The sequence below is a fragment of the Bradyrhizobium tropiciagri genome, from assembly GCF_018130545.1.
Taxonomy (GTDB): domain Bacteria; phylum Pseudomonadota; class Alphaproteobacteria; order Rhizobiales; family Xanthobacteraceae; genus Bradyrhizobium; species Bradyrhizobium tropiciagri_A.
Map to the genome: position 1 here is coordinate 335,343 of NZ_JAFCKF010000001.1, position 54,643 is coordinate 389,985.

At 64.2% G+C, this 54,643-nt stretch carries 59 protein-coding genes (2 of these 59 only partly in view); 31 read left to right on the plus strand and 28 right to left on the minus strand.

What is annotated here, in order from left to right:
- Window positions 1–197: the 3' end of a ChbG/HpnK family deacetylase gene (locus JQ616_RS01630; protein WP_212011739.1), read on the plus strand. Its footprint begins 646 nt before the window's first position; the window shows 197 of its 843 coding nt (coding positions 647–843); the start codon falls outside the window, past its left edge; its stop codon occupies window positions 195–197.
- A gap of 129 nt (window positions 198–326) precedes the next feature.
- A complete protein-coding gene (locus tag JQ616_RS01635) occupies window positions 327–1,190 on the plus strand; it encodes a DUF2076 domain-containing protein (RefSeq protein WP_212011741.1) in 864 nt (287 codons plus the stop codon).
- 209 nt (window positions 1,191–1,399) lie between these two features.
- On the opposite strand, the gene JQ616_RS01640 is transcribed toward JQ616_RS01635, so the two are convergent.
- Window positions 1,400–2,200 carry a L,D-transpeptidase gene (locus JQ616_RS01640; protein WP_212011743.1) on the minus strand — a complete coding sequence of 267 codons (801 nt, stop codon included), beginning with the start codon at window positions 2,198–2,200 and terminating at the stop codon, window positions 1,400–1,402.
- A gap of 309 nt (window positions 2,201–2,509) precedes the next feature.
- Between JQ616_RS01640 and JQ616_RS01645 the strand changes: the two genes are divergently transcribed.
- Both JQ616_RS01645 and JQ616_RS01650 read left to right on the plus strand, forming a co-directional pair.
- The gene (locus JQ616_RS01645) at window positions 2,510–3,286 is read left to right on the plus strand and encodes a protein phosphatase CheZ (protein ID WP_212011745.1); all 777 of its coding nucleotides are present in this window, start codon (window positions 2,510–2,512) and stop codon (window positions 3,284–3,286) included.
- 333 nt (window positions 3,287–3,619) lie between these two features.
- The gene (locus JQ616_RS01650; protein ID WP_249136314.1) at window positions 3,620–4,219 is read left to right on the plus strand and encodes an ion channel; all 600 of its coding nucleotides are present in this window, start codon (window positions 3,620–3,622) and stop codon (window positions 4,217–4,219) included.
- Window positions 4,220–4,655: 436 nt separating this feature from the next.
- Here the strand turns inward: JQ616_RS01650 and JQ616_RS01655 are convergent, their stop codons facing one another.
- A complete protein-coding gene (locus JQ616_RS01655; protein WP_212011747.1) occupies window positions 4,656–5,099 on the minus strand; it encodes a hypothetical protein in 444 nt (147 codons plus the stop codon).
- A gap of 314 nt (window positions 5,100–5,413) precedes the next feature.
- Here JQ616_RS01655 and JQ616_RS01660 point away from each other — a divergent pair, with 314 nt between their 5' ends.
- The 3 genes from JQ616_RS01660 to JQ616_RS39185 all read left to right on the plus strand — a co-directional run bounded on the left by JQ616_RS01660 (window position 5,414) and on the right by JQ616_RS39185 (window position 6,745).
- The gene (locus tag JQ616_RS01660) at window positions 5,414–5,737 is read left to right on the plus strand and encodes a hypothetical protein (RefSeq protein WP_212011748.1); all 324 of its coding nucleotides are present in this window, start codon (window positions 5,414–5,416) and stop codon (window positions 5,735–5,737) included.
- A gap of 42 nt (window positions 5,738–5,779) precedes the next feature.
- A complete protein-coding gene (locus JQ616_RS39180) occupies window positions 5,780–6,280 on the plus strand; it encodes a hypothetical protein (protein WP_249136316.1) in 501 nt (166 codons plus the stop codon).
- Window positions 6,281–6,481: 201 nt separating this feature from the next.
- Window positions 6,482–6,745: a hypothetical protein gene (locus JQ616_RS39185; protein WP_249136317.1), complete on the plus strand. Its 264-nt coding sequence runs from the start codon at window positions 6,482–6,484 to the stop codon at window positions 6,743–6,745.
- Between the two features lie 345 nt (window positions 6,746–7,090).
- Here the strand turns inward: JQ616_RS39185 and JQ616_RS01670 are convergent, their stop codons facing one another.
- Complete coding sequence (locus JQ616_RS01670) at window positions 7,091–7,609, minus strand: hypothetical protein (protein ID WP_212011749.1); 519 nt, start codon at window positions 7,607–7,609, stop codon at window positions 7,091–7,093.
- A 318-nt stretch (window positions 7,610–7,927) separates the two neighbouring features.
- On the opposite strand from JQ616_RS01670, the gene JQ616_RS01675 reads away from it, so the two are divergent.
- The 3 genes from JQ616_RS01675 (at window position 7,928) to JQ616_RS01685 (ending at window position 10,432) form a co-directional block, all read left to right on the plus strand.
- Window positions 7,928–8,224 (plus strand): co-chaperone GroES, encoded by a 297-nt coding sequence (locus tag JQ616_RS01675; RefSeq protein WP_212011750.1) that lies wholly within the window; start codon window positions 7,928–7,930, stop codon window positions 8,222–8,224.
- A 182-nt stretch (window positions 8,225–8,406) separates the two neighbouring features.
- Window positions 8,407–10,050 carry a chaperonin GroEL gene (groL, locus tag JQ616_RS01680; RefSeq protein WP_163155198.1) on the plus strand — a complete coding sequence of 548 codons (1,644 nt, stop codon included), beginning with the start codon at window positions 8,407–8,409 and terminating at the stop codon, window positions 10,048–10,050.
- 91 nt (window positions 10,051–10,141) lie between these two features.
- Window positions 10,142–10,432: a hypothetical protein gene (locus JQ616_RS01685; RefSeq protein WP_212011751.1), complete on the plus strand. Its 291-nt coding sequence runs from the start codon at window positions 10,142–10,144 to the stop codon at window positions 10,430–10,432.
- A gap of 128 nt (window positions 10,433–10,560) precedes the next feature.
- On the opposite strand, the gene JQ616_RS01690 is transcribed toward JQ616_RS01685, so the two are convergent.
- Window positions 10,561–10,929 carry an antibiotic biosynthesis monooxygenase family protein gene (locus JQ616_RS01690; RefSeq protein ID WP_212011752.1) on the minus strand — a complete coding sequence of 123 codons (369 nt, stop codon included), beginning with the start codon at window positions 10,927–10,929 and terminating at the stop codon, window positions 10,561–10,563.
- A 98-nt stretch (window positions 10,930–11,027) separates the two neighbouring features.
- On the opposite strand from JQ616_RS01690, the gene JQ616_RS01695 reads away from it, so the two are divergent.
- The 3 genes from JQ616_RS01695 (at window position 11,028) to JQ616_RS01705 (ending at window position 13,567) form a co-directional block, all read left to right on the plus strand.
- Window positions 11,028–11,504, plus strand: coding sequence for a MarR family winged helix-turn-helix transcriptional regulator (locus JQ616_RS01695; protein ID WP_212011753.1), 477 nt, complete (start codon window positions 11,028–11,030; stop codon window positions 11,502–11,504).
- Window positions 11,505–11,705: 201 nt separating this feature from the next.
- On the plus strand, window positions 11,706–12,905 hold the full coding sequence (locus JQ616_RS01700; protein ID WP_212011755.1) for a hypothetical protein: 1,200 nt from the start codon (window positions 11,706–11,708) through the stop codon (window positions 12,903–12,905).
- A gap of 197 nt (window positions 12,906–13,102) precedes the next feature.
- Entirely contained in the window at window positions 13,103–13,567 is a 465-nt protein-coding gene (locus JQ616_RS01705; protein ID WP_212011756.1) for an ester cyclase, read from the plus strand.
- Between the two features lie 95 nt (window positions 13,568–13,662).
- On the opposite strand, the gene JQ616_RS01710 is transcribed toward JQ616_RS01705, so the two are convergent.
- The 3 genes from JQ616_RS01710 to JQ616_RS01720 form a co-directional block, all read right to left on the minus strand.
- Window positions 13,663–14,130, minus strand: coding sequence for a PaaI family thioesterase (locus JQ616_RS01710; protein ID WP_212011757.1), 468 nt, complete (start codon window positions 14,128–14,130; stop codon window positions 13,663–13,665).
- 18 nt (window positions 14,131–14,148) lie between these two features.
- Entirely contained in the window at window positions 14,149–14,727 is a 579-nt protein-coding gene (locus JQ616_RS01715) for a bifunctional transcriptional activator/DNA repair enzyme AdaA (protein WP_212013087.1), read from the minus strand.
- A 96-nt stretch (window positions 14,728–14,823) separates the two neighbouring features.
- Window positions 14,824–15,288, minus strand: a complete 465-nt coding sequence (locus tag JQ616_RS01720; RefSeq protein ID WP_212013088.1) for a GNAT family N-acetyltransferase — start codon at window positions 15,286–15,288, stop codon at window positions 14,824–14,826.
- A gap of 183 nt (window positions 15,289–15,471) precedes the next feature.
- Between JQ616_RS01720 and JQ616_RS01725 the strand changes: the two genes are divergently transcribed.
- Window positions 15,472–16,152, plus strand: a complete 681-nt coding sequence (locus JQ616_RS01725) for a hypothetical protein (RefSeq protein ID WP_212011758.1) — start codon at window positions 15,472–15,474, stop codon at window positions 16,150–16,152.
- Between the two features lie 16 nt (window positions 16,153–16,168).
- On the opposite strand, the gene JQ616_RS01730 is transcribed toward JQ616_RS01725, so the two are convergent.
- Together JQ616_RS01730 and JQ616_RS01735 are read right to left on the minus strand one after the other, a co-directional pair.
- A complete protein-coding gene (locus JQ616_RS01730) occupies window positions 16,169–16,585 on the minus strand; it encodes an META domain-containing protein (RefSeq protein ID WP_212011759.1) in 417 nt (138 codons plus the stop codon).
- Window positions 16,586–16,726: 141 nt separating this feature from the next.
- Window positions 16,727–18,397, minus strand: coding sequence for an L-lactate permease (locus JQ616_RS01735; RefSeq protein ID WP_212011760.1), 1,671 nt, complete (start codon window positions 18,395–18,397; stop codon window positions 16,727–16,729).
- A gap of 307 nt (window positions 18,398–18,704) precedes the next feature.
- Here JQ616_RS01735 and JQ616_RS01740 point away from each other — a divergent pair, with 307 nt between their 5' ends.
- Window positions 18,705–20,450, plus strand: a complete 1,746-nt coding sequence (locus JQ616_RS01740; RefSeq protein ID WP_212011761.1) for an ABC transporter ATP-binding protein/permease — start codon at window positions 18,705–18,707, stop codon at window positions 20,448–20,450.
- A 267-nt stretch (window positions 20,451–20,717) separates the two neighbouring features.
- On the opposite strand, the gene JQ616_RS01745 is transcribed toward JQ616_RS01740, so the two are convergent.
- From JQ616_RS01745 to JQ616_RS01760, 4 genes are all read right to left on the minus strand, one after another.
- Window positions 20,718–21,707, minus strand: coding sequence for a TorF family putative porin (locus JQ616_RS01745; RefSeq protein WP_212011762.1), 990 nt, complete (start codon window positions 21,705–21,707; stop codon window positions 20,718–20,720).
- Between the two features lie 400 nt (window positions 21,708–22,107).
- Complete coding sequence (locus tag JQ616_RS01750) at window positions 22,108–22,497, minus strand: histone (protein WP_212011764.1); 390 nt, start codon at window positions 22,495–22,497, stop codon at window positions 22,108–22,110.
- 229 nt (window positions 22,498–22,726) lie between these two features.
- The gene (gene glcF, locus JQ616_RS01755) at window positions 22,727–24,043 is read right to left on the minus strand and encodes a glycolate oxidase subunit GlcF (protein WP_212011766.1); all 1,317 of its coding nucleotides are present in this window, start codon (window positions 24,041–24,043) and stop codon (window positions 22,727–22,729) included.
- 41 nt (window positions 24,044–24,084) lie between these two features.
- Entirely contained in the window at window positions 24,085–25,338 is a 1,254-nt protein-coding gene (locus JQ616_RS01760; protein WP_212011768.1) for an FAD-binding protein, read from the minus strand.
- A gap of 402 nt (window positions 25,339–25,740) precedes the next feature.
- Between JQ616_RS01760 and JQ616_RS01765 the strand changes: the two genes are divergently transcribed.
- Window positions 25,741–26,226 (plus strand): putative quinol monooxygenase, encoded by a 486-nt coding sequence (locus JQ616_RS01765; protein ID WP_249136319.1) that lies wholly within the window; start codon window positions 25,741–25,743, stop codon window positions 26,224–26,226.
- 46 nt (window positions 26,227–26,272) lie between these two features.
- Here the strand turns inward: JQ616_RS01765 and JQ616_RS01770 are convergent, their stop codons facing one another.
- The gene (locus JQ616_RS01770) at window positions 26,273–27,424 is read right to left on the minus strand and encodes an acyltransferase family protein (protein ID WP_249136321.1); all 1,152 of its coding nucleotides are present in this window, start codon (window positions 27,422–27,424) and stop codon (window positions 26,273–26,275) included.
- Window positions 27,425–27,560: 136 nt separating this feature from the next.
- The gene (locus JQ616_RS01775) at window positions 27,561–28,733 is read right to left on the minus strand and encodes an acyltransferase family protein (protein ID WP_249136322.1); all 1,173 of its coding nucleotides are present in this window, start codon (window positions 28,731–28,733) and stop codon (window positions 27,561–27,563) included.
- Window positions 28,734–28,940: 207 nt separating this feature from the next.
- On the opposite strand from JQ616_RS01775, the gene JQ616_RS01780 reads away from it, so the two are divergent.
- A complete protein-coding gene (locus JQ616_RS01780; protein WP_212011770.1) occupies window positions 28,941–29,354 on the plus strand; it encodes a hypothetical protein in 414 nt (137 codons plus the stop codon).
- A gap of 95 nt (window positions 29,355–29,449) precedes the next feature.
- Here JQ616_RS01780 and JQ616_RS01785 read toward each other — a convergent pair whose 3' ends face one another.
- Window positions 29,450–30,943, minus strand: a complete 1,494-nt coding sequence (locus tag JQ616_RS01785; protein WP_212011771.1) for an FAD-linked oxidase C-terminal domain-containing protein — start codon at window positions 30,941–30,943, stop codon at window positions 29,450–29,452.
- A gap of 236 nt (window positions 30,944–31,179) precedes the next feature.
- Here JQ616_RS01785 and cycA point away from each other — a divergent pair, with 236 nt between their 5' ends.
- Window positions 31,180–31,575, plus strand: coding sequence for a cytochrome c-550 CycA (cycA, locus tag JQ616_RS01790; RefSeq protein WP_212011772.1), 396 nt, complete (start codon window positions 31,180–31,182; stop codon window positions 31,573–31,575).
- A 61-nt stretch (window positions 31,576–31,636) separates the two neighbouring features.
- Here the strand turns inward: cycA and poxB are convergent, their stop codons facing one another.
- From poxB to JQ616_RS01805, 3 genes are all read right to left on the minus strand, one after another.
- The gene (poxB, locus tag JQ616_RS01795; RefSeq protein ID WP_212011773.1) at window positions 31,637–33,373 is read right to left on the minus strand and encodes a ubiquinone-dependent pyruvate dehydrogenase; all 1,737 of its coding nucleotides are present in this window, start codon (window positions 33,371–33,373) and stop codon (window positions 31,637–31,639) included.
- 113 nt (window positions 33,374–33,486) lie between these two features.
- Window positions 33,487–34,443 (minus strand): alpha/beta fold hydrolase, encoded by a 957-nt coding sequence (locus JQ616_RS01800; RefSeq protein WP_212011774.1) that lies wholly within the window; start codon window positions 34,441–34,443, stop codon window positions 33,487–33,489.
- A 121-nt stretch (window positions 34,444–34,564) separates the two neighbouring features.
- Window positions 34,565–34,951 (minus strand): PEGA domain-containing protein, encoded by a 387-nt coding sequence (locus JQ616_RS01805; RefSeq protein ID WP_212013091.1) that lies wholly within the window; start codon window positions 34,949–34,951, stop codon window positions 34,565–34,567.
- A 316-nt stretch (window positions 34,952–35,267) separates the two neighbouring features.
- Between JQ616_RS01805 and JQ616_RS01810 the strand changes: the two genes are divergently transcribed.
- A complete protein-coding gene (locus JQ616_RS01810) occupies window positions 35,268–35,444 on the plus strand; it encodes a hypothetical protein (RefSeq protein WP_167350153.1) in 177 nt (58 codons plus the stop codon).
- A 96-nt stretch (window positions 35,445–35,540) separates the two neighbouring features.
- Here the strand turns inward: JQ616_RS01810 and JQ616_RS01815 are convergent, their stop codons facing one another.
- Together JQ616_RS01815 and ykgO are read right to left on the minus strand one after the other, a co-directional pair.
- Window positions 35,541–36,212, minus strand: a complete 672-nt coding sequence (locus JQ616_RS01815) for a tetratricopeptide repeat protein (RefSeq protein ID WP_212011775.1) — start codon at window positions 36,210–36,212, stop codon at window positions 35,541–35,543.
- A 121-nt stretch (window positions 36,213–36,333) separates the two neighbouring features.
- Window positions 36,334–36,459 (minus strand): type B 50S ribosomal protein L36, encoded by a 126-nt coding sequence (gene ykgO / locus JQ616_RS01820; RefSeq protein ID WP_002718645.1) that lies wholly within the window; start codon window positions 36,457–36,459, stop codon window positions 36,334–36,336.
- A 478-nt stretch (window positions 36,460–36,937) separates the two neighbouring features.
- Between ykgO and JQ616_RS01825 the strand changes: the two genes are divergently transcribed.
- Genes JQ616_RS01825 through JQ616_RS01840 form a run of 4 tightly spaced genes read left to right on the plus strand, consistent with a single transcriptional unit; the run spans window position 36,938 to window position 39,954 of the window.
- A complete protein-coding gene (locus JQ616_RS01825) occupies window positions 36,938–37,822 on the plus strand; it encodes an amidohydrolase family protein (protein ID WP_212011777.1) in 885 nt (294 codons plus the stop codon).
- Between the two features lie 36 nt (window positions 37,823–37,858).
- Entirely contained in the window at window positions 37,859–38,701 is an 843-nt protein-coding gene (locus JQ616_RS01830) for a dienelactone hydrolase family protein (RefSeq protein WP_212011779.1), read from the plus strand.
- Window positions 38,698–39,441 carry a haloacid dehalogenase type II gene (locus JQ616_RS01835; RefSeq protein WP_212011781.1) on the plus strand — a complete coding sequence of 248 codons (744 nt, stop codon included), beginning with the start codon at window positions 38,698–38,700 and terminating at the stop codon, window positions 39,439–39,441. The genes JQ616_RS01830 and JQ616_RS01835 overlap by 4 nt, the downstream gene beginning before the upstream one ends.
- A 21-nt stretch (window positions 39,442–39,462) precedes the next feature.
- Window positions 39,463–39,954 (plus strand): YbaK/EbsC family protein, encoded by a 492-nt coding sequence (locus JQ616_RS01840; RefSeq protein ID WP_212011783.1) that lies wholly within the window; start codon window positions 39,463–39,465, stop codon window positions 39,952–39,954.
- Here the strand turns inward: JQ616_RS01840 and JQ616_RS01845 are convergent.
- Both JQ616_RS01845 and JQ616_RS01850 read right to left on the minus strand, forming a co-directional pair.
- Window positions 39,951–40,316 (minus strand): hypothetical protein, encoded by a 366-nt coding sequence (locus tag JQ616_RS01845; RefSeq protein ID WP_249136323.1) that lies wholly within the window; start codon window positions 40,314–40,316, stop codon window positions 39,951–39,953. The two genes, JQ616_RS01840 and JQ616_RS01845, sit on opposite strands and share 4 nt — an antisense overlap.
- Window positions 40,317–40,492: 176 nt before the next feature.
- On the minus strand, window positions 40,493–41,407 hold the full coding sequence (locus tag JQ616_RS01850; RefSeq protein ID WP_212011785.1) for a LysR family transcriptional regulator: 915 nt from the start codon (window positions 41,405–41,407) through the stop codon (window positions 40,493–40,495).
- Between the two features lie 116 nt (window positions 41,408–41,523).
- On the opposite strand from JQ616_RS01850, the gene JQ616_RS01855 reads away from it, so the two are divergent.
- The 4 genes from JQ616_RS01855 to JQ616_RS01870 all read left to right on the plus strand — a co-directional run bounded on the left by JQ616_RS01855 (window position 41,524) and on the right by JQ616_RS01870 (window position 44,810).
- Entirely contained in the window at window positions 41,524–42,276 is a 753-nt protein-coding gene (locus tag JQ616_RS01855) for an SDR family NAD(P)-dependent oxidoreductase (protein ID WP_212011787.1), read from the plus strand.
- A 29-nt stretch (window positions 42,277–42,305) separates the two neighbouring features.
- A complete protein-coding gene (locus JQ616_RS01860; protein WP_212011789.1) occupies window positions 42,306–43,004 on the plus strand; it encodes a pirin family protein in 699 nt (232 codons plus the stop codon).
- Between the two features lie 91 nt (window positions 43,005–43,095).
- Entirely contained in the window at window positions 43,096–43,695 is a 600-nt protein-coding gene (wrbA, locus tag JQ616_RS01865) for an NAD(P)H:quinone oxidoreductase (RefSeq protein WP_212011791.1), read from the plus strand.
- 167 nt (window positions 43,696–43,862) lie between these two features.
- A complete protein-coding gene (locus tag JQ616_RS01870; RefSeq protein WP_212011793.1) occupies window positions 43,863–44,810 on the plus strand; it encodes a DUF5996 family protein in 948 nt (315 codons plus the stop codon).
- Window positions 44,811–44,834: 24 nt separating this feature from the next.
- Here JQ616_RS01870 and JQ616_RS01875 read toward each other — a convergent pair whose 3' ends face one another.
- Window positions 44,835–46,025: a GNAT family N-acetyltransferase gene (locus tag JQ616_RS01875; protein WP_212011795.1), complete on the minus strand. Its 1,191-nt coding sequence runs from the start codon at window positions 46,023–46,025 to the stop codon at window positions 44,835–44,837.
- 27 nt (window positions 46,026–46,052) lie between these two features.
- The gene (locus JQ616_RS01880) at window positions 46,053–47,000 is read right to left on the minus strand and encodes a cupin-like domain-containing protein (protein ID WP_212011797.1); all 948 of its coding nucleotides are present in this window, start codon (window positions 46,998–47,000) and stop codon (window positions 46,053–46,055) included.
- A gap of 193 nt (window positions 47,001–47,193) precedes the next feature.
- Between JQ616_RS01880 and JQ616_RS01885 the strand changes: the two genes are divergently transcribed.
- The gene (locus JQ616_RS01885) at window positions 47,194–48,285 is read left to right on the plus strand and encodes a glycosyltransferase (RefSeq protein WP_212011799.1); all 1,092 of its coding nucleotides are present in this window, start codon (window positions 47,194–47,196) and stop codon (window positions 48,283–48,285) included.
- 7 nt (window positions 48,286–48,292) lie between these two features.
- Here the strand turns inward: JQ616_RS01885 and JQ616_RS01890 are convergent, their stop codons facing one another.
- Both JQ616_RS01890 and JQ616_RS01895 read right to left on the minus strand, forming a co-directional pair.
- A complete protein-coding gene (locus tag JQ616_RS01890) occupies window positions 48,293–49,606 on the minus strand; it encodes an O-antigen ligase family protein (protein ID WP_212011801.1) in 1,314 nt (437 codons plus the stop codon).
- Window positions 49,603–50,598 (minus strand): glycosyltransferase family 2 protein, encoded by a 996-nt coding sequence (locus JQ616_RS01895; RefSeq protein ID WP_249136324.1) that lies wholly within the window; start codon window positions 50,596–50,598, stop codon window positions 49,603–49,605. The genes JQ616_RS01890 and JQ616_RS01895 overlap by 4 nt, the downstream gene beginning before the upstream one ends.
- Before the next feature lie 406 nt (window positions 50,599–51,004).
- Between JQ616_RS01895 and JQ616_RS01900 the strand changes: the two genes are divergently transcribed.
- Window positions 51,005–52,093 (plus strand): radical SAM protein, encoded by a 1,089-nt coding sequence (locus tag JQ616_RS01900; protein WP_212011803.1) that lies wholly within the window; start codon window positions 51,005–51,007, stop codon window positions 52,091–52,093.
- Between the two features lie 78 nt (window positions 52,094–52,171).
- Here the strand turns inward: JQ616_RS01900 and JQ616_RS01905 are convergent, their stop codons facing one another.
- Window positions 52,172–53,134, minus strand: a complete 963-nt coding sequence (locus JQ616_RS01905; protein WP_212011805.1) for a hypothetical protein — start codon at window positions 53,132–53,134, stop codon at window positions 52,172–52,174.
- Window positions 53,135–53,552: 418 nt separating this feature from the next.
- Between JQ616_RS01905 and JQ616_RS01910 the strand changes: the two genes are divergently transcribed.
- Window positions 53,553–54,479, plus strand: coding sequence for a DUF6492 family protein (locus tag JQ616_RS01910; protein ID WP_212011807.1), 927 nt, complete (start codon window positions 53,553–53,555; stop codon window positions 54,477–54,479).
- A protein-coding gene (locus tag JQ616_RS01915) for a lipopolysaccharide biosynthesis protein (protein ID WP_212011809.1) crosses the window boundary here: on the plus strand, window positions 54,473–54,643 show its 5' portion. Its footprint extends 1,278 nt past the window's final position; the window shows 171 of its 1,449 coding nt (coding positions 1–171); its start codon is at window positions 54,473–54,475; its stop codon lies off the right edge, out of view. The genes JQ616_RS01910 and JQ616_RS01915 overlap by 7 nt, the downstream gene beginning before the upstream one ends.

Sequence of the window (54,643 nt, forward strand, 5' to 3'; positions counted from 1 at the left end):
CCGATTTCGCAGGCTTGATGCGCAGCTTCCTCGACGGCATGCCCGAGGACGGGCTCGTGATGTGCCATCCCGGTTTCGTCGATGACACGCTGAAAAGCCTCGATCCGCTGACGACGCAGCGCGAGGCCGAGCATGCCTATCTGGCAAGCGACGATTTCACCGCCTTGCTCACCCTGAATAAAGTTACACTCGCCTGAGAAGGTTCATAAAAATCCGCTGGTCGGATTGTCGCATACGTAAATTTAATTCTGCCCCCCACTCCTAGCGCCACAAAGCCCGTCCTACATGAGCCGCGCGCCGATTCGATCGACGCGATGGAGAACGCCATGACACCGCAAGAACGCCAACTGATCGACGATCTCTTCGACCGGCTCGCCAAGCTGGAGAATGCCCCGCGCGACAGCGAGGCCATGTCCGCGATCATGGCCGGCCTGCGCAGCGCGCCGAATGCGGTTTACGCCCTGGTGCAGACGGCGCTGGTGCAGGACGAGGCGCTCAAGCGCGCCAATGACCACATCCAGCAGCTCGAGGCCGCGGCCAGCCAGCAGCAGCCGGCTCAGCAGCAGTCCGGCAGCTTCCTGGATTCGATGCGCGATGCCGTCTTCGGGCAGAGCCAATCGCACGGCTCGGTGCCGCAGGTGCGCGCGCCCGATGCCGGCAGCCGTCCGGTCTGGAACTCGGGCCAGGCGATGCAGCACGCCGGTTACGATCAATCCGGCGGTTATGGTCAGTCCGGCGGCTACGGCCAGTCTTACGGCCAAGGCGGCGGGCAGCCCTACGGCCAGGGTTACGGCGGCGCACAGCAGCCGGGCGCGTTCGGCGGCGGTGGCGGTGGCGGCAGCTCATTCTTAGGCACCGCAGCGGCGGCCGCGGCCGGCGTGGTCGGCGGCTCGCTGCTGATGAACAGCATCCGCGGCCTGATGGGCGGCGGCACGCACCAGTCTCTTGCCGATGCCGGCGGCCTCGGTGGCGGCTCGCGCCCGTGGGGCGGCGACCAGTCGTCGAGCAACCTTGCCCGTGACGCCGGGATCAACGATGTCGGCTCGTCCGGTCGCGACAGCGATTCCGGCTCGCGCGCCGGCGCGTTCGACCAGGCGCAGGCCGACCGGGACAGTGACGATGATCAGGACGCCGACGACGCCGACGACTTCGACGACAACGGCGGCGACGACAACAGCGATTACGCGTAAACGCGATCGCTGAAACGACAACGGCCGCTCCAGTCGAGCGGCCGTTGTGATTCTGTCATCCCGGCGAAAGTCGGGACCGATAACCACAACCGCGCGAGATTTGACACGGCTGGGGCTACAACTTCTCTCAGTAACAACCGCCTGTGGTCATGGATCCCGGCTTTCGCCGGGACTACACCATCTTTGGGGCAGCTGCTTCAGAACGAAGATCACATCACGACGACCTTGGCGCCGACATTGACGCGGCCGTAGAGGTCGATGACGTCCTCGTTGCGCATCCGGATGCAGCCGGACGAGACGTTGGTGCCGATGGTCCAGGGCTCGTTGGAGCCGTGGATGCGATACAGCGACGAGCCGAGATACATCGCCCGCGCGCCGAGCGGATTCTCCGGGCCGCCTTCCATGTGCCGCGGCAGATCGGGACGACGCGCCAGCATTTCCGGCGGCGGGGTCCAGGCCGGCCATTCCTTCTTCGCCGAGATCGTCTTGGTGCCGGCCCAGGTGAAGCCGGGACGGCCGACGCCGATGCCGTAGCGCAGCGCGCGGCCGTCGCCCTGGACCAGATAGAGGAACTTGTTCGGCGTATCGACGACGATGGTGCCGGCGCCTTCCTTGCCGCTGTAATCGACCAGCTGCTTTTCATAGCGCGGATCGAACGGACGCTGGGTCGGATCGCCCGCGGCCTCCTCCTGCTGACGGATCATCTGCTGCTGCGGATCCATCGGCGGCAGTTGGCGGTTGCCGTAATAGCCAGGCTGCTGCTGATACTGTGGCGAATAACCCTGCGACGACGGCGCATCGCCGAACAGGAATTCGATGAAGCCGCCGCCCATGTTGGAGCGCTGAGGCTGCACATAGGCGGTGCGCATCGGCGGCTGCGCGGCGCCCTGGTTGGCGTAGATCACGGTGGGCTCGGGCTGAGCCGCCGCGTCGATCGCCATGGCGTATTGGGGAATTGCAACAAGCGAAGAGGCGCCGGCGAGCAGCGCAAGCGTGGTTTTCCTGAACATCGACGTACTCTGTACTGGTTTCGTCGGGACTGACTGCGCGAGGCGCGCGCTGCGCCCGTTGCACGTGGTCAATAAGCAATGAAAACCGCATCGGTTTGGTAAACGGAACGGCCGTTTCGATTCACCATCCCGGCAACGGCGCGCGGTTTTGCCGGACAGCGTTTATTTTGCGTGAACGCGGCGGCGGCATGGTTAATCGCTGGTATCGCGGCGGCGACCTGCTATCCGCGCAAACTGTTCCCGCGTGAACCTGACGTTAAATCCACCCTGTCTAGAACGGACTTCAGTGAAGGGGCGGGAATGAAAATCATGTCAGTGAAGCGTAAGCGTTTTCGTGTCGAACAGGCCATGGGCGAAGTCGTGATGCCGGAGCCGGAAGTTGCCGGCGGCGCCGACCTCGGTCCGATGCATCGCGAGATCATGGCCGAGCTTCGCTCGATCCGCGCCCAGATGGCCGCAGCACCGGCACAGCGCACCGGCGACAGTGTCGACGCCGCCGTCGCCCGCGAAGTCGCCGAGACCCACGCACTGCTCGAGACCTACCGCGCGCAGGTCGAACAATGTGAGAAGCTCAAGGTCGAGCTCGACCTGATCCATGACGCGATCAGCCGCACCAAGCGCGAGATCGCCGTGCTGCACGGCAAGAGCTTCAACGGCGAGGAAATGGCCAAGGTCAATGGCGAGCTCGGCGCCGTGGTCGGCGGCACCGAGCAGGCGACCCAGCAGATCCTCGAAGCGGTCGAGGCAATCGACCAGGCTGCGACCGCGCTGTCGAAGAACGTCACACCCGACCAGCAGAAGCTGCTCAGCGAAGATATCCAGGAGCGCGTGGTCTCGATCTTCGAGGCCTGCAACTTCCAGGACCTCACCGGCCAGCGCATCAACAAGGTGATGCAGACGATGAAGTTCATCGAGCAGCACATCAACGAGATGATGAACATCTGGGGCGGCGTCGACGCCATCAAGACCCACTCCCCGCCGATCGTCGACACCCGCGAGGGCGATGCCCGCCTGCTCAACGGCCCGAAGCTCGACGGCGACGCCGGCCACGCCTCGCAGGACGACATCGACGCGATGTTCAACTGAGCGATCGTCAGATCATCACGAAAAACGCCGGCCCTCGGGCCGGCGTTTTTGTTTAAGCGATGGCGCACTCCCGCGAGGATCTTTTTACGCAAGCTCATCGCCGCAACGTGACGGATTGGTCAACGCGACTTACCGATCGAGACATTCAGAGAGATCATTGACCCAAATCAAATAACGGCGCCGGTCCTGAACGCAATTACCGTCAAAGTTCCGGCAACGGAACCCGGAGGGTAAGGAGCGACAGTGCCAAACCCTGTCTATGGCATGCGGCAGATTCGGCGCGAATACGGCGACCGACTGGTCACGATGCTCGCAGCACTGCTCGCGCTCTACATGTTCGTGCTCGCGCCACTGCATTCATCGGGTTTGTTTGCGTTTCACGGACTGACGATCGTCGCCCTGTTCGGCATCGTCGCGGGCATGGTCGTCATTTCCGACCATCCAGCCGCGCTCGGCTTCATGTTGCTCGGCGTCATCGCCAATGCCGCGGTCATCTTGCTTCGCCTGCTCTATCCTCCGTCGCCATACAACATCATCATCCTGGCAACTGGCTGGCTCGCCATCGCGCTCACGCTCGGAGCGGTGATTGCGCACGCCGTATTCCGGCGCGGTCGCGTCACCTATCATCGGATCGTCGGTGCGATCCTGCTATATCTGCTGATCGGGCTCGGCTTCGGAACGCTATTCGTCTTCCTCGGCTTGTGGTTGCCGGACGCATTCAAGGGAATGAATTTCGAGGATGACTCGGCGCTGGCCAGCTCGGTCTATTACCTAAGTTTCGTCACGCTCACATCGACCGGCTACGGGGACATTATCCCGGTGCATCCGATGGCACGCAGCCTGTGCAACGTGGAGAGCGTGATCGGCCAGCTCTACCCCGCGACGCTGTTGGCGAGGCTCGTTACACTCGAACTGCGAGATCAAGGCTCGTAAGGCTCATACTTCAAGCCACCGAATTGTCTCGCGCTGTTTGGATCCCTTGGCACAAACCGCCCTAGCATCTTCAAGGCTTCGGACGTAGATTGGGTGCTCGATGGAAGGGATCGTTCATGGCACCCGGGTGCTTAAAGCCGAACCCGCCAATTGACGTCCTCTATGACGAGCAGAACCTGCTGCGACATCGAGCCGCGCCCCCTCCCATCAACGCCGCGAAAGTCAAAACAGCTTACCAACAGCAGCTTGCACCTCAATCGCGCATATTGCCCCGCAAGCTCAAGCGTCGATGGGCTGAAGCGCTTGGCGGTGACGTACTGCTCTTCATCACCCTGACTGCGAACGCCCTCTGTCCGGTCCTGGTGTTGGCCGCCCTGCTACTCGAGGCTCAATAGGACACGACTCGCGGCTTTCCGTGCAACCATATGCACGTTGATCACCAGATGTAGTTGTCGAACCACCCGTATCGCGGACGTCGCTCGGCAAAATGCGCGTAAGGTGACGGTACGTGCCTTCTTGCATGGGCATACTTCCGAGGCGACTTCGCTTCTCTTGTTTTGCGGACCGACGATTTTGGCCGCTCGATTTCGGCGGGCTGCAGCTGGGCGAACGCTTCCCGCTCGCGAACGATCGGAGAAGGCCCGGCGGCTTTGTCTGAGGCCGGAATGGGAATCTCCGCGACCTGTTCAGGAACGATCGTCGGCTGGCTGGTATCGTACACGACGAGATCGGGCAGCTTTTCCATCGAATGGATACGAATAGTTGGACGGATCGCTTCCGGCCGTTGCACCAGCGGAGAATTCGGCAGGATGACATCGAGAAGGAAGAGCAGCGCGAGCAACGCTCCGCCGACATAGAGGAGATATCGCGCCACCGGCATGGATCGCTCCATCCGCCATTGTGCACATCGCAAGACTTCTTTACCCAAGGGCACGCATCTGCGCTGAAGCAAAGCTCAGCACAGCGTCAAGCAACTATCGGCCCGCAGGGCCGCAATGATGTGCGCGTGGTCGGTACCAGCGTCTCATTCGAGAACCTCACGACCTTTGACATAAATCAACAGTATCGCGACAACGGCCAAATCAGCGAGCACCTCTGTCTCGACAGCATGCAGTCTGTGCCAAATGCGACGCGTGTAAATCTGCTGGCAGGTTTACCGGCGCGGGTGCATATTGCCGTTGAGGGAAATTTGTCATGCGTATGCCGGGAGCCAGCATTGGGTGCCGGTTGCACGGGACTTCCGGGATCATTCCGGTTGCCCCCGCGCACGCCCTTGTACTTTCACCCGGCACGAAATTGCGAATTCGCACCGCGCTCGCTGCGTGTATTCGACGCGCAGAGCTTCGCATTGAAACGTGGCGCATGCTGCGCAGGCGCGCGATTGAGCTTCCGGTCAAGCGCGCGGCGCGTCGGCTGCTTTCGGAATTGCAGCGCGAGGCTGTCTTTGAGGCGGTGGCGATCGGTGGCGGATTTCTTTCAGTCGCGCTGATCGCGTGCGCCTTGTTGCCGGATCACTGATTGGGGTGGAGCCACTGAAGTACTCAACGTTGGAGATTGAACATGACGCAAAGAATTGTCCGGAATACTGCAATTGCACTTTCGACGTTCGCCTGCGCGACACTGTTCTCCATCACCTGGTCCGAGCAGGGCGGCGTTTCGGCGTCGGTCGAAAGCGCCCAGGCGCGTGTCGGCCGACCGCTGACACCCATGAGCGTCGCGGGCGTCGCGCGTCGTAACACCCGGCGCGCCGCCTACGGATACGGCTACGGATATCGGCATTACGGGGTCGGCGCAGGTATCGCCGCCACGGCGGCGGTCGCCACAGCGGCCGCTACCGCACCGGCCTATTCCGGCTGGGGCACGAACAATTGGACCGATGCGTATGCCGCCCAGACCGATCCCCACTTCGGCCAGCCGTACTATCCGGCCCGGGCCTATCATGGGATCAGCCCGTATTACGGCTATGCCGGATGGACCGAGTACAAGACTGCCAACGGCATCGGTTGCGAGCCCGGCACAATGACGAAATGGGCTGACGGCCACATGTACGTCTGTCAGTGAAGTCGGCGCAAATATCTCCGAATGAGGGCGGCCCGGTGAGCCGCCCTCATGCATGATACAGATCGACCTCACGCGGCGACGGGTCGCGCCCGGCGTTGATCTACATCAACATCACCACTCCCCTGACACCGACGATACCCTAGGCCGCGTCTGAAGCGGCTTCATCACCTTTCGGTTCGCGTGCGATGAGGGAGGATCACCATGCGTCGGACGAACATACTTTCGATCAGGTCCGCAACATTTGCGGGAATTGCGGCCAGCCTCATGTTAGGGTTTGCAGCTGTCGCGCTCACTCCGGCACCCGCCAACGCCGTCATTTACTGCACCTATGTCGGCTATCCAGCAGGTTGCGTGGCGCGGGCCGGTGTTGTGCTCCGGCCCCGTCCGGTGGCGCGCGCTGCGGTCCGGCACAACGCGGGCGGCAACATGAATGGCGGCGTCAATCGCGTTGGGGTGCGGCGGTAAGGCGGTTGTCTCCGGGTCAAGATCTTGGACTGCGGACGGCAAGCCGGATTCGGGTCCCTCTGAAATCCGGTCAGGGATAGACGAAACGCCGACCCTCAGGGCCGGCGTTTTCGTTTGGATGAGGCCACAATCTGCCCTGCCTTCCCCCTTGTGGGAGAAGGTGGCGCCGATGCAATCCGCGCCGGATGAGGGATTGTCGCCGCATACTCAGATAGCGAGAGGGTGCCTCGAGGAGAGAGACCCCTCACCCGGATTGCACCTGGCGATGCAATCCGACCTCTCCCACAAGGGGAGAGGTGCACTGCCGATGCGGCTGCAAGATGAACAGATGGACCGGCCTCGCCGCTACGCCCTCGGCGCGCAGCGGACATACACCATGTTGCCGTAGCGGGTGGCGGCGTCCTTGTCGACGAAGCGGGTGATCATGACCCGGCCGTCGAACGAGATGATCTCGCGGTCCTGCTCGCCGGGGGTCGGTCCGGGCGGGCCGATATAGTTCTTGCCACCAGGGGAACCCTTCAGCCGCAGTTCCTGCGGGGTGGCCTGGTCGGCCAGATGCATGATGACGCCGCCGTTCTGGCCGGCGCCGATCACGTAGGGCTGCTTGCACTGGCCGCGCGCGGCGGCCTCGGTGCGGGCGCGGTCGGCGGGATTCTGGAACGAGGCGAGGCCCCAGCGGCCGACGATCTCGTCGGCGCGGATCGACGCCGGCATCTCCGGGGCCACGCCCGGTTCGACGGGTGCCGGCTCGGGGTTCGACGACAGCGACGGCAGGCTCATGCTGCCGCACGCCCCCAAAAGTGTCGTCAGCGCCGAAACAGCCGCGAACCGTGCGACCAATCGCGCGTTGAGTGACCTGATCATGTGTATCCCCCGACTATGTCCTGGCCGCACCCGTCATGCAGCCAAGCGTAAAACTTAAGACGGAGCAATGACGTCTGACAAAATTACGTCATCGCTACGATTTGGTTTCTGGTCCACCATCCTATATTGGCCTCACCAAGGCCTTAACCCGTTTGCTTGACAGAAACTGCGCCAAGCCATATTTCCCGGCCCACAATTAGCACTCTTGCACCACGATTGCTAAATGCGCCGGGCGTCCTGCCCGGCGCCGACCGGACCGGCATTCAACGCCGGTCTCGATGAACCGGACCTGAAACCGAGCCTCCAAGAGGGAACGTCATGGCTAAATCCACCTTCCGCCCCCTGCACGACCGCGTCGTGGTCAAGCGTATCGATGCCGACGAGAAGTCCAAGGGCGGCATCATCATTCCGGACTCGGCCAAGGAGAAGCCGTCGCAGGGCGAGATCGTCGCCGTCGGCCCGGGTGGCCGCGACGAGGCCGGCAAGCTGATCCCGATCGACCTCAAGGTCGGCGACCGCGTGCTGTTCGGCAAGTGGTCGGGCACCGAGGTCAAGCTCGACAACCAGGAGCTCCTGATCATGAAGGAGTCCGACATCATGGGCGTGCTGGCCTGATCGCAGATAATCGGCTGCCGCAAAGCCAAGGTCGTCATGCCCGGACAAAAGCGCGAAGCGCGTCTTCGCGCAGATGATCCGGGCATCCATCACACTTCGAGAAAGATGGATCGCCGGGTCAAGCCCGGCGATGACAAGTGTGGGATGCGGCGGCTGCCCCCAATCACCCAGGAGTAATTTGAATGGCTGCCAAGGACGTAAAATTCGCCGGAGACGCCCGCGACCGCATGCTGCGCGGCGTCGACGTGCTCGCCAATGCCGTCAAGGTGACGCTCGGCCCGAAGGGCCGCAACGTCGTCATCGAGAAGTCGTTCGGCGCGCCCCGCATCACCAAGGACGGCGTCACCGTCGCCAAGGAGATCGAGCTCGACGACAAGTTCGAGAACATGGGCGCGCAGATGCTGCGCGAGGTCGCTTCCAAGACCAACGACACCGCCGGTGACGGCACCACCACCGCGACCGTGCTGGCACAGGCCATCGTGCGCGAGGGCGCCAAGTCGGTTGCGGCCGGCATGAACCCGATGGACCTCAAGCGCGGCATCGACATCGCCGTCGCCGCCGTCATCAAGGACATCGAGAAGCGCGCCAAGCCGGTGGCCGCCTCCTCCGAGGTCGCCCAGGTCGGCACCATCTCGGCCAATGGCGACACCGCGATCGGCAAGATGATCGCCCAGGCGATGCAGAAGGTCGGCAACGAGGGCGTCATCACCGTCGAGGAGAACAAGTCGCTCGAGACCGAAGTCGACATCGTCGAGGGCATGAAGTTCGACCGCGGCTACCTCAGCCCGTACTTCATCACCAACGCCGAGAAGATGACCGCCGAGCTCGAGGATGCCTACATCCTGCTGCACGAGAAGAAGCTGTCCGGCCTGCAGGCGATGCTGCCGGTGCTGGAAGCCGTGGTGCAGTCGGGCCGTCCGCTCCTGATCCTCGCCGAGGACGTCGAGGGCGAGGCGCTGGCGACCCTGGTCGTCAACCGCCTGCGCGGCGGCCTCAAGGTCGCCGCGGTCAAGGCGCCGGGCTTCGGCGATCGCCGCAAGGCGATGCTGGAAGACATCGCGATCCTGACCGGCGGTCAGCTGATCTCCGACGACCTCGGCATGAAGCTCGAGAACGTCACGGTCAACATGCTCGGCCGCGCCGGCAAGATCGTGATCGACAAGGAGAACACCACGATCGTCAAGGGCGCCGGCAAGAAGAAGGACATCGACGCCCGCGTTGGCCAGATCAAGGCGCAGATCGAGGAGACCACCTCGGACTACGACCGTGAGAAGCTGCAGGAGCGCCTCGCCAAGCTCGCCGGCGGCGTTGCCGTCATCAAGGTCGGCGGCGCGACCGAGGTCGAGGTCAAGGAGAAGAAGGACCGTGTCGAGGACGCGCTGAACGCGACCCGCGCCGCGGTGCAGGAAGGCATCGTGCCGGGTGGCGGCGTCGCCCTGCTGCGCGCCAAGAAGGCGGTCGGCCGTCTCACCAACCCCAATGCCGACGTTCAGGCCGGCATCAACATCGTGCTCAAGGCGCTGGAAGCTCCGATCCGCCAGATCTCGGAGAATGCCGGTGTCGAAGGCTCGATCGTGGTCGGCAAGATCCTCGAGAACAAGTCGGAAACCTTCGGCTTCGACGCCCAGACCGAGGACTATGTCGACATGGTCGACAAGGGCATCATCGACCCCGCCAAGGTGGTGCGCACCGCCCTGCAGGACGCCTCCTCCGTCGCCGGCCTGCTGGTGACCACCGAGGCCATGGTCGCCGAAGTGCCGAAGGACGCGGCGCCGGCGATGCCGGGCGGCGGCATGGGTGGAATGGGCGGCATGGGCGGCTTCTGAGCCCTCGCCACATCGCATCGAGATCGAAGGCCGCCTCCGGGCGGCCTTCTTTTTTGCAGTTTGATTACGATCGGGATGTAAGGGTCATCGCATGTCCCGCGACGCCAAATCACTGACGTCCACGCTGGTGCTGTTCTACGCGATCGGCGCGGTGCTCGCGTTGAGCACCTATGCTCTGGACAGCATCGATGGCTTTGTAGCCGTTTTGAGGGTCTGGATCATCCAAACGTCGACGTTTTTGGTCCTCGGCGCGGGTTACGGTCTCTACTACGTCATTTCCCGTTCTGCCGGTCACCGTCCAAAAGCGCCGTTGCGCTTTCTGGACATCTCCTTCCTGGCTTCTGCTACCACTCTCGTTAGTGGCTGGCTGATCTATCGTTGAGTGACGCCACCCAGATCGTAGATCGTAGGGCGGATTAGCGAAGCGTAATCCGCCGCATCTCTCCGCGAATGGCGTATTACGCCTTCGGCTAATCCGCCCTACAGACCTTTTGCCGGGCTCGCAGCCTTCTACGCCACGCAAACGTCCGGCACCGCGACCTTCTGGAACAGATGCGGCGATGCCACCGCCGAGGCGGGATAGGCCGACAGCTTGGCCCTGAACTCCGGGTTCATGAACGCGGCGCGAAAGGCGGCGGTGGATTCCCAGACTGCGTAGTTCAGATAGGCCGGGCTGTCGCCGAGCGCGCGGTGCAGCTGGGTCGAGATGAAGCCCGGCTGCCGCTTCATGATGGCCGCGTCGTCCTGCCAGGCTTTCAGGAAAGTTTGCTCGTCGGCCTTGTCGAGCGTGAACAGGTTGACCAGCACGACGTTGCTGGCCTCGACCGCGAGCTGGCGGTTGATCGGGAAAGCGGGGTCGAGGGGGCGCATCTGCGGCATGGTTGGCTCCGTTTGATATGGTGCTATGATGTCATTTCGATCAGATCGATACATATGATATTTGACATTATGATGTCAATAAGATTGTATGGTGACAAATGACGAATGCAAAACGAACGCCGGCGGGGGAAGCCCTGAGCAGCCTGATTCTCGACCTGTTCCGGCTGAACAGCCTGCTGTTCACATCGGGCGACCGGCTGGTGGCCGGGCTCGGGCTGACGAGCGCGCGCTGGCAGATCCTCGGCGCCATCGTCGCCACCGAGCGCCCGCAACCGGTGGCGTGGCTGGCGCGCGACCTCGGCGCGGCCAGACAGAACGTGCAGCGGATCGTCAACGACCTCGAACGGGACGGACTCGTCACATTCGAGACCAACCCGCATCACCGCCGCGCCCAGCTCGTCGTGCTGACCGAGAAGGGGCAGCAAGCCTTCGATGCGGCGATGCGGCTGCAATTGCCCTGGGTGAACGGCCTCGCCGACGGACTTTCGATGAAGGACATCGAAGCCATGAACCGCGTCGTCAGCACGCTGCGCGGCAGGCTGGAGAACGGCGAGGAATCTGACCAACGCACATGACGCCTGGCCCGTCTCGATTCGTCATCGCCGGAACATGAGCGGCGACGCCGTTCTCCTGATGGCTGCACCGGGCCATGACAGTGCCGAAGGTCAGATCCTTCGAAATTGATAGCCGCCGTCAGGCGGCCTTCTTTTTTGGCCAATGACACGGAGGTTTGCTAGTTACGACGGAACCGATTCTGCCCTTCGAGGACTTATCGTATGCGCGCGCTCCCGCTCCTGCTGCTCGGTCTTGCCGTCGCCTCGGCCCCTGCTGTCGCCCAGATCAAGCTGCAATCGAAAGCAACACCGGCGGGCGGTCCCGAGACGCGCTATTTCACCTCGATCGACGGCCTGATGGACGGCAATGCCGACGTCGTCCTGAAGGAAACCCGGCAGGGCAAGACCGTGACCGCGGCGGTGCTCGACGTCTGCTATCCGGCCGACAAGGGCTCCGACCGCAAGGACCGCTTCGTCGCCAACCTGACCATCAGCGGCCAGACGCTCTCCGGCACCACCCAGAGCGTCGCCGACAAGCAGCCGGTCACCATCAAGCTGAACCGCAAGCAGAGCGGCGACGGGTTTGAATTCCGCGGCCAGATCACGATCGGCCAGACCGTGACCGAAGTCGCCTCGACCGACAATTCCGATCTCAGCGAGAAGGAATTCCAGGACAACCAAGCCACCGAGGACGGCATCACGCCGCAGCCGAAGGATTTCACCGACGTCTCGCCGGAATCGATCGGCGTGCGGGTGAAGCTCGATGCGGCGGCCGACTTCCTCAAGAGCCTGAAGGGCGAGGCCGTCGAGATCGGCACCTCGAGCCTCTCGGTGACCTGCGATGCGATGCGCTCGGGCGAGCAGACCATCAACCTCACCGTCGATCCCGAGCACGCCAGCGCGCTGCTCGCCAAGGCGAAGTCGGCGCCCGGCGTGACGGCAGCCGGCTGGACCAGCGGCGTGGTCGAGATGGACCGCACCATCCGCTTTGCCGCCGCCGACTGGACCAGCGGCGACAAGATCAACAAGGACAAGCTGGCAACCGCGATCGCCGGCGTGCTGGCGAAGACGCTGGCAGCAAAGCCTGCCTCAACGGCGTGGAATGCGAACACCGGCAAGCTCAAGCTGGTGCTGAAGCGGCCCAGCGCTATCTATCCGGCGCTCGGCCTGACCCAGAATTACGAAATCACCGCCCTCGTCTCGCCGGAGAAGCCCGGCAGCTCCGACAAACTGATCCTGTGGGTCTCGAGCCCGACCGTCTCGACCTCCGACGACAGCGCCGGCGCCAAGCTCAACCTGTCCGACGATTCCAGCAGCGACGAGGAAGGCAGCGAAACCAAGGACGACAACGGCGCGATCGACGCGCTGCTCAAGGAATTCAAAGGCCAGCGCTGGGACGCCGACAAGTCGGCGTGGCACTGAGCCACCCGCTTCCCGATTGCGCGACGACGTTCGGGAAGCAGCGCCAAGCATCATATCGACAAAGCGGAATTTCGCCTGAAGGCGACAGCACGCCCGATCTGGAATCGGGTGGTGCGACACGCGTCTCACATTGCCTAATGCGCGCATCGACACAGCGCCGGTCGCGATGCCGGCAACGCGCAAATGGAGACGATGAGATGTCAGAGCAAAACAAGAATGTGGTCGGCCGATGGTTCGCGGGCTTCTGGGGCAACCCGTGGAATCCAAACATCATCGAAGAGCTCGCGACGCCAGACATTGTCGTGCACTACCCGATGCACGAGCCGAAGAAGGGCCGCGCCGCGGTCACCCAGTTCATCACCGAGTTTCGTGAAGCGTTTCCGGATCTGAATTTCTGGGGCGTTGGCGACCTCGTTGCGGAAGGCGATCTCGTCGTCGGCCGCTGGGAAGGCGGCGGCACACACACCGGACCTGCGTTCAGCGACTTCCGCCTCGGCTCACTGCCCGCAGCGTCTGGCCGCAAGATGACATTCGCCGGCACGACCGTGCTGCGTGTGCGGGACGGACGAATCGCCGAGGAGCTCGGACAGGAAGACGCGCTGACCGCCATGCTGCAGCTCGGCCTCATCCGCCTGCCCGAACAGAGTGGCTACGCGGGCTGAATCGACGGTTCGTCGACTAAACACGGTCCAATGCTACTGGACCGGCATCGCACCTCCGGGTGCAGTGCCGGCTCAGTCTGTCCCAGCACTCCGCGTCAGGCCGGAAAGATCAGGCACGTCGTCGTGCCGTGCGCGAGCAACCGCCCCTTCGCGTCGGTGACCCTGCCCTCGGCGGTACCGACGCGGCGGCCGCAATTGAGCACCCGCCCCTCGGCCCGGATCGGACCGGTGTCCGGCGTGATCGGACGGACCAGCGAGATCTTGAATTCGAGCGTGGTCTGGCTGATGCCGGCGTCGAGCGTCGACTGCACCGCAAGGCCCATGCAGCTGTCGAGCAGCGTCGCCGTCAGGCCGCCATGCACGGTGCCGGCCGGATTGAGATGCGCATCGGTCGGCAGCAGCGTGACGACGACGCGACCGTGTTCGGCTTCAGTGACGTCATAGCCGAGCGTCCGCGCGATCGTGTTGAGCGGCAGTGCGCCGCTGGCGAGCCCCTCCACGAATGCCAGCCCGCTCATCTGCTGCTTCTGTTCGGCACTGACGGTGCCGTAGCTCTTGGCCATTGCTGATCTCCATCGGGTTCATTGCATCGTGACGCCGTGTGGCCGCCTCCGTCGCAGCGAGATCGGAGAGCGGCCGTAGAGTTTTGCGAATGCGGCGTTCATGCGCCTTGCGCTGGAGAAGCCGGCGCGCTGCGCCACCACAGACAGCGGGGCATCGCTGCCGTCGATCAGCCGCTTGGCGCGCTGCACCCGCAGCGAGAGCGCGACCTGGAGCGGCGAGGCCTCGAGATGTTCGGCAAACAGCCGCGACAGATGCCGCGCGCCGATGCCGAGCCGTTCGGCCAATGCTTGGACGTTGCCGCGGTCGAGTGCGCCGTCCTCGATCAGCGCCAGCGCGCGCTCGACGGTGGTCCGGGTGCCCTTCCATGCCGGGCAGAACGGCGCCGCCTCGGGACGGCAGCGCAGGCAGGGCCGGAAGCCGGCACGCTCGGCCGACGCCGCGCTGCCGTAGAACCGCACATTGCGGGCGAGCGGCGTGCGCGCCCGGCAGACCGGGCGGCAATACACGCCCGTGGTCTTGACCGCGACGAACACGATGCCGTCCCAGGCAGGATCGCGGCGCTGAAAGGCAGCATATTGTGCGGTGAAGTCGAGCATGCGTTCGCTATAGCCGCCGCCGCGCGCCGCGGCGACCCGGTTTGCGGAGACAACGTCCGGAAACGACCGGCGGGTGCGGGCAAGCACCAGTTGCGGTCAGAGGCGCTTGGTCATGAACAGGCTGAGCGGATCGGGCGCGTAGTCGCCGAACGGCGGACATTCCTGGTAGCCGGCGGCGCGGTAGAGCACGATCGCCTCCGGTTGCCGGATGCCGGTCTCCAGGCTGAGGCGCTCGATCTGCCGGCTGCGCGCCACCGCTTCCAGCGCGTCGAGCAGACAACGGCCGAGCCCACCTCCGCGCGCATCAGCGCGCACGAACATCCGCTTCATCTCGGCATGCCCGGGCGCGATGATGCGGAAGGCGACCGAGCCGAGTACTTCGGTATTGCGCCGCGCGACGAGAAACACCGTGCCGGGGGCGGCGAGCGTCGCTGCGTCGGCGAGGTGGTTGCTGTCGGGCGGATACAGCGCCGCCAGATAGGCGTCCGACAGCGCGATCAGCCGCCGCACCTCGGGCTGTGTGGGGTCTTCGGGGCCGATGCTGATCTCAGGCTTGCGCATCTCGGACACGATTTGGAGCCGGCTGACAAAGCCGTCGCCAACTGTCGGCCGACGCCCCGAGCCCGTCAATCTACGGGGCCCTGCGACCAAAAGACTTTGTGCTGCCGCAGTTCGGTCACCGAAAATTAAGGCTCGATTTAGTTTCGAGGATCATGCTTTGCGTCACCGAACACAGGTCACGCCATGCAAGACCGCGAGCCGATCAGTCCTGGGAGCATCTGGCCAACAACAGATGCGACGGAGGGTCATTCGCCGGCGCAGACGGCGGACCTCTGGGACGTCTCAGGTGAAAATCGCGACGCCGCCCTGCTGCTGCGGGAGCCGTTCGCAGACCGCATCGGCACCGCGCTGCTGGCAGCGACTGCGCTGGCCGCGAGCTTCGTGCTGGGATGGGCGGGCGGCGCCAACTGGCACGACTTCTTCACAACTCCTGCCACGGTCCCGGTAGCCCAGAAGGAAGCGCCCGCCCCGCATCTTGCAGAGGCGCCGCCGAGCCGAAGAAGCGAGAGCCCGCGGCGGACGGCGTCCAACGCCGACCCCGTCGTCACCGGCAGCATTCCCAAATCCATTGTCAATCCGCGCCCGCAGGTGCTCGGTGCCGCGCCGACGACGCTGAACGCGCAGGCCATGGCGCTGGGGCCGAAGCAGCCGCTTCCGGCAGCGCCGGAGTCGCGGCCGAGCACGATCCCCGGATGGTCGGTGGTCGAGGTCCGCGACGGCACCGCCGTGCTCGAAGGGCCGGAAGGTGTCAAGATGGCCGCACGCGGCGACGTTGTCCCGGGCCTCGGCCGAGTCGATTCCATCGTGCGCTGGGGCAATCGCTGGATCGTCGCCACCGCAAGCGGATTGGTCGCGACGCCCTGAGCGCCGAGGCTGCGCCTCAGTTGCTGTTGATCACGTAGCGCAGCTGCTTGCTTCCGATGAACGTGACCTGATCGCCCTGCCGTCGCCAGCTCGTCATGTCGCCGAGCGCGGCGAGCAGATCCTTGTCGGCCTGCGCCCGCTCCGGCGTGCAGGTGCGGTTCTCCATCGCGCCGGGAACGAACACGATGGTGTTGCCGGCCACCGAGAACTGGCCCTTGCCGCCGTCGCACCACAGCTCGAGGATCACCTCGCCATTGTCGCCGATCTCGATCGAGGGAATCCGCTTGGAGCCGGGCATGCGCGCGGCATCTAGCGTCATCACGAAACCGAACGGGAATTCTTCCTGGGCCTTGGCCGGAGCCGCAGCAAGAGCCGCAGCAGCCAGCACCAATGCGGCCACGCCGCCGTTCAGAATCCGCTTCATCGACATCATTCCCACCAATTGCGACGCCGCCCTTCTATGGGACGAGGTCGTGATTGGCCAGCTTGGCGGAGCGAGAAAAACCGCTTGAAAAGCAAAATCCCCGCGGGCTCGCACCCGCGGGGATCCTGGTTTGGGCGACGCCTCGCCTCGTTATTTCAAGACCATTGCCGTGAACGGATAGACATAGGCCTGCAGGGTCACGAACAGACCGACCAAGCACGCCAGCACGATCGAATGCAGGAACACGTAGCGCAGGATCGAGCCTTCGTGGCCGTACCAGTTGGTCGCGGTCGAGGCGACCACGATCGATTGCGCGTCGATCATCTTGCCCATCACGCCGCCCGAGGAGTTCGCCGCCGCCATCAGCACCGGCGACAGGCCGAGCTGCTCGGAGGTGATCTTCTGCAGGTTGCCGAACAGGATGTTGGACGAAGTGTCTGATCCGGTCAGCGCCACGCCGAGCCAGCCGAGCAGCGTGCCGAAGAACGGGTAGAGCACGCCGGTCGCGGCAAAGGCGAGGCCGAGCGTGGCATCGACGCCGGACAGCCGGGTCAGGGTGCCGATCGCCAGCATCGCCGAGATCGTGATCAGCGAGATCGCGCAGATGCGGATGGTGCGGCCATATTCGGCGATCAGCTTGAGCGGCGAGAAGCCCATCAACAGACCCGAGATGATCGCGGCGATCAGCAATCCGGTGCCGGTGAACGACAGATAGGTGAAGCCGAACACGGCGCCTTCGGGCGTCGGCTTCGGCACCACCGGTGGCACCTTGAAGATCAGCTTGTCGAGATCGGGGACCGGATAGTTCCAGACGAAGTTGGCATTCGCCCAGGCCTTGAAGGCACCATTGCCCCAGATCAGCATCAGGATGCAGACGATGATCCACGGCAGCAGCGCGCTCCACAATTCGCCCTGGGTCAGCGGCGTCTTGTCGAGCGGCTTGGCGGCCGCCATCGTCGCCGCCGATTCATCGCGGCCGCGCAGCGCCGGCGACAGCCAGAGCTGCCGCGGCTGCCAGACCTTCAGGAACAGGATCAGCGCGCCCATCGAGATCAGCGAGGCGCCGATGTCGACGATCCAGGGATTGATGTAGTTCGAGATCACGAATTGCGGGACCGCAAACGACACGCCGGTGACCAGGATCGCCGGCCACACTTCCTTCATGCCGCGCCAGCCCGCGAACGCCCACACCACCCAGAACGGCACGATCAGCGAGAACAGCGGCAGCTGCCGGCCGACCATGGCGCCGAGGATATAGGGATCGAGCCCGGTAACCGAGGCAAGACCCTGGATCGGCGTGCCCAGCGCGCCGAAGGCGACCGGGGCGGTGTTGGCGATCAGCGACAGGCCGGAGGCCGCGAGCGGCGAGAAGCCGAGCCCGATCAGCACCGCGCCGGTGATGGCGACCGGCGTGCCGAAGCCCGAAGCACCCTCGAAGAAGGCGCCGAACGAGAACGCGATCAAGAGCAGCTGCAACCGGCGATCCTCGGTGACGCCGCCGACCGCGCGCTTGAGCAGCTCGAACTTCCCGCATCTCACCGTGACCTGGTAGAGGAAGATGACGTTGAGCACGATCCAGCCGATCGGAAAGAACCCGGTGACGATGCCGAGGATCGAGGCGCGGATCGACATGCTGGCCGGCATCGTGAAGACAAAGATCGTGATCAAATTGGTCACGATTACGGCGATGATGGCCGCGATATGTGCCTTCACCTTGCCGCTGGCGATCAGCACCAGCAGCGTGACCACGGGAATGGCGGCAGCTAAGGTCGACAACCCTGCATTATTCAGCGGATTGTAGATTTGATTCCAGGTGTTCATCTCGGGTCCTCCCCATGCTCTTATGCAGCGCCACGGCCTCGGCGCAGGCCGGCGCGCTGGTGCGATTGCGGGAGTCCGTCGGAAAACTACAGCCCCGGCTCGCGAATGAACGATCGGTAAGGATCGCTCACATCCTCGCGAAAAATCGAAGGTCCCCCGTCCCTCGCCATTGCCGTCATGCTAGGGTTGACTCGATCGTTGGGACAAGCCAACGCTTGCATGCCAGACCTACGACTTTAGTCGAGGCCCACTCCGATTGTCCCGATTCTTCAGGCCTTTGCGGCCCCTTCCCCGGAGACGATAATCTGTGAACAACATCCGTTCGACGCTCGCGGCGGTGTGGCGCATCGCCTCGCCTTATTTCAAATCCGAGGACAAATGGGCGGGCCGCGGGTTGCTTGCCGCGGTCATCGCGATCGAGCTCTCCTCAGTCGTCATGGACGTGCTGATCAACCAGTGGCGCAACCGCTTCTACACCTCGCTGCAGAACAAGGACTGGGACACTTTCAAGCGCGAGATGCTGGTGTTCTGCACGATCGCAGCAGCCTCGGTAGCGCTCGGGGTCTACCAGCTGTACCTGAACCAGTGGCTGCAGATCCGCTGGCGCAACTGGATGACCGGGAAGTATCTCCGCGACTGGGTGCATAACGCCAATCACTATCGCATGCAGCTCGCCGACGACGCGACCGACAACCCCGACCAGCGCATCACCGACGACGTCAAGCTGTTCGTCGGCCAGACGCTAGCATTGGGTCTCGGCCTGTTGAACGCAGTCGTTTCGCTTGCCTCCTTTGTCGTGATCCTCTGGGGCCTGTCGGAGCTGCTGCCGCTGATCCTGTTCGGCATCGACTTCTCAATTCCGGGCTACCTGGTCTGGGGCGCCATCATCTACGCCATCTTCGGCACCATGCTGACGCAATGGATCGGTTCGCCGCTGGTCAATCTCGATTTCAACCAGCAACGCCTCGAGGCGGATTTCCGGTTCAACCTGGTGCGGGTGCGGGAAAACTCCGAGCAGATCGCCTTGCTCAAGGGCGAAGGCGCCGAGCGCGGGCGGCTGCTGGACCGGTTCGGTCGCGTCGTCGCCAACTGGTACGGCATCATGAGCCGGACCAAGCGGATCACGGCCTTCACGCAAAGCTATGCGCAGGCGTCGGTGGTGTTTCCTTTCGCGTTGGCGGGACCGGCCTATTTCGTCAGCAAGACGGTGCAGCTCGGCGCCCTGATCCAGATCGCGGAAGCCTTCGGCAAGGTGCAGGACTCGCTCTCGTTCTTCGTGACCGCCTATCGCACATTGGCCGAGTGGCGCGCGACCGTTGCCCGTCTCGACGGGTTCGAGAATTCGATCACCAAGGCCGAGAAGCTCGCCGCGGACCCCGCCTCGATTGGCACCAAGCCGGCGACCGGCGGCGAGATCGCGCTGCCGCAGCTTCTGGTCAAGCTGCCGAACGGCACGCCGCTGGTCGCGGCCGAGCATTTCAGCTTCCGTCCCGGTGAGCGGACGCTGGTGACCGGCCCCTCCGGCGCCGGCAAGTCGACCCTGTTCCGCGCCGTGGCCGGCATCTGGCCGTTCGGAAGCGGCACGGTCGAGATCCCGGCCAATGCCAGGCTGATGATGCTGCCGCAACGTCCCTATCTGCCGATCGGCCCTCTGCATGACGCCGTCGTCTATCCGGGCGAGACCGCGACATTCGACGCGGAACGCCTTCGCGAGGTGCTCACCGCGGTCGGGCTGCCGCAGCTCGCGGCGCGGCTCGCGGAAGAGGCGCACTGGAATCGGATGCTGTCGCTCGGCGAGCAGCAGCGGCTCGGCATCGCGCGGGCGCTGCTGCATGCGCCGCAATTCCTGTTCCTGGACGAGGCGACAGCCTCGCTCGACGAGCCGTCGGAAGCCGCGCTCTACAAGCTGATCGCCGAGAAGCTGCCCGACACCACGGTGGTTTCGATCGGCCACCGCTCGACGCTCGAGGCCTTCCACCAGCGCAACGTCGCGCTGGTGAAGGACGGTGACCACTTCAGCTTGCATGACAAGGTGAAGGTGGCGACGTCGTAAGCGAGCGGATCCGGCTGCGAACTCCGTTACGCTCCATCAATTCGGACAGTCCCTAGCTCCCTCTCCCGCTTGCGGGGGAGGGTTGGGGTGGGGGCTCTCTCCACGAATCGCATTGTGGAGACAGCCCCACCCGCCGCGCTACGCGCGGCGACCTCCCCGCAAGCGGGAGAGGTGCAGCCAGTCTGCCCTCTAGTCTCGTTATCACCCACCAAAAACAAAAAGGGCGGCAGATTGCTCTGCCGCCCTCTCGGTCTCCGGAAGGAGAGATTACTTCAGGCTGGACATCGCGGTCAGGTCGACCGAGAGCTTGGCGATCCCCGCCGCGCCGCACCAGTTGGAGCCAGTGCCGCCCGGATTGATCGGGGTGACGTTGGTGGTTCCGCCGGCGGTGAAGTCGCTGGTGAAGGCGCTGCAATTGCCCTTCGAGAGGTCGGTGTCGGAATAGCGCAGATCGAGCGTGAACACCTTGTAGGTGAAGCCGATGCCGATGTTCCAGGTGTTGTAGTCGGCATACTTGATGCCGTTCGGGAACGCCGGGACGCCGTAGAAGCTGTCGGAGGTGCCGAGCCACTGCCGGCCGAACTCACCCGACACATACATGCCGACGCCGCTGGTGCCGAACACGGTGCTGGGCGCGGTGTACTTGCCGATGATCGACGAGTAGTTGCCCCAGGCGCCGGTGTTGAGGAAGTTCGGCGAGTAGTACTCGTTGATGGTGAACGCCCAGCTGTCGTTGATGGTCCAGGTCGCCTTGCCGTAGACTTCGAAGAACGAGACGTCCTTCTTCATGACGTTGCCGTTCGCCAGGAAGTTGGTGGCGCACTCCGCGCCGAGCGCGTTGCCGGCGGTGTCGAAAGGCGCACCGAACTGGCAGGTGCCGCCCGGATACAGATAACCCCAGACACCGATGTCGAAGGCGAAGGCGCCGAAGGTCGGGCGGATACCGCCATAGACGTCGACTTCGGCCGCAGCGCGGTTGGCGAAGGAGATGCTTTCGGTCGAGGTGCCGATGTAGAGCTGCAGGTCCTTGTTGACGTTGTAGCGCGGCTCGAAATAGGCGGTGACCGACGGATTGTGGTTCGACTGGGTGACGCCGCGGAAGATGTAGTCGTTCATGACGCCGGCGCCGAAGGCAATATCCCAGGGATCGAAGGGAGCCGGCGGCGGCGCCTTGACGGCCTTCACCGCCATGTCAGCTGCCATTGCCGAGCTCGAAATCATTGCTAGCGCCGTTGCTAACAAAGCCAGTTTCTTCATGACGATCCCCATCTACTTTTCCAGACAGCCCAGCTTCGGTGCCCCCCAGGGCGCGCGATAACGGACTGCAACTAAATCGCGTGTTGCTAATCTGCGGCCCGTGCACGGGACCGTGAAGCCAAAAAGAAATGCAGCTGCCGACTTTTTAGGCGTTCCAGCTGTTTCGTCGCACGTTGGTCGCCGGGTGTTGCATTTGCAGCACAAGGTCGATGCTCCCGTTCCGGTTGAGGACAGCCGCTGCCGTGGGGACAAGGCAACAGCCGACCGGATCTGACAGCGTTCGGGACGAATCGACGTACCCGTAAGAGCACGGGCGGAGTCCCCGATACGGAAAAAGCCGCAGCGGCGTCCGCTGCGGCTTCGATCGGTTTGAACCGGTCCAGGATCGGGCCAGCTTCGGTTAGTGGTGCTCGCCCTCGGAGGTGCCCCAGCTCGGGGCCGGTTCGTGGCTCGGCGTCGCCCAGCTTGCGGCCGGCTGCGGCGCGGGCTCGGGCGCCGGGGGGGCTGCGACTGGGGCGGCCGGCTTCGGCGCGGCGGCCTTCTTCGGAGCGCTCTTCTTAGCAGCCTTCTTGGGCGCGGCCTTCTTCGGAGCAGCTTTCTTCGCGGCTTTCTTGGCAGTTTTCTTGGCGGTTTTCTTGGCAGCCTTCTTGGCTGACTTCTTCGCCGATTTCTTTGCAGACTTCTTCGCAGTCTTCTTGGCCGACTTCTTCGCGGACTTCTTCTTCGCCGCTACTGCCTTCTTGGCCTTTTTGGCCTTCTTGCTTTTCTTCGCCTTCTTCGACTTCGCCATCGTGGTCCTCCTGTTGCCGCTATGTGAGTCCACCGGGCGCATTGAAGTGATCGCTTGCCGGACCGCAGCCGCACCTCGGGGAGAGGCACACTCCGCTACGCTTGTCGGGCATGATGGCCGCGCGATCGCTTCGCGTCTGTGGCTGAGGAAGCGCCGATCCTTCACATTGCGTCGGACACGTTGCGTCAGGGCAAGGCTGAGGTCCGGATCATGCTCGAGTGGCAGTCGATCAATTCAATCCTGGCCGGGGACCTCCTGTCGCCCAATCGAGAAGCTCAATCGTGTGCACCACAGGAACTGACGTACCGCCGGCAATCTGAACCATGCAGCCAATATTGCCCGCAGCGATCATGTCCGGTTTGACAAGCGCAATATTGGCGACCTTGCGATCGCGCAATCTGCTCGCAATGTCGGGCTGGAGAATGTTGTAGGTCCCCGCCGAACCGCAACACAAATGGCTCTCGGGTACATCTTTCACCACGAATCCATTCTTGGAAAGCAATTCTTTCGGAAGTTGAGTGATTTTCTGTCCATGCTGCAACGAACAAGCCGAGTGATAGGCGACGGTGATGTCGCCTTTCTGTGTTGAAGGCGCGAGCTCGAGGCCAGCGAGATACTCGGTGATATCCTTTGCCAGCGCCGAGATTCGCTGCGCCGGCTCCGCGAATGTTTTGTCCTCGCGCAGCAGGTAGCCGTAGTCTTTGACAACTGTCCCACAGCCTGAGGTCGTCACCAGAATGGCGTCGAGCCCGTTCTGGTCCGCTTCCCTTTGCCACACCGTGACGTTGGCCCGCGCGCGCGCCAGTGCGTCGCCGTCCTGTCCCATGTGATGGGTCAACGCGCCGCAGCATTGCTCGTCCTTGACCAGCACCACCTCGACGCCGTGCCGGGTCAGCACGCTGATCGCGGCCTGATTGATGCGTGGCGCCAGCACCTGCTGGGCGCAGCCCTGCAGCAGCGCGACCCGGCCGCGCCGCCGGCCGATCGGCGCAAACACGGTTCCGGCCGCCGGACCCGGCTGCGGCAGGCCGCGCGGCGCGAGTGCGAGCATCGCCTTGATCCGTCGCAGCAGGCCCGGGTTCGCGGCGCCGACCGACGGCGTCGGCAGCAGGGCTGCGAACGGACGGGCGAACCCGGCCAGGATCATGCTGATCCGGAACAGGTCGGGCCGCGGCAGCACGAAGGCGAGCACCGAGCGCAGCAGCCGCTCGGTCAGCGGCCGCTGATAGTCCCGCTCGATCCTGACCCGGGCCTGGTCGACGAGGTGCATGTAGTTCACGCCCGACGGACAGGTGGTCATGCAGGCCAGGCACGACAGGCAGCGGTCGATATGCTTGACCACCTCAGGTGTCGGCGGCTTGTCCTTTTCCAGCATCTCCTTGATCAGGTAGATGCGGCCGCGCGGGCTATCCAGCTCGTCGCCAAGCAGTACATAGGTCGGGCAGGTCGCGGTGCAGAAGCCGCAATGCACGCAGGCGCGCAGGATCTTGTCGGCTTCCTTGATGTCGGGATCGGCAAGCTGCGCCAGGGAAAACTCGGTCTTCATGCCGTCCCGCCTCTAAAGCGCGATGAGATGAGGTTGAATCGTCATCGCGCTTCAGCTCCTTGTTTGGGCATGATGGTCATCCGGCCGCGGTTGAGGATCGACCTTGGATCGAAACTCGCCCGGATACGTTCGCCGAGCGCGGCAAGCCCGGCCGCCTGCGGCTGGAACACATCGACCGCACGGCGCAGATCCTCGGTGGCGCGGATCAGGGTGGCGTGCCCGCCGATCGCCTCGACCTGGCCGCGGACCAGCGCGGCCTGCGCGTCGGCGCTCGGCGGCACCGCGGCCCAGATCAGGCCGCCACCCCAATCGTAGATCACCTCGCCGCCGGTTGAGCGCGCCAGGCCCTCGCCGAGCGCGCCGCCGATGGCCGGCGGGCAAACGATGCGCCACACCGGCCAGGCGCCGCGTGCGCCGCCCGCCGCGAATGGCACCACGTCGCGCAGCGCGCTCCAGATCGACGCCGAGGCCTCGTCGGCGAGGACGTCGACCGTTCCATAGGACGAGAGCGTCTGGGTGAGCGAGGCCGCGCGGTGCGCCGCCGACGCCGCAATCCCCTCGAGCCGCACCAGAGTGATGGCCTGGCCGGCAGCTGCGAGGCCGGCGAGCGCGCCGGTTCCGGAGCGCAGGGCCTGATCGGGCAGATGCGCCGCGCCCGAGACGTCGAAGGGCGACCCCAGCGCCGCCGTCATCACCTTGTTGGCGGTGACGTCGTCGAGGGAGCGCAGCAGCAGCGTCCGCTCGGCTTCCGGCTTCGGCATCACCTTCAGCGTCACCTCGGTCATGACCGCGAGTGTGCCCCAGGAACCGGTGAGCAGCTTGCAGAGGTCATAGCCGGTGACGTTCTTCACCACCCGCCCGCCGGTCTTGAAACTGTCGCCGAACCCGGACACCGCGTGCGCCCCGAGCAGATGATCCCTGATGCCGCCGGCCTTGATGCGGCGGGGACCGGCAAGGCCGGCGCCGATCATGCCGCCGATCGTGCCGGCTCCCGCGCCGCCGAGCAGCACGGACGTATCCATCGGCTCGAAGGCGAATTGCTGGTTCTTGGCGTCGATCAGGGATTGCACGTCGGCGAGCGGCGCGCCGGCCTCGACGGTGATGATCAGCTCGTTCGGCTCATAGGCGGTGACCGCGTTCAGCACCGAGACGTCGAGCACGGCATTGGTCGCCATCGGATGGCCGATGGCGCGCTTCGATCCATGACCGATGACCTCGAGCGGCTGCTCGCTGGCGATAGCCGCGCGCACCACCTCTTCGACGTCCTTGCCGTCTCTGACCTTGAGCGTTTCCACGCGTTAGGCGGTATCGAAATTTCACTCCAAAATCAAATGCGCGTGCCGAACAGGCCTCTGAATGCGACGAGTGATCGCGACGGGACGGCCGGGTGACGGCCTTCCACAGCTGAACGGCCGCCAAGCCCGCCCTGCCCCGGAACGTCCCGCCAGCTCCGGTATTCGCCGCGCCTGACGTCTCCCACCTTGCCGATGCCGGAACTGCGCGGCTCGATCCGGGCCTGGCCGGCATCTTGCGGGGGCGACGCGCCCCCTCTCCTGCCGCGACACTTCGGTCATCGTCGAACCATTTTCACGACATCGACAATTCGACCGTGACCGAACCGGGTTCGCCGGGCGATCCCCTATCTCTCGCGTTGCGGCCCCGGCAAGGCGGTTGGCGCGGATCAACTGGAGGCGATCATGAAACGTTCGGAAGTCACGACCACGACGATGATGCTCACCCGACGATCGGCCATCGGCTCGTTCGCCGCGATCATGACGATCGCCGGCATCTCGCCGTGGGCCGGGTCGCAAGCTCGATCGGAGCAAAGCAACGGAGGACTGCCAATGAAACACTATGCGTTGAGCACACGAACCATCAGCGATGCAATCAACACCGCCGGCCTCTTGGTGGTTGCGCAATGGGAAGCCAAGGAAGGACAGGCCGACAAGGTCGCGGCCATCCTCGACGGCTTCCTGCCCGAGGCCCAGAAAGACCCCGGCACCAAGCTGTTCCTGATCGGCCGCGGCAAGGACAACCCGGCGCAATTCCTGTTCTATGAATTGTTCCAGGACGAGGCGGCGTTCAAGGCGCATGCGGAGAGCGCCTACTTCAAGACCTACATCGCGGAGCAGGCCCTGCCGCTGCTCGCCAAGCGCGAGCGGACGCAATACGCGCTGCTGTGAAGGAATGCGCCGCGGGGAGGACGCCAATCCTTCCCGCGGACGCGGCTCAGATCGATGCGCTGCTGTTGCCGAGCGTTGCGCGCAACTCGCCGCGCTCGGGCGATTTGCGCCAGAAGGTTGCGATCGAAATCCGGGAGAGCACCGCCGCCTCGATCTGTTCGACCTGCGCCCTGAGCCGAAGCGCATGCTTCTCGACGAGATGCCAGGACACGAACGCGACGCCGAAGGCAATCGGCAGGCTGATCAGGATGTTCACATACCAATGCTGAACCGGAGGACCCACCGCCGCAACGCACTGCTGGACGACAACTCCGTAGAGATACATGCCGTACGAGTAGTCGCCCGACACGATCCAGCTTCGCCGCGGGTTCATGAGTCCCAGATAGCACGCGACATACGCGGTGGGTCCAACAATGAACGCGTCGGTGTATCCGGTGGCCATCCCGGCCGCGCACAGCGTCAGCGCGAGCAGGAACGCGGTGCGGTTGAACGGGACCTTGTCGCGCCAGAGATAGAAGCCGACACCTGCAAGGAAGCAGAACACGAGCAGCGACGGACGAAGGTGAAGATATTGTTGGTCCGAATGGTAGATATCGTGGCAGGCGAAACCGATCTGGGCGAGCACCAGAAACACCAGATACAGTACCCTGTTGAAGCAGATCGTGGTCACGGCGAGCAGTGCCAGGATCAAGTAGCACCACAGCTCATATGGGACCGTCCAAAGCTGCGCATTCACCGCAAAAGGTACCGGATTGTGCAGGAAGACGCCCGGAAGCTCATAGTGGATGTCGCCGACGATATTGTGAAAATAGGCATAAAACTTCGGGTCGGCGAAATACTGCGTGAGGGGAAGCACAGTGAAGATCGGGCCGATGATGATAGCCGAGAGTATCGTCTCGACTGCAAGCGCGGGCACAATGCGAAGCACGCGCAGGCCGAGAAATGAAATCAGGCTCTTGCACCTCAGCAAACTCGCCGTCACCAGAAACCCGCTCAAGGCGAAGAAGAGCGCAAGGACCATTGCGCTCCCGATGCGGATATGTCCCAGGATCTCCATTGCCCGGTCGGTGCCAAAGACGACGTTCGCGCTGTGCAGGCAGATGATGGTGGCCGCCAGGGCGATCCGCAGATAGTCGAAGCCCGTGGGCCGGTAGCGCGAAAGAGCCAACTGATCGGCCAGACTGAACACAGGTTGCATTGCACTTCCAAAACAACTATTCGATCAGCAGCTACCCAGAAACAAACTAACAAGATGTGAACGCATAGCGTGCATGTGTGAACAGGCGCAATCCAGGTGATGCGCCACCGGATTCGCATCAAGCAATGGTTTGGGGTTACCGGCCGGAAAGGACGATCGATCGAACTGGATTGATCGGCCCGGGCTGGACGACAGCCTCTCGTTCGGCCTGCTCGGGCGATTTGCGCCAGAAGCCGACCAGCGAGGTCCGCGACAGCACGGCGGTCTCGAGTTTCTCGACCCGGCCTCGAAGCCGAAGCGCATGCTTCTCGACCAGATGCCAGGACGCGACCGCGACGCCGAAGGCGAGCGGCAGGCTGATCAGGATGTTCAGGTACCAGTGCTGCACCGGCGGGCCGAACGTGGCGACGCATTGCTGGATGACGAAGCCATAGAGATAGAGCCCGTAGGAGTAATCGCCCGACGAGACGATCCAGCTCCGCCGCGGGTTCATCAGGCCGAGGTAGCAGGCGATATAGGCGGCCGGCACCGGCGCCAGCGCGTCGGCGCGTCCGGTCGCCATGGCGGCGGCGCACAGCACCAGCGCAAACAGGCATAAAGTCCGGTGGAACGGCACCTTGTCGCGCCAAAGGTAGAACCCGACGCCGGCAAGGAAGCAGAACACCAGAAGATGCGGGCGAAGCTGGATCGGCACCTCGTCCCAGCGCGCGATGTCATAGCCGACCAGCCCGATCTGGGCGATCACCATGAACACGAGATACGCCACCCGGTTGAAGCAGATCGTGGTGACCGCGAGCAGCGCCAGGATGACGTAGCACCACAATTCGTACGGCACGGTCCAGAGTTGGGAATTCACCAGCACCGGCAGCGGATTGTGCAGGAACAGGCCCGGCAGCTCGTAATGGATGTCGCCGACGATATTGAGGAAATAGGCGTGGAATTTCGGATCGGCGAAATATTGCGCCAATGGCAATTCTGTGAAGAACGAACCGATGATGATGGCCGACAGCGTGGTCTCGACCGCGAGTGCGGGGGCGATCCGCAGCAGGCGCAGGCCGAGGAACGAAATCAGGCTCTTGCACCGGAGCAGGCTCGCCGTCACCAGGAAGCCGCTCAGGGCAAAGAACAACGCGAGGATCATCGCGACGCCGATGCGAAGCGTGCTCTGGATTTCCAGCGCCCGGCCGAGCCCGAACGTCACGTTGGCGCTGTGCAGGCCGATGATCGACACCGCCAGCACAATGCGCATGTAGTCGAAACCCGCGGGCCGATTGCGCGCAAGCGCCAGCCTATCGGCCAGGCTGGGCATCGATATGCTCCGGAAGACCTGCATGTCCGGAAAATACCGAGGAACAGTTGAAGGCCATGTAAACGGGTTCGCGCTGCAATTGCGGCAGCATGCGACGGCGGCCGCTTTGCCAACGGCCGCAGCAAGCATCGGTTAAGGTTATCGGTTGGCTCGCGCGATCGGTCGAATTGTATCGACCGGCCTCGACGGCTGGAGGGAGAAACCACCGTGAAGATCAAGCTGACAGCCGTCGCGCTGCTCGCGACGTTCGCGGCAGGACCGGCGCGCGCCGCCATGCTCTCCGACGCCGAGGCGACGTTCCTCGAGCAGCTCGCCACCGCGGCCGCGGTGCTCGAACAACGATGCACCGGCTATGAGGCCGATGGCGCCGGGGGCGTTCAACTCGGCGCCAGACTTCTCGGCAGCCCCAACGCCGCGATGGCCATGCTCGGCGCCTTCGATGCCGCCATCAAGGCCCACGACGGCAACGATTACGATCCGCGCCAATTCCGCCCCGAGGTGTCCGAGGCGGCCGGCAAGACGTTCAAGCAAGTCCGAGCGGAGTTGATCGCAGACCCGGACAGGGCCTGTGCCGCGTATGGCGATGCGAGCGCCGCGAGCGGGCTGCTACGGCGGTACTAGAGCGTTTTCGAGCGAAGTGGATCCCGGTTCGCGTAAAGAAAACGCGTCAAACAAAGATCTAGAGCTTCGGTTCTGATTCAATCAGAACCGAAGCTCTAGAACCGCGGGATATCCGGAAACGCCAGCTTGCCGGCGTGGACATGGACGCGGCCGAGCTCGGCGCAACGATGGAGCGTCGGAAACACCTTGCCGGGGTTGAGCAGGCCCTCGGCGTCGAAGGCGCATTTCAGCCGCTGCTGCTGGTTGAGGTCGATCTCGGTGAACATCTCCGGCATCAGATCGCGCTTCTCGATGCCGACGCCATGCTCGCCGGTGAGCACGCCGCCGAGCTCGACGCAGCAGCGCAGGATGTCGGCGCCGAACGCCTCCGCCTTCTCGATCTCGCCCGGCTTGTTGGCATCGTAGAGGATCAAAGGGTGCAGATTGCCGTCGCCGGCGTGGAACACATTGGCGACGCCGAGGCCGTATTTCTCCGAGAGCTCGCGAATCCGCGCCAGCGCCTTCGGCAACGCGCCGCGCGGGATGGTGCCGTCCATGCAGAGATAGTCCGGCGAGATGCGCCCGACCGCGGGGAATGCCGCCTTGCGGCCGGCCCAGAATAGATTCCGCTCGGCCTCCGAGGTCGAGATCTGGCAGGAGGTCGAGCCGCAGCCCTGCGCGATCGCCTCGACCCGCTTGATCAATTCGTCGACCTCGACCTGGGGACCATCGAGCTCGATGATCAAAAGCGCCTCGACGTCGAGCGGATAGCCGGCATGGACGAAGGCTTCCGCGGCGTGGATCGCCGGCTTGTCCATCATTTCCATGCCACCCGGGATGATGCCGGCGCCGATGATCGCGGCCACGCATTCGCCGGCCGCTTCCACTTCGGCAAAGCCAACCATCAGCGCGCGCGCCGTCTCCGGCTTTTGCAGGATGCGCACCGTGATCTCAGTGATGACGCCGAGCAGTCCCTCCGAGCCGGTGATGATCCCCATCACATCGTAGCCGGCATTCTCGGCCGACTTGCCGCCGATGCGCAGGATCTCGCCACTCATCAGCACGATCTCGCAGCCGAGCACGTTGTTGGTGGTCATGCCGTATTTCAGGCAGTGCACGCCGCCGGAATTCTCCGCGACATTGCCGCCGATCGAGCAGGCGATCTGCGACGATGGATCGGGCGCGTAGTAGAAGCCGGCATGGGCGACCGCCTGGCTGATCGCCAGGTTGGTCACGCCGGGTTCGGTGACAACAACGCGGTTGTCGAAGTCAATCTCGCGAATCCGCTTGAACTTGCCGAGGCCGAGCAGCACGCCGTCGGCGAGCGGCAGCGCGCCGCCCGACAGCGAGGTGCCGGAGCCGCGCGGTACCACCTTGATGCCCTGCTGCTGGCAATATTTGAGGACCTTCGCCACCTGCTCGGTGGTATCGGGCAGCACCACGACCATCGGCGGCTGCCGATAGGCGGTCAGGCCGTCAGATTCATAGGCCAGCATCTCGGCGGCGCTGTCGATCACGCCCTCGCCCGAGACGATTGCGCGCAGGGCGGCCACGATTTCGGCGCGGCGTGCAAGCACGGCCTGGTCGGCCGCCGGCATCATGATGGACATCAATGTTCCCTCAGCTGGGCTTTTGCCCTTTGCCGATTTGTTACGACAAATCAATCAGGTCTGCACCTGTTTCAGTCGACCGGCCGAAGGTCGGATTGCCCCACCCGGCAATGCCGAGTTCTCTCTGGGACAAGCGGGCCGTGATGAAACCTGTCAAAGTTTCGTGGCTTGTCCTGTCCAAGTCGGACATGCCACAAACCAGACACTACCCCTCGGGACGAAACGAAGAGAACCCCATGAACCTAAAGACCTTGAGCGCGCTGGCGGTCGTCACATCGCTGGCCACCGCATCCTCCGCGCTGGCGCAGGATGCCGCCGCCGGCAAGACCTCGTTCAACAAGTGCCTCGCCTGCCATGCGATCGGCGAAGGCGCCAAGAACAAGGTCGGCCCCGAGCTCAACGGCCTCGACGGCCGCCACTCCGGCTCCGCGCCGGACTACAACTATTCCGATGCCAACAAGAATTCCGGCATCACCTGGAACAAGGAACAGTTCCTCGAATACATCAAGGATCCGAAGGCCAAGGTCCCCGGCACCAAGATGGCCTTCGCCGGCATCAAGAACGAGACCGAGGCCAACAATCTGTGGGCCTACGTGTCGTCGTTCGACAAGGACGGCAAGCAGAAGCAGTAATCGGCGGTATCGGACGTCGTCCGCCCTGCACAGAGATGGCAGGGCGGACGTGTTTTCGCGATCAGCGCGGCAACAGATTGGTCTTGGCGAGGTCGACCACCTCGTCGCCGCGGCCGCTCATCACGGCGCGCAGCACCCACAGGCTGAAGCCCTTCACCTGCTCCAGCGTAATGGTCGGCGGCATCGACAACTCCTGGGTCGCGGTCACGACATCGAGCACGGCCGGGCCGTCATGCGCGAGCACGTCGCGGATCGCGCCCTCGAGCTCGCCCGGATCCTCCACCCGGACGCCGTGAATGCCCATCGCGCGCGCCATCGCCGCGAAATCCGGATTCTTAAGATCCACCCCGGTCTCGATGAAGCCGGCCGCCTTCATCTCCAGCGCGACGAAGCCGAGCACGCTGTTGTTGAAGATCACGACCTTCACCGGCAGCCTGGCCTGGATCAGCGTGATCAGGTCGCCCATCAGCATGGCAAAGCCGCCGTCGCCTGACATCGAGATCACCTGGCGTCCCGGCTGCGCCGCCTGCGCGCCGATCGCATGCGCCATCGCATTGGCCATCGAGCCGTGCACCCAGGAGCCGACCAGCCGGCGGCGGCCGTTCATTTTCAGATAGCGCGCGGCCCAGATCGTCGGCGTGCCGACATCGGCAGTGAACACCGCGTCCTCGGTCGCCTGCTCGCTGAGCAGGCGCGCCAGATATTGCGGATGGATCGGCTTTTGCCCGGGCTTGCCGCGGGCGAGATCGTCGAGCCCGGCGCGGGCGTCCTTGTAATGCGCGATGCTGGCATCGAGAAACTTGCGGTCGGTCTTCGGGTTCAGCTTCGGCAACAGCGCGGCGATGGTCTCGCCGACGTCACCGACGATGCCGAGATCGAGCTTGCAGCGGCGGCCGAGATTTTCCGGACGGAGATCGACCTGGGCGATGTTGATGCCGGTCGGGAAGAACTGCTTGTAGGGAAAATCGGTGCCGAGCATCAGCAGCACGTCGCAGCCGTGCATCGCGGCGTAGCCGGAGGAGAAGCCGATGAAGCCGGTCATGCCGACGTCATAGGGATTGTCGTATTCGACATATTCCTTCCCGCCGAGCGCATGCACGATCGGGCTCTTCAGCGCCTCGGCAAGCTTGATCAAGCCGTCATGCGCACCGGCGCAGCCGCGTCCGCAGAACAGCGTGACGCGCCGCGCGCCATTGAGCAGCGCAGCCAGTGCGTTCAATTCAGCATCGGCCGGACGCACCACCGGCACCGGCGGCAGCAGGCCGGCATTCGGCGCGATGTCGCGCTTCGGCGCCGGACGCATCGCGACGTCGCCCGGCAGCACCAGCACCGCGACGCCGCGCTTGCCAACCGCGGCGCGGATCGCGTTCTCCAGCATGTAGGGCAGCTGTGCCGGATCCGACACCAGCTCGCAATAATGACTGCATTCGCGGAACAGGTCCTGCGGATGGGTCTCCTGGAAATAGCCGCCGCCGATCTCGGCCGACGGAATCTGCGCCGCGATCGCCAGCACCGGCGTGCGGCTGCGATGCGCGTCGAACAGGCCATTGATGAGATGCAGATTGCCCGGGCCGCAGGAGCCCGCGCACACCGCAAGGTCTCCCGTGATCTGGGATTCGGCGGCCGCGGCGAAGGCCGCTACCTCCTCGTGGCGCACATGCAGCCAGTCGATCGTGCCGCGCTTGCGCAACGCCTCGGTCAGGCCGTTGAGACTGTCGCCGACGACACCATAGATGCGCTTCACGCCGGCCTGGGCAAGGGTTTCAGCGATGAGGTCGGCGATGTTGTCGATCCGCATGAGAGGCGTCCTTTGATGAAATCGGAAAACCGCGCGGTCACATGATGTTCGGCGCCACCTGATGGCGCAAGCCTCGCCGGATCACATTCACGCGGTGCGAAAGCGGCCGACAGCTATTGCGCCGTCACCATGTGCCGCGTCATCCGCTCGGCCATCGCCTCGATCTCGGAGGCCACCAGATCGGGCGCGGCGTATTGCACCATGTGGCCTGTACCCGGCAGCACGATGAGCCGGGCGTTCGGCGCCGTGGCTGCGAGCAGCCGCGAATGGATGCCGGTCGAGACCGTCTTGTCGACGTCGCCGGAAATGATCGTAACCGGCATCTTGAGCTCCGCGTAGCGTGGGGCCTGTTCGACGACGGCGGCCTTCAAGGTGACGAGGTCGCGCGCATTGGCGATGAACTCGCGTGGACGCAGCAACAGCAACGTCGCGCTGTCGCGAACAAAATCGGAAGGCATCGGCTGCGGCGCGAATACACCGCGCGCGCCAGAATTGGTGACGAGGTAGCCGAGCGGCAGCGTGATCGTGTGCGCGAGCAACGGTCCGATCAGCGGCGTCGCGATCACATCATTATAGCGGCCGGCGCCGCCGCGCCACGGATAGGCGACGGGGGCGAGCAGCACGAGGCCCAAGACACGGTCCGGGTGATCGAGCGCGATGCGCAGGCCGAGCGCACCGGCCCAGGAATGCGCCACCACGATCGCCCTGCTGACGCCGATCTTGGTCAGCGCCTCCACGATCATGCGGCCCTGGATCGCGGGCGTCGAATCCGCGACGCGCTCGCGCGTGCTCCAGCCATGGCCCGGCCGATCGATCAGGATCACCCGGCGGGTTTTGGCGATGCGGTCGGCCAACGGCTGCATCGCCCGCAGGTTGGAGCTTGCACCATGCAGCATCACGACCGGCGGCCCCGCGGCATCGCGCGGGCCGAGCTCGACCACATGCAGCCGCGCGCCGGACACCTCGATCATGCGGCCCTGCGGCGGAAAGGCGCGCTGGATCAGCTGGACGCCGAGCTGTGTCGCCAGCGCCAGCCCGGCCACCGCCAGCACGACGATCAAAGCGAGCATCAAGACGATCCGAATAGGCCTGCGCACCGTGGAGCTACGGCGGAGGTGCGCGTCGGTTTCGATGCTAGCGCGCTTTGCAGCGCGAAGTCCAACCGCGCGCGTAGTTCGCGTACTGGCCCCGCTACGAGACGGGCCTCTCCCGACGTCGCGGCGGCCGCGGTGGGCGCGGCGTCGGATTGGGCTTGTGATCGAGCACCGCGTCGACGCCCATGCCTACGTCGCCACCCAGCAGCAGATTGCCGGCGAAACCTGCGCCGCCGGATCCGCTGTCCTTGGTCAGCGGAATGATCTGCGGTCGATAGCCGTCCTTGCTGATCGTCACGACAATGTCGGCGTTGCGCTTGGCCTGGATCGCGCACGGCGTGACGCAGGCGGTCGGTATATCCAATCCTGCGATATCAGCTGTCGCGCCTGCCGGTGTCGATGCAATGGAAATGGTTTCAGTAGGGCCGCGCGTCACCGACGCGCAGCCGCCCAATGCGACGCAAAGCGCCGCAGCAACAATCAATTCATAAAAATGTCTTCTCCCCCAGCCGGCTGCGTTGTGTCGCAACTTGTGGGCGAGAACAATCAACCTTTAGCCTAATGGTAAGGTTCAGCCGGGCTTGGAATGCAGTTGTCCACAATGCGCCCAGCCTGTGGATAGCGGGTTCAACCCTGCGCCGTTAGTAATTCCATCGTTTGCCAGTGGCAATTTCGCCATCAGTCGCGAGGCTTCATCGAAACCGGGGACGCTACCGGGAACAGGTCTTGGCTTTTGCACAGGATTCACGGGAACCCGCGTCCGCACGACGAGTTCAACGGGAAGTAATCGGAGGAGTATCATGATTTCCGACCCTAGCGATGCGGCCATCGACCAGATCGTGGCGAGCTGTAACGGCGACTTGCGCGGCGCCCTGAAGGCACTGCTGCTCGTGAATGAGCACCTGGAGGCGGAGCTTCAGCAATTCTATGCTGCCATCGCCCAGGACAGCGCGTCCCGCGGCAAGTTCCTGCACTAGTCTCCTCGCCGGACCGTATCGCGAGCACGCGTCAAGCTCGCGAGTCACGTGCCCTCTCGCGGCAATCCGACCGCGATCGCGATCAATCGCATGCAATCAGATGTCGCGGCCCTCGACCTTCTCGGTCAGCTGCTTGACGATCTGTGGCACCTTCTCGAGGTAGGGATCGACCGCCAGCGCCTTGCGGAAGGCGTCCAGCGCCCGCTTGTCGTCGCCCATGTCCTGCATGATCATGCCGACACCCGCCAGCGCGCCGAAATGGCGCGGCTCACGGGTCAACACCTGCTGCAGATCTCCCAGCGAACGAACGTAGTCGTTCTTGAGGTAGTAGATCGTCGCGCGCCGGTTCCAGGCCTCGACATAGTCGGGCCGCAGCTTGATCACGGCGTCCAGCAGCTTCAGCGCGACATCGACGTTCTGGGCATCGAGCGCGGCCTTGGCCCGCACCATCAACAGCGCCGCGGTATCGCTCGGGGTTTGGAGCCAAAGCGCCCAGATCCGCGCCTCGACATGGCGGGCACTGTCCTCGTCGGGCGCAGCCTTCAGCGCGCCGAACAGAAAATCCAGCCCGCGGGTGCGGTCGGCCGGAACCTTCGGCAGCTTGGTCGGTGCTTCCGGCAGTTTCTTCTGCGCTTTCGGCGGCGGGACCACCCGCGGATCGTCCTGCGCGGCGGCCGCGACGGGCAAAGCCAAAACAGGTCCGGCCAGAAGCGCTGCGATCAGGATCGCCAGCCGGCGGTGAGGAAGCCCGAGGAAGTTAAATCCCATTGCCGAAGTCTAGACGCACAAAGCCGCACTGCAAAGCAGCGCGGCGTCAAAGACCTGTGAAAGAGACGGATGGGATCGGCGCAACGAGCCGATCCGCGCGTGTCAGATCAAACTTGGCGCGTCAGCCCTGGCGCGCCTTGAAGCGGCGCTGGACCTTGTTGATCACGTAGACGCGGCCCTTGCGGCGGACCAGACGGTTGTTGCGATGGCGGCCGCGCAGCGACTTCAGCGAGTTACGGACCTTCATGGGACAATCCTGTTACTTCGAAAGGCCCGTGTTGGAGGCCGTACCTGATAGATGCCAATAGTTGGCAAAATGGGATTTATCCCGACAAGCGGCCTGCCGCCCGGGACGGGCCGGTTTCTAAGCCATCGGACCGTTAAATGTCAACCGAGACGGGCCGATTTTCGGGCCTATCCTGCCATGGAACCTGCACGGATCGAGCCGCCACACCCTTGAGATCGCTCCGAAAACGGCGTCCGTGGCGACCATCCCTATCAACACCCCGACGCACCGTCGCGCCCGGATGATAGTTTTCACCGGCAGCGAATCGTCCCCACGGCCTCTGCATCAGCCCCCATCCGCCCGTCCAAACCGGACTTTGCGACCGAATTCGGCTCAGGCCGCGCTCGCGCAAGCCGTCGGCGCCAGATCGCTTGCGCAGATCGTTATATAGTATAATTATTTCCCATCACCAACAAACACGCTGCCCCGGGGAAGCCGAATGCCCAAGCTCAAACTGCCCGACATCGAAAAGGTCGTCGCGATCGACATCCATACCCACGCCGAGGAGCCCTGCGGCATGCATGGCGACGACGGCTATGACGACTTCCAGGCGCAGATGGCCGACTACTTCAAGTCGCCGCACAAGCATCCGCCGACCGTGCCGGAGACCGCGGCCTACTATCGGTCCAAGAACATCGCCGCGGTGATCTTCCCGGTCGATGCCGAACGCGAGACCGGCTTCCGCCGCTACAACAATCTCGAAATGCTCGAGGTCGCCTCCGATCACCTCGATGTGCTGATCCCGTTCGTCTCGATCGATCCGCACAAGGGCAAGCTCGGCGTCCGCGAGGCGCGCAAGCTGATCGAGGACTACGGCGTCCGCGGCTTCAAATTCCATCCGACCATGCAGGGCTTCTACGCCAACGACCGCATGGCCTATCCGCTCTATGAAGCGATCAATGACGGCGGCGCGATCGCGCTGTTCCACACCGGCCAGACCGGCGTCGGAAGCGGCATGCCGGGCGGCATGGGGATGCGGCTGAAATATTCCAACCCGATGTACATGGACGACGTCGCGGCGGATTTTCCCGACCTCAAGATCATCCTCGCGCATCCCTCCTTCCCCTGGCAGGAAGAGGCGCTGTCGGTCGCGACCCACAAGCCGAACGTCTATATCGACCTCTCCGGCTGGTCGCCTAAATATTTCCCGCCGATCCTGGTGCGCTACATCAACTCGATCCTGCAGGACAAGATGCTGTTCGGCTCCGATTGGCCGGTGATCACACCGGACCGCTGGCTCGCCGACTTCGCCAAGCTCGACATCCGCGAGGAGATCCGCCCCAAAGTGTTGAAGGCCAACGCGCGCAAGATTTTGGGGATCTAACGGCGTATCATTGGCGGCAAGCTTCGGAGGTGGTTCATGACGAACTTCACCGGACTTGCCGCCCTTCTCGCCACGCTCGCGCTCTGGGGGTTAAGCTCGACCCCTGCGCCAGCGGCCGACAATGCGCCGCGCCTCGTCGAATTCGAGAGCCCGCTGGCGGGACCGCAAGCGTTGCAGGGTTACCTGCGCCGGCCCGATGGTCCCGGTCCCTCGCCCGCGGTCGTGCTCATGCACGGCTGCGGCGGCGGTTGGCGTGGGGTCGACGAGCGCTGGGGCAAGCTACTTGCCGAATGGGGCTATGTCGCGCTGACGATCGACCGCTTCGGAACCCGTGGCATCACGAGCGCGTGCACGGGTGGACTGCCGCCGTCGACATTGTATGATGCGTACCGCGCGCTGGATTACCTTGTCGGACAGCCGTCGGTCGACCCGAACCGGGTGGCCGTAATGGGATTTTCCCAAGGCGCGACGCTGGCGCTGCTCGCCGTGGAGCGCGGCCAGATCGAAGGCTCCTCGAAGGAAAAATTCCGCGCGGCGATCGGCTTTTATCCGCTGTGCGCCGGGGTCAAGGGCAACATGACGGTGCCGACGCTGATCCTTGTCGGGGAGCTCGACGACTGGGCGCCGGCGGACGCGTGCCGCAACCTTGCTGAAGGCCGTGACGACTGGGGCATCGCACGCGAGAACGGCAACGGGATTCCCATCGCGATCACGGTCTATCCCGGCGCCCACCATGATTTCGACGTGCCTTCGCTCCGCACGCCCCAGAAGGTGCTCGGTCATCACCTCGAATTCAACGAGGCGGCCCGGGACCAATCCGTCGACGCGCTGAGGAAATTCCTGTATTCGACGATCGGCGGGCAAGAGAGACCACAATGACAATCAAGGCAATCGTCTTCGACGCCTACGGCACGCTCTACGATGTCCAGTCGGTGGCCGAGATCACCGAGGATGCGTTTCCCGGCTATGGCGACATCATCACCCAGATCTGGCGCATCAAGCAGCTCGAATATTCCTGGCTACGCACGCTGATGCGGCGCTACCAGGATTTCGCCGCGGTCACCCGTGACTCCCTCACCTACACGCTGCGTAGCCTCGGCCTGCAATATGACGAAGCAACGTTCGGGCGCATCATCGACAAGTATCAGCATCTTGCGCTGTATCCGGATGCGGTTGCCGCGCTCGAGGCGATGAAGGACAAGAAGCTCGCGATCCTCTCCAACGGCAGCCCTGACATGCTGGATGCGCTGGTGCGCAATTCGGGGCTCGACCGCCTGCTCGATGCCACCATCAGCGTCGATGCGCACAAGGTGTTCAAGCCGGCGGCGGAGGCCTACACGCTGATCGAGGAGGTGCTGAACGTGCCACCGGCGGAGGTGCTGTTCATCTCCTCCAATCCGTGGGACGCCTGCGGCGCCAAGGCGTTTGGCCTCACTGTCGCCTGGATCGAACGGGTGACGCCGGAGGCGATGGCGCTGGCCTGCGTCGAGAGCGAAACGATCGCCCCATTGACGATGTTCAAGGCGCTGCGTACCCAGATGGACGAGCTCGGCGTCGTGCCCGATCACCGGATCCACGGTCTTTCCGAGCTTCCCGCCCTGGTGTCTGCCAGATCCTGACGAGCAAGGGTCCTGATCAATATGAGTCTTGAGTCTGTCCGCGCCTTCTTCGCCGAGAAGGCGCCCGAAATCACCGTGATCGAATCCGCCCTGAGCTCCGCGACCGTCGTGCTGGCGGCGGAAGCCTACGGCGTCGAGCCGGCGCGGATCGCCAAGACGCTGAGCCTGCGGGTCGGCGACCGCGTGGTGCTGATCGTCGCCGCCGGTACGTCGCGAATGGACAACAAGAAGGTCAAGGCGACATTCGGCGGCAAGCCGAAGATGCTCGGCCTCGACGAGGTCGCCGAGATCACCGGCCATGAGGTCGGCGGCGTCTGCCCGTTCGGGCTGAAGTCGCCGCTGCCGGTCTATTGCGACGTCTCGCTGAAGGCATTCGACGTCGTGGTGCCGGCCGCGGGCTCGACCCACAGCGCGGTGCGCATCACGCCAGACAGGATGGCCGAGCTGACCGCGGCCGAATGGGTCGACGTCTGCGAAGTCAGGCACCAGACAGCAGTCAGTCCCGCGCCCTAGTCTTCGTCATCATCCGGCGCAGTCCGCGGCGGCGCGATCGGAGCCGGTTGCATCTGCTGCGGCGCGCGCGGTCGCTGTTGCATCTGCGGCTGCGGTGTGCGCCCCTGCGTCTGCGCCTGTTGTTGCGCATTCGACTCGAACACCGCACGGCACGAACTGCCGAGCAGCGCCGTGTTCTGCCGCAGGCAGGCGACGATCCGGTTGGTGTCGGGGATCTGATCGCTGCACAGGCGCATCACGTCGGGCGTGCACGCCATCTGCTGCTCCCAAGTGCCGCGATACTCCTGCGACAACGCGGGCGCCATAACGCCAGCGCCGCCAATTGCGATCGCCAAGCTCAGCACAATCCGCTGCGTCTGCATGCCCAGTGCCCTTGTTCTGATTTGATCCGCGCACGCGCGGGTTCCGCGCGGCGATTTGCTTCAACTTCGCAAATGAATACGGCCAAGGATCGTTCGCACGGACAACTAAATGTGAAGGCCGATCGCGCCGGAACCTAGTTCCGTGCACCGGTCGTCGATCAATCCGCAACGACGTACTACGACCCGCGTTTCTTCCCCTTGGCGAAATGGCTGGCGAGGAAATCCGCCAGCACCTCGACGCGGGCTGGGCGCGGGCCGCCGGGCGGCGTGACCAGATGCACTGCGGCCTCGGGCTGCTTCCAGCCTTTCAGGATCACCTCTACCTCGCCACGCGCGATCGCATCGCCGACAATGAAGTCGGGCAGATCGGCGATGCCGAGGCCCGCGAGCAACGCCGGCATCACGGCCTCGCCATTGTTGACGCGCAGCTGGCCGGCAGGACGCACACTGGCCTGCTCGCCTGCCGCGTTGGTGTAATTCCAGGCCCCCTGGGTGGAGAGGTAGGCGTAGCCGAAGCATTTGTGCTCGGCGAGATGCATCGGATGGGTCGGCCGGCCATAGCGCTTCAGATAGGACGGCGCCGCCACCGTGTAACGCGGCATGCCGCACAGCCGCCGCGCGATCAGCGAGGAATCCGGCAGCCGCGCGATGCGCAGGCCGGCGTCAAAGCCTTCGCCGATCAGATCGACCGTCGCGTCGCTCAGATGCAGATCGATCGCGACCTCCGGATAGGCCTCCATGAATTCCGGCAGCAGCGGCGCCACCGTCTTGATGCCAAAGCTCATCGGCACTGCGAGCCGCACCAGGCCGCGCGGCGTGGTCGATTGCGCCAGCGCCTCGTTCTCCGCAGCCTCACCATCGGCCAATAGCCGCGCGGCGCGCTCCGATAATTTCTGGCCGGCATCGGTCAGCGCCAGCCGCCGCGAGGTGCGGTTGAACAGCCGCGCGCCGAGCCGCTCCTCGAGCCTGGAGACCGCCTTCGAGACCGTGGCCTTGGACAGCGAGAGCTCGGCCGCTGCCGCTGCAAACGACCGTAATTCCACGACTTTTGCGAAAATCGCGAGCGCCTCGAAGTCCGGCAGTTTCGACATGGGCCGCTATCCCTGATCATCCAATTTGGAAACAATGAGTTTCAATAGTTTCTATTTCTATACCACAGCCGGAGGCATATCCAAGTGCCATCAAATCCACTCGATGGAGAAATCCAATGACCAAGAAGCTCTCAGGCAAGGTTGCGCTCGTCACCGGCGGTTCACGCGGCATCGGCGCCGCCAGCGCCCGTGCACTCGCCGCGGAAGGTGCCAGCGTCGCGATCAGCTATGTCGCGTCTCCCGAGAAGGCGGAAGCTGTCGTCGCCGAGTTGAAGGGCAAGGGCGTCAACGCCCGCGCCTACAAGGCCGACCAGGCTTCGTCGTCCGATGTCGATCAGCTGGTGAAGACCGTCGCCAAGGATTTTGGCCGGCTCGACATCCTGGTCAACAACGCCGGTGTCGCATCCGGCGGTGCGGTGGACGATCCCAAGGCCGACACGGCCACGCTGGCGCGCCAGGAAGCGATCAACGTCGACGGCGTGATCACCGCGATCCGCGCCGCCTCGAAGCTGATGGGTGAAGGCGGCCGCATCGTCACCGTCGGCTCGATGCTGGCGGATCGCGCCTCGTTCCCGGGGCTTGCCGACTACGTCGCCAGCAAGGCGGCGGTGGTCGGCTACACCAAGGGCGCGGCGCGCGACCTCGGACCGCGCGGCATCACGGTGAATGTGGTGCAGCCCGGCTCGATCGACACCGACATGAACCCGAAGGACGGCGGCGAGTTTGCCGAGACGCAACGTTTGCAGCACGCGCTGCAACGCTTCGGCCGCCCGGAGGAAGTGGCAGCCGGCGTCGTCTTCCTGGCAAGCCCGGAAGCCTCCTTCGTGACCGGCACCGTGCTCAACGTCGACGGCGGCTTCGGCGCCTGATTGCAACAACCATTTCAAGGAGAATGACCATGATCGAACTGAAACCATTCGCAGAGCTTGGCGGCGCTGACCACGGCTGGCTGAAGGCCAAGCATCACTTCTCGTTCGCGAGCTACTACGATCCGGCCAATGTCAGCCACGGCGCGCTGCGGGTGTGGAACGACGACGAGATCGCCCCCAACTCCGGCTTCCCGGCGCATCCGCATGCAAACATGGAGATCATCACCTATGTTCGCGAAGGCGCGATCACGCACCAGGACTCGCTCGGCAACAAGGGGCGCACCGAAGCTGGTGACGTGCAGGTGATGAGCGCCGGCAGCGGCATCCGGCACTCCGAGTACAATCTGGAGCCATCCAAGACCAAGATCTTCCAGATCTGGATCGAGCCGACGACGAAGGGCGGTCACCCGACCTGGGGTTCGAAGCCGTTCCCGAAGGCAGACCGTTCCGGCAAGCTCGTCACCATCGCCTCCGGGATCGACGGCGACAATGATGCGCTGCCGATCCGCGCCAATGCGCGGGTGCTCGCCACCACGCTGAAGGCCGGCGAGAGCGCGGAGTATTCCGCCGACAAGGCCCGTCACCTCTATCTGGTGCCGGCGGCCGGCAGCGTCGAGGTCAACGGCGTCCGCGTCAATGCGCGCGACGGCGCCGCGATCCGCGATGAAGCCAAGCTGAAGATCACCGCGCTCGAGGATACCGAGCTCGTCCTGGTCGACGCCGCCTGATCACCCCTCACCCCGCATGCGCGGACAGACGTCCGCGCATGCTCCTCCCCCCAGCTCATCTTCCCTACCTCACCCGCCAAAGGAGGCCATCATGGCCAAGGTTCTCGTTCTCTATTACTCCGCCTACGGTCACATCGAAGCGATGGCGAATGCCGTCGCGGAGGGTGCGCGTGAAGCCGGCGCCACCGTCGACATCAAGCGCGTGCCCGAGTTGGTTCCGGCCGAAGTCGCCAAGGCGTCGTACTACAAGCTCGACCAGGCCGCGCCGGTCGCCAAGATCGATGATCTCGCCAATTACGACGCTGTTATCGTCGGCACCGGCACCCGCTTCGGCCGGATGTCCTCGCAGATGGCCAACTTCCTCGACCAGGCCGGCGGCCTCTGGGCCAGGGGCGCGCTGAACGGCAAGGTCGGCGGCGCCTTTACGTCCAGCGCAACCCAGCATGGCGGCCAGGAGACCACGCTGTTCTCGATCATCACCAACCTGCTGCACTTCGGCATGACGGTGGTGGGATTGAACTACGGCTTCGCCGGCCAGATGAAGCTCGACGAAGTCACCGGCGGCGCGCCCTATGGTGCTACCACCATCACCGGCGGCGACGGCAGCCGCCAGCCCAGCGAGAACGAGCTCGCCGGCGCCCGCTATCAGGGCCGCGCGATCGCTGAGACGGCGAAGAAGCTTCATGGCTGAGCTCCGTCGCTGAGCTTCGCAACCAACAACAAGGTTGCTGCAACGAGGGCGGCAGGCGCTGAAGATTGCCGCCTTCACATACTTTCGACAACGCCAGTTCCGAGGCGACCGAACCCAATCCGTGCTATTCGACAAGACCTGTCGTCCGAGCAGCCCTGAGGTTTGCCATGACCAACACACCGACGACCCGCTGGCCGGAACTGCCGACCGCGGCGTGGCGCGACAGCAGCGCCACGCTCCAGCTCTTCACCCAGATCGCCGGCAAGATCAGGCTGGCGAAATCGCCCTGGCTCAATCACTCTTGGCACGTCACGCTCTATGTCACGGCGCGCGGACTGACGACCTCGCCGATCCCCGACGACGACCGCTCGTTCCAGATCGACTTCGACTTCATCGATCATCTGCTTCGCATCTCGGCCAGCGACGGCACCGAGCGGCAATTCGCACTGGCCCGGCAATCGGTCGCGAGCTTCTACGCAGAGATCATGAAAGCGCTGAAGGAGCTCGGCGTCGATGCCGTCATCGACGAGATGCCCAACGAAATCCCCGATCCGATCCGGTTTTCGCAGGATACGCAACATGCCGCCTACGATGCGGACGCCGTGCGCCGCTTTCACCAGATCCTCGTGAACTGCGACCGCGTGTTCAAGCAATTCAGGACCAGCTTTCTCGGCAAGGCGAGCCCGGTGCATTTCTTCTGGGGCAGCTTCGATCTCGCGGTCACCCGCTTCTCCGGCAGGATCGCACCGCGCCATCCCGGTGGCGTGCCGCACCTGCCTGACGATGTCGCGCACGAGGCCTATTCGCACGAGGTCAGCAGCGCGGGTTTCTGGCCAGGCGGCGGCGCGATCGATTACCCCGCGTTCTATTCCTACGCTTATCCGGAGCCCGCGGGCTATCGCAGCACGCCGGTACGGCCCGACGCTGCCTTTTTCAGCGACGCGCTCGGCGAATTCATCCTGCCCTATGACGCCGTGCGGACGGCTGCCGATCCGGACAAGGCGTTGCTTGATTTCCTGCAATCGAGTTATGAGGCCGCGGCCATCAACGCGAAGTGGGACCGTGCTGCGCTCGAATGCGCGCCGGGCCAGGCGGGAGTGGTCCGAGGAATCTAGCGGCGGCGCGCCGCCCCCTTTGCCTCAATCATCTTCGCGCGTCGGCGTCGCCTTGCCGAGCGCCTGCTTCAGCCGCGCTGAAAGCTTCGGATAGTGACGCAGCGCCAGCACGGCGCGATCGCGCAGCGCGTGCGGCCGGCCGCGCCAGCTCAAGGCGGCACCGATATCGACCAGCGGCGTGCGTTGCGCTCCAAACCGCCGCTTGTAGCTGTAATTGCCGATCGAGAATTCGAACTCCCGCACACCATCCTTGTGCAGCGCTTCGATGGTACGATCGATGATCAGCCGGCCCGGCGAGCACACCGACCATCTCTCCCCGGCATTGCTGACACGGATCATGACGTAGCGCGACCCGGTGCGGACGCCGAGCAGCGTCGCCACCACCTCGTCGCTGGTGGTGAGCGCGGTCATCACCGCATAGCCGCGCGAGGTGCCTTCGCGCACAAGGTCGCGATAGAACGCGGTGCAGTCGGCATTGCCGAGCACGTAGTTGAGCCCAAGACCATTCAGCCGCGCGCCCTGCTGCACTTCCGTGACGGACAGCAGCTGCAACGCCTCATCGGTATCCGCCGCAACCCTGAATGCCGCCGACCGTTCGCGTGTGAACACGCGCCAGCTCCGTCCCAGTTCCTTGCGAACCTTGCGGTCCAGCTCGTAGCGCCAGGCGTTGTGGTCGTCGCCGATGGTCAGGCAGTTGCCGTTGACGACCGACGGTCCGACATCGTCGAGCTGCGCCAGCGGATTGGGGCGGCCCGCGAGCTTGAGCGGCATCTTGCGGAAGCGAACCAGATCGGCTCCGCCGGGCACATGGCGCAGCGCGGCCTGCAGGTCGCGCCAGAACTGCCATGCAGCAACGTCGTCGCGCGGCGCGGCCGGACCAAGCAGCGGCGCGTTGAAATCAGTGAGGTTGAGATCGGCGAATTCGACGATCCGAAGGCTGCCCTGCCGATGCAGGATCAACGGCAACAGCGCGGCTCGTTCACCGGTCGCGGCATCGCTGACGACTGCGATCAGCGGCTCGACCCCGTCGGTCGACGCGAAAGCCCGGTACCACGACGCATACCATTGCGGATGCTGGAACGCGGTCAGCGGTTCGAATGCACCCCAGCGTGCGGCGGCCTGCGCCCAATCAGAAACCAGTTCGACGCGATAGCCGACCGCATAGGTAGCGACCCGCGCCCCGAATTTCTCAACCGCGCTCGTCAAGACTGTCATGTCAGCACCTGCAACCGGCAAGCCCGCTTACGCCGCCTCCAACGCCACCCTGGGCAGATCGACGATCTTGCCGAGGTCGCTCTCATCGAGGCGGAAGTCGATCGGGCGGCGCACCGCGCGCTCGCGCTTCACCCATTTGCCGTCGCGCAGCAGCTTCTGCATCACCTGCTTGGCGAAGAAGGTCGGGCCACGGATGCTGCGGCTGCGCGGCGCGTAGCCGAAGCGATGACGCAGCATGCCGTTGGCAAGATGGAGGATCTGGGCGCGGCGGATGTCGTCGTTCACATAGGAGATCGTCATCGAGATATTGACGGTGTCGAGGTTCTCGACCCGATGCGGCGCATTGAGCGGCCAGTTCAGCATCTGGCCGGGCTCGAGATCGATCACCTGCGCATGCCAGTCGTACCAGGACTCGTAGGGGATATCGACCTCGACGTCGAACAGCGCGATGTTCTCCAGATGCTCGGGCCGGATGAACGGCTGCGTGTTGGGATAGATGTAGACCCGCTTGCGGCCGGCGATCTGGACCAGACCCTGCCCCGGCAGATCGGCGTGGTAATAGACCTGGGCGTCGGGCGAGGAAATCAGGATGCCGGCCTGATGGGTCGGCGCATCGAAGCCGGGGACCTTTTCTGCGATCTCGCCGAACATCCGCTCGATCATGTCGCGGTAGCGGCGATCGACCGCCGTGACGTTGCGCAGGTTGAGCCACAGGCCGCCGCGCGAGATCGCCTCGATCACCTGGTGGCCGCGCAGCTGGCCGATCTCACCCTCGCGCCAGACCCGGCTCGATCCCTTGGCGCCGGTCTTGACCAGGCTGTAGTGCTCCCGCGGATAGTGCTCGATCAGCTTCGCAAGATCGTCCATCGAGAACGCCGGCTGCTGATGCATTGTGTGCTCGAGCCGGATCGGCCGATGGCTCCAGAGCCTGGAATGGTTGTCATCCCAATTCGCGAAGATCTTGCCTGTCGTCATGGTCGCGCTCCTGGCTGCTGCGCCGTTTCGCTTCATCCGATGTCCCGTTCCGGGACGAGCGGGCAGCTCTTGAGCAGGGATTGGCAAGAACGGTGCCGTCGCGTATGCGCGCGGGGTTACCCAACGCTAATGTCTCGCCGATATGGCTAACCGCGACGTTTCCGGAGCCGGCCGCCGTGGCCGACAGGACTGAATGACTGAACCACCCCGATATCGTGCGCTGTTCCTCGGCGCCGGGCCGCAAATGCACTGCGGCGTCGGGCAATTCACTCGCCTGTTGCAGGAGACGATCGAGAAGATCGAGCCCGGCGCCAGCACCGCGTTAACCCTGACCCAGGCTGACGGCACGATCGCCGAGATCTGGCATGCGGTCGGCAACGCCAACGCGGTGATCTGCAACTTCCCGATCGTGGCCTGGAAGCGCGTGATCGCGCGGCCGTTGCTCGCGCTGCTGTTAGCCCGACTGCGGCGCCGCAAGGTCGTGCTGATCCAGCACGAATGGGCCGGCCTCAACGGCATCCGCCGGCTGACCTATATCCCGGCGCTGTGGCTCGCCAACACCATCGTGATGTTCTCCCCGCTGGTGCGCCGCGAGCTCGCCGACGACCGGATCATGCGCGGCATGGTGCGGAAATGCGTGCTGGCGCCGCTGCCGCCGAACATCGCGGCGCCTGCCGGCTTCGCCGATTCGATGCTGCTGCAGCGGCTCGTCCGCGCCCGTAGCGACGGCCAGCTGATCGTCGGGCATTTCGGCTCGATCTATCCGGGCAAGCAGCCGAACGGGCTGCTCGAGATCGGCGCGATCCTCAAGCAGCGCGGCCTGCAACCCTTGATCGTCTATATAGGCTCCTTCATCCGCGGCACCGACAATATCGAACAGAAATTCTATGCAAGGGTCGCCGAGCTCGGGCTGAAGGGCGATGTGATCGTGTCGGGCTATGTCGCCTCCGACCACGAGGTGTTCGGACTGCTCGGCGAGACCGACGTGTTCTGCTACCCGCTCGACGAGGGCCTCACCGCGCGCCGGTCGAGCATTCTGGCCTGCGTGCAGTCTGGCCGGCCGCTGATCGTCACCGGCCCGGCGCTGCCGGACGAGTTCGACCATCATCCGCGTTTCAAGGAATTGATCGACCGCGGCGCCATCTTGTTGGTGCCGCGCGATGCCGACAGCGCGGCTTACGCCGACCGCATCGTCACGGCCCTGAAGCGGCCGACCGTGCACGTGCCGTTCGATTTCGACGGCTGGTGGACCGACGTCGCCAACGCGGTCCGCGCCCAACTGTAGACCACGTTCACGCCCGCATCCGGAACCGGGCGAGATAATGCAACCCGAACACCGCGATCAGGAACGTCACCCAGATCGTATCGGCGCGGTCGAGGAAGAAGCTCTCCATCGACGACAGATAGAGCCCGAACAGCCAGATGCGCAGGAACAGCAGCGTCAGCGGCGCGTCATTGCCGCCGAGATCGGCGGCCTGGAAGTCGCGCAGCGGCTTGATGACGACAGCCGCGATCAGCAGCACGAGGCCCGGCAGGCCGGTGCCGAGCGCAGTGTCGAGATAGCCATTATGGCTGTGCGAGGCGTAACCGGCCCACTCCTTGCCTTCCTGCAGGTTCTGGATCGCGTTGGTACCCCAGAATGACTCGAAGCCATAGCCGGTCCATAGTCGCTGGTGCAGCGAGTCGAGCGCAAACGCCCAGATGTCGGCGCGGCCGGTGAAGGAGGTGTCAAGCGGCAGCAAATTGGCGATCGCATCCAGCGTGTCGCTCATGACGGTGCCGACGCTGAGCAGATTGAGCAGCAGCAGCGGCGTCAGCAGCAGCAGCGCGCGGCCCCAGCGCGAGCGGATCACCGGCATCAGCGACGTCAGCATCAGCACGGCGACGCAGAGCACGATCGCGCTCTTGCCGGCAGTGAAGAACAGGAATACCGCGGCAAGCGTGGTCACGGCGATCCCCGACAGCCAACCGCCGGCCCGCACCAGATAGATGCCGAGGAAGATCAGCATCGCCATCATCGCGGCCGCGACGTTCTTGTGGCCGAACGCGCCGCGCCAGTTGCCAGCAAGCGCCGGCTCCTGCGGATCGGTCGCCTGGTGGATCGACAAATGCGGCGCCAGGAAGACGCCGAGAAAACAGGTCACGAGCAGGACCAGCGCGGCAATGCTGAACCAGCGCATCAATTCGCCCTGCGACTTCGGCAGCAGCAGCAGCGTCGCGGTCACCACGATGACGAACACCGATAGCGCCAGGCGCTTCAGCGAGGTGGCCGGATCGAACGCGAACACGACGGTTACGCAAATCCAGGCCCCGAACAGCAGGAAGGCCGGCGTCATCAGGGATTTCAGTGCCGGAAGATTGTCGCGCGCTGTGAGCGCCAGCATCGCAACCATCAGCACGCCGAACAGCCCGTAGAGAAATGCCTCCCTGCCCGACGTCACCTCGCCGACATAGAAGCCGCTCAAATCCTCGAACGGATGCAGCGAGATCCAAACCAGCAGCAGAATGCCGATGAAGAATGCGCAGCGGACGATGTCCATCACCGGCCGGCGCGCGATGTCGGCCACCAGCGCCCGGCTCTCAGCGGTGACGGACAACTCGCTCACGAGGCGATCTTCGAAGCCGCGTAGGGCTGCGGCTCGATACCGAGCACCGCAAGCGCGCTGCCGACGGCGACCACCATCGGATGCATCGCGATCACGGCTTGCTGCTCGCGCAAGACGATGCGGGTGAAGCGATACAGCGAGAACGGCACCAGGCCGAACATCTTTGCTTTGACGACCGCGCGCGACCACATCGTCTGCGCCGCCTTGCGCTCGATGTGATAGTTGATCGCGCCGATCCGCAGGCCGCGCCGCACGATCCAGCCGAGATTGGTACGGCTTTGCGGCACGGTTTCGTTGATCACAGCCTCGGTCACCCAGAAGAAGCGGAAGCCGGCACGGCGCGCTCGCGCGAAGAAATCGTGGTCGCCGCCACCGAGGAAGTTGAAGCGCAGGTCGAACGCAGGCTGTCCGAGCCGCTCGAACACGGCGCGGCGGATCAGGCAGTTGCCGCAGCCATAGATCACCGGGACCGGACCGCTGGCATGATAGGCCGGCGCGAACGCCGGATGGCGCTTGAGGCCGCCCTTGTGCGCGTCGTCGAAGTCAGGCCACACCGGCCCGCCGATGATCTCGGCGCCGGAGGTTTCGGCGGCCTGCACCATCCGCTCCAGCCAATCCGGCGAGGCGACCTCGTCGTCGTCGATCATCAGGAAATTGCGGGCGTTCGGGAAGGTCTCGAGCGCGGTTTCGAACGCCGCGTTGATCGCCTGGCAATTGCCCTGGCGAGGCTCGACGATGCAGGCGCCGCGAAGCCTACCGGAGTTGAGAAACTCGGCCGCGACCGGCGCGCTCTCACAATGCGCGGCATCGTTCTCGACCACGACGACGGCGAAGCTGCGTTCGGTGCGCTGAGCTGCGATGGATTCCAGCGTCAGCCGCAGGTGCTTGGGCCGGCGGAAGCTCGGAATGCAAATGACGGTCTCGATGGAGCAATCGAGCGCCGGCGAGGTCGTGACCCAGGCGCGGTCGGCTACAGCAGGCTCGGTCGACATCTCCATGCCCTCCTGGCAATCGCGGTCCGCGACGCACGCATCATCCCAGCACAGATCAGAATGGGACATGACCGTCCCAAAGTGACCGAAGCAGGCGGCAATACGGGCGCCGAGCGCACGTTACGGCGAGCACATGGCAAAATCCGCTCCAGGCGCGATGCGCGTTACCGCGACTTCGTCGCAAGGTTAATTTGAAGTCTAGCGAAGGGATTTTGCTGCAATAACCTCGCGCGACAGCCTCGCTTTCGCGATCGGCGCCACGCCGTTAGCGAACCTTTAGGGTTAAGAGCCGGCACGCACTCCTGCGGTGTGCTTCGCGCTTTAACTGGCATCCAATTTGCTGATCGACCCATAAATCTACGATCGACCTGATCGCAACAACGCAAAACACTGCCTGAGGTTCACCTTGAAAGCGCTCGACCTCGTCTCGCTCGGCACCAAGCATGTCCGCAACGCCCTCTCGGAAGAGCTCTATTTGCGTACCGGCCGCGACGTCACGCGCCCGGCTGCGATCTTCGCGGAGGTGGTCGAGCGCTGCAATTACAAATGCCGCTACTGCGACTACTGGCGCCGCCCGAACTATCGCGACGAGATGTCGATCGAAGAATGGCAGCGCGCGCTCGCCAGCCTGAAGGAATTCATCGGCGCCTATCATGTCGAGTTCGCCGGCGGCGAGCCCTACATCAAGAAGGGCTTTCTCGACCTCTTGCGGTTCTGCCGCGACAACGACATCCACTGGGGCGTCACTACCAATGGCGGCGCCTATCTCAACAAGAAGATCGTGGTGCAAACCGTCGAGGCGCGTCCGTTCAACATCAACATCTCGATCGATTCCACCGACCCCACGATCCACAACTACTCGCGCGGCGTGGAGAACTCGCTGACCGATATCGTGCAGGGCATCCGCAACGTCGCCGCGCAGCGCCGTGCCGAAGGGCTGGACTTCCCGATCATCATCAAGCCGGTCGTGCACAAGTTGAACTTTCGCCGCCTGCCTGAAATGGTCGACTGGATCCAGGAGATCGGCGCCACCGCGCTGAGCTTCCAGCCGGTCGAGCAGGGCACCCAGGAAGTCGAGGATGAGCTGTGGATCGGCGAGAGCGAGCTCGACGATCTGATCAAGGTGCGCGACGAGCTGTTGCGCTTGAAGCGCGCCGGCGCGCCGATCCTCAACGGCGAGGCCGTGCTGCGGGCCTGGCCGAACCATTTCCGCCGCGAGAAGGCGCCGAAGGAAGTGATGCCCTGCCGCGTCGGCATGCGGAATTACTTCATCCGCTCCGACGGCCGCCTCGAAGTGTGCTGGTTCTTCAAGCCGATCGGCAACGTCCGCACCCAGACCGCCCGCAAGATCTGGTACGGCGAGGAAGCGCAGGCGCGCCGCAAGGAGACCATCGCCTGCGACAAGCTCTGCCTGTTCACCTGCCTCGCGCAGCGCACGCTGCAGGACAAGCTGAAGATGGGCCTCACCTTGCTGACCAACACCAAGGCCGCCTGACGCAGCAATGCGAAACGACGAAGCCCGGTCTGTCAGAGCATGGACCGGGCTTTTGCTTGCGCGAATGGATGTAGCTAGTCAGCCCGCAAATAGTTTCCGGAACAGGCTCGCGGATTCCGGAAACTGGCCGTTGTCGATCTGCGTCGGCCACAGGCCGTCGACATCGAAATAGGCCGCATAGGCGATCGCAGCCTGATTGGCCGCGAACCAATCGTGCATCTGCTGCACGAAGAACGCATTGTCGCCGGCTTGGCCGACGCCCCATTCCGGATAGCTCATCAGCTTGCCGTGCATCGCCGCGAACGCGCGGTGCCATTCAAGGCCGTAGGGCGCCTTGAGATAGGAATTGGTCCAGCGCTCCGCCGCACTGGTTTCCGATTTGAAATCGTAGACGTCGAGGCCGATCGTATCGACGACGTCATCACCGGGATAGGCCTCGTCGGCCGGCATGTCCTGAAGTCCCCAGCCCGGACACCAGTCGAACTTGAAGCCGTTGGAGCGCGTGCGGAAGATCGCGACCACATGGCGGAAGGCCTGAATGTACTCGTCCTCGTATCCCCGCGCGAACCAGCCCATGCTGGAGATGTTCATCTCCCAGCCGAGCCGGATGAACGCCTTCGGATGAGCCTCCGCAATCGCGTGCGCGGCCGCGTCGAACTCGGCATCATGCGCGCCGCCGGCGACATCGGCGAGTGGCGTGCCTGACATGGTGAGCGGCACCGACCACACCAGATTGCGCGTCGGATTGAGCTTCTTCCACAGCCCCGGCACCCAATCCAATTTGTGAAAGTCGTCCCAGCTGCTCTGGCCGTAGAAGTCGACGCCGAGCACCGACGAGCGCGGCCGATTGAGCCATGTCTCCCAGGCCTGCAGCATGCGCTCGCGGCCGGTCTCGCCCCAATTGACGAACGCGCCGGCAAACCGTGCCGAATTGGCGCCGAGTTGCGCTGACGGTGCGGCCCGCGCGGCCGGCAGTCCACCGAGCGCCAGCGCGGCGACTGCAAGGGCACGGCGACGTGTGATTCCGTGATCAGTCGGCATCGCATGCTCCTGCCGGCTGGCACGCGGCGCACGTGCCAAAAACGCACAGCGCCGGCGGCGAGACTGTCTCGAAATGGATTGGCAATACGACCCACCGTTCGCCCGCGCCGATTGCCGATCGGAAATGCCACAGAATCTGCATCCGCCCCCACCTGCGCCGACCGCGTCGGCATTCACGACCTGAGCCTTGCAATATCCGGGCAACTTCCCGATCCAGCGTCAAAATCGCGCAGCCGGCCAGTTGTTTCTGATTCACTAATGGTCACGGCAAGCCGCCATTTACCATTCCTTAACCATCAGGGTCGCCGGCAAGGCGGTCAAGACGCTCCGGCACCGATCTTGCTGAACTGGGGTTCAGGACAAGTCTGGCGGTCACGATGTTCCGCCCTGAAACGGTGTCGCCGGAGAGAGTTACGAGATGAACCCTGTCGCGTTGCTGACCCCGACCTATGGGCGCGATCTGGAAATCTGCACGCTGCTTTGCGAAAGCGTGGATCGCCACGTCACGTCCTTCTCCAGGCATTATCTGCTGGTTCCGGATTGCGACCTGTCGCTGTTCGCGCCGCTGGCCAGCGAACGCCGCATCATCATTCCGGCGTCGTCGTTCCTGCCCGATTGGCTGCGTCCGCTGCCGCGCATGATCCAGCGCAAGCGCCGCCAGTTCTGGTGGTCGCTGCGCGCCAAGCCGGTGAACGGCTGGCACGTGCAGCAGATCCTGAAGATCGCGGCGACGATCTCGCTGCCCTATGAGCGGTTCTGCATCCTGGATTCCGACATCGTGTTCTTCCGCGATTTCGATCTGGCGCGTTTCCAGTATCCGAACACGATCCCCCTGCTGAAGATGGCCGACGCCGTCACCGCCGACCAGCCGCGCCATTCCCGCTGGCTCGAGACCAGCCACCAGTTGATCGGCCTGCCAACACCGCCGTTCCCGGCGCCGGATTTCATCGGGCACATCATCTTCTGGGACAAGCAGACCACAACCGCGCTGGCCGAGCGCATCGAGGCCGTCACCGGCATGAGCTGGATCGAGGCTCTGTGCCGGACCCGCGAATTCTCCGAATACCTGCTGTACGGCTTCTTCGTCGAAAACGACGAGGCGTCCGCGCTGCGCCACTCCGTGGTGCCGAAGACGCAATGCGTCAGCTACTGGGATGATCCGACCTTGAGCAAGGACGAGCTCACCCGGCTGCTGCTGCGCGCCAACAGGGACGACGTCGCGTTCTCGATCGCGTCCTTCTCGGGGACGCCGGTCGCGACCATTCGTGAGGTCGTGGCCGAGAGCGACGCCATCCTGGCATCGTCGGCGGCCGCAAAGCCGGTGGAGCTTGCCGCATCATGCTGATCGGACAGGCCAGCATCAACCTGACCGCCAACGTGCTATCGGCGCTGCTCGGGCTACTGAGCGTGTTCGTCTTCACGCGGCTGTTCGCGCCGCATGACTATGGTGTCTACCTGCTGGGCACAGGCTTCGCCTCCGTCATCTCCGTCTTCCTGGTCGGCTGGTTT

Coding starts and splice junctions, on each gene's coding strand:
- JQ616_RS01645 (WP_212011745.1), top strand. CDS start 2,510: ATGTCAGTGAAGCGTAAGCGTTTTCGTGTCGAACAGGCCATGGGCGAA.
- JQ616_RS01835 (WP_212011781.1), top strand. CDS start 38,698: ATGACAATCAAGGCAATCGTCTTCGACGCCTACGGCACGCTCTACGAT.
- JQ616_RS01675 (WP_212011750.1), top strand. CDS start 7,928: ATGGCTAAATCCACCTTCCGCCCCCTGCACGACCGCGTCGTGGTCAAG.
- JQ616_RS01735 (WP_212011760.1), bottom strand. CDS start 18,397: ATGAACACCTGGAATCAAATCTACAATCCGCTGAATAATGCAGGGTTG.
- JQ616_RS01635 (WP_212011741.1), top strand. CDS start 327: ATGACACCGCAAGAACGCCAACTGATCGACGATCTCTTCGACCGGCTC.
- JQ616_RS39180 (WP_249136316.1), top strand. CDS start 5,780: ATGACGCAAAGAATTGTCCGGAATACTGCAATTGCACTTTCGACGTTC.
- cycA (WP_212011772.1), top strand. CDS start 31,180: ATGAACCTAAAGACCTTGAGCGCGCTGGCGGTCGTCACATCGCTGGCC.
- JQ616_RS01660 (WP_212011748.1), top strand. CDS start 5,414: ATGCGTATGCCGGGAGCCAGCATTGGGTGCCGGTTGCACGGGACTTCC.
- glcF (WP_212011766.1), bottom strand. CDS start 24,043: ATGAAGACCGAGTTTTCCCTGGCGCAGCTTGCCGATCCCGACATCAAG.
- JQ616_RS01655 (WP_212011747.1), bottom strand. CDS start 5,099: ATGCCGGTGGCGCGATATCTCCTCTATGTCGGCGGAGCGTTGCTCGCG.
- JQ616_RS01670 (WP_212011749.1), bottom strand. CDS start 7,609: ATGATCAGGTCACTCAACGCGCGATTGGTCGCACGGTTCGCGGCTGTT.
- JQ616_RS01895 (WP_249136324.1), bottom strand. CDS start 50,598: ATGTCGACCGAGCCTGCTGTAGCCGACCGCGCCTGGGTCACGACCTCG.
- JQ616_RS01650 (WP_249136314.1), top strand. CDS start 3,620: ATGTTCGTGCTCGCGCCACTGCATTCATCGGGTTTGTTTGCGTTTCAC.
- JQ616_RS01885 (WP_212011799.1), top strand. CDS start 47,194: ATGACTGAACCACCCCGATATCGTGCGCTGTTCCTCGGCGCCGGGCCG.
- JQ616_RS01830 (WP_212011779.1), top strand. CDS start 37,859: ATGACGAACTTCACCGGACTTGCCGCCCTTCTCGCCACGCTCGCGCTC.
- JQ616_RS01710 (WP_212011757.1), bottom strand. CDS start 14,130: ATGGCCAAGAGCTACGGCACCGTCAGTGCCGAACAGAAGCAGCAGATG.
- JQ616_RS01690 (WP_212011752.1), bottom strand. CDS start 10,929: ATGCCGCAGATGCGCCCCCTCGACCCCGCTTTCCCGATCAACCGCCAG.
- JQ616_RS01825 (WP_212011777.1), top strand. CDS start 36,938: ATGCCCAAGCTCAAACTGCCCGACATCGAAAAGGTCGTCGCGATCGAC.
- JQ616_RS01725 (WP_212011758.1), top strand. CDS start 15,472: ATGCAAGACCGCGAGCCGATCAGTCCTGGGAGCATCTGGCCAACAACA.
- JQ616_RS01875 (WP_212011795.1), bottom strand. CDS start 46,025: ATGACAGTCTTGACGAGCGCGGTTGAGAAATTCGGGGCGCGGGTCGCT.
- JQ616_RS01705 (WP_212011756.1), top strand. CDS start 13,103: ATGTCAGAGCAAAACAAGAATGTGGTCGGCCGATGGTTCGCGGGCTTC.
- JQ616_RS01845 (WP_249136323.1), bottom strand. CDS start 40,316: ATGCAGACGCAGCGGATTGTGCTGAGCTTGGCGATCGCAATTGGCGGC.
- JQ616_RS01775 (WP_249136322.1), bottom strand. CDS start 28,733: ATGCCCAGCCTGGCCGATAGGCTGGCGCTTGCGCGCAATCGGCCCGCG.
- poxB (WP_212011773.1), bottom strand. CDS start 33,373: ATGCGGATCGACAACATCGCCGACCTCATCGCTGAAACCCTTGCCCAG.
- JQ616_RS01640 (WP_212011743.1), bottom strand. CDS start 2,200: ATGTTCAGGAAAACCACGCTTGCGCTGCTCGCCGGCGCCTCTTCGCTT.
- JQ616_RS01840 (WP_212011783.1), top strand. CDS start 39,463: ATGAGTCTTGAGTCTGTCCGCGCCTTCTTCGCCGAGAAGGCGCCCGAA.
- JQ616_RS01720 (WP_212013088.1), bottom strand. CDS start 15,288: ATGCGCAAGCCTGAGATCAGCATCGGCCCCGAAGACCCCACACAGCCC.
- JQ616_RS01870 (WP_212011793.1), top strand. CDS start 43,863: ATGACCAACACACCGACGACCCGCTGGCCGGAACTGCCGACCGCGGCG.
- JQ616_RS01770 (WP_249136321.1), bottom strand. CDS start 27,424: ATGCAACCTGTGTTCAGTCTGGCCGATCAGTTGGCTCTTTCGCGCTAC.
- JQ616_RS01765 (WP_249136319.1), top strand. CDS start 25,741: ATGAAACGTTCGGAAGTCACGACCACGACGATGATGCTCACCCGACGA.
- JQ616_RS01745 (WP_212011762.1), bottom strand. CDS start 21,707: ATGAAGAAACTGGCTTTGTTAGCAACGGCGCTAGCAATGATTTCGAGC.
- JQ616_RS01750 (WP_212011764.1), bottom strand. CDS start 22,497: ATGGCGAAGTCGAAGAAGGCGAAGAAAAGCAAGAAGGCCAAAAAGGCC.
- JQ616_RS01850 (WP_212011785.1), bottom strand. CDS start 41,407: ATGTCGAAACTGCCGGACTTCGAGGCGCTCGCGATTTTCGCAAAAGTC.
- JQ616_RS01905 (WP_212011805.1), bottom strand. CDS start 53,134: ATGCCGACTGATCACGGAATCACACGTCGCCGTGCCCTTGCAGTCGCC.
- JQ616_RS01860 (WP_212011789.1), top strand. CDS start 42,306: ATGATCGAACTGAAACCATTCGCAGAGCTTGGCGGCGCTGACCACGGC.
- JQ616_RS39185 (WP_249136317.1), top strand. CDS start 6,482: ATGCGTCGGACGAACATACTTTCGATCAGGTCCGCAACATTTGCGGGA.
- JQ616_RS01730 (WP_212011759.1), bottom strand. CDS start 16,585: ATGATGTCGATGAAGCGGATTCTGAACGGCGGCGTGGCCGCATTGGTG.
- JQ616_RS01715 (WP_212013087.1), bottom strand. CDS start 14,727: ATGCTCGACTTCACCGCACAATATGCTGCCTTTCAGCGCCGCGATCCT.
- JQ616_RS01855 (WP_212011787.1), top strand. CDS start 41,524: ATGACCAAGAAGCTCTCAGGCAAGGTTGCGCTCGTCACCGGCGGTTCA.
- ykgO (WP_002718645.1), bottom strand. CDS start 36,459: ATGAAGGTCCGTAACTCGCTGAAGTCGCTGCGCGGCCGCCATCGCAAC.
- JQ616_RS01800 (WP_212011774.1), bottom strand. CDS start 34,443: ATGCTCGCTTTGATCGTCGTGCTGGCGGTGGCCGGGCTGGCGCTGGCG.
- JQ616_RS01815 (WP_212011775.1), bottom strand. CDS start 36,212: ATGGGATTTAACTTCCTCGGGCTTCCTCACCGCCGGCTGGCGATCCTG.
- JQ616_RS01810 (WP_167350153.1), top strand. CDS start 35,268: ATGATTTCCGACCCTAGCGATGCGGCCATCGACCAGATCGTGGCGAGC.
- JQ616_RS01785 (WP_212011771.1), bottom strand. CDS start 30,943: ATGTCCATCATGATGCCGGCGGCCGACCAGGCCGTGCTTGCACGCCGC.
- JQ616_RS01910 (WP_212011807.1), top strand. CDS start 53,553: ATGAACCCTGTCGCGTTGCTGACCCCGACCTATGGGCGCGATCTGGAA.
- JQ616_RS01700 (WP_212011755.1), top strand. CDS start 11,706: ATGCGCGCGCTCCCGCTCCTGCTGCTCGGTCTTGCCGTCGCCTCGGCC.
- JQ616_RS01880 (WP_212011797.1), bottom strand. CDS start 47,000: ATGACGACAGGCAAGATCTTCGCGAATTGGGATGACAACCATTCCAGG.
- JQ616_RS01695 (WP_212011753.1), top strand. CDS start 11,028: ATGACGAATGCAAAACGAACGCCGGCGGGGGAAGCCCTGAGCAGCCTG.
- JQ616_RS01685 (WP_212011751.1), top strand. CDS start 10,142: ATGTCCCGCGACGCCAAATCACTGACGTCCACGCTGGTGCTGTTCTAC.
- groL (WP_163155198.1), top strand. CDS start 8,407: ATGGCTGCCAAGGACGTAAAATTCGCCGGAGACGCCCGCGACCGCATG.
- wrbA (WP_212011791.1), top strand. CDS start 43,096: ATGGCCAAGGTTCTCGTTCTCTATTACTCCGCCTACGGTCACATCGAA.